Origin of the sequence: Superficieibacter electus, from assembly GCF_002915575.1 — a bacterium.
Taxonomy (GTDB): domain Bacteria; phylum Pseudomonadota; class Gammaproteobacteria; order Enterobacterales; family Enterobacteriaceae; genus Superficieibacter; species Superficieibacter electus.
The window spans coordinates 57128-114636 of sequence record NZ_PQGD01000004.1 but is presented as its reverse complement, the minus strand read 5'-3'; the positions used below and the strand labels follow the sequence as shown (position 1 = coordinate 114636).

Here is a 57509-nt window from a genome sequence, read left to right as displayed (position 1 = left end):
ATATGATGGATGCCGCTAACAGTCTGATCGACTTTCAGCGCCGCCCGTGGCTATGGATGCCGCCGGGGATCGCCATTTTTATTACGGTAATCGCCATCAACGTGCTGGGCGACGGTCTGCGCGATGCGCTCGATCCGAAAATGAAACGGAGCCTGAAATGAGCGAGCCGTTAATTAGCTTTGATCGTCTCTGCGTGTCGTTTGCCGCCGAACAAGGCCGCGTGCGGGCAGTTCAGGACGTTTCATTCGCTATCAACGCCGGGCAAACCGTGGGCGTGGTCGGCGAGTCAGGCTGTGGCAAAAGCGTGACAGCCATGTCACTGATGGGTTTACTGCCGCCACAGGCGGCGCGTCTCGACGGCGGAGAAATTCGTTTTCAGGGTCGCGATCTTTTACGCCTCAAGCCCGCACAGATGGCGGATATTCGCGGTAACGAGCTGGCGATGATCTTTCAGGAGCCGATGAGCGCCCTTAACCCGGTGCTGACCATTGGCGATCAGCTATGTGAGCCTGTAATTCGTCATCGTGGCGAATCGCCGAAAGTCGCCTGGCAACACGCGATCCAGCAACTTACCGAGGTGGGTCTTGCGCGGGCGGAAAGCCTGATGAGCAGTTATCCGCACCAGCTCTCAGGCGGTATGCTCCAGCGGGTGATGATTGCGATGGCGTTAAGCTGCCAGCCGAAACTGCTGATTGCCGACGAACCGACGACCGCGCTGGACGTCACGGTACAGGCGCAGATCCTCAGCCTGCTGCGCGAGCAGGCGCGCGACCATCACATGGCGTTAATGCTGATCACCCACGATCTCGGCGTTATCGCCCAGATGGCGGAGCGCGTGGTGGTGATGTATGCCGGGCGCATTGTCGAACAGGGGGCCACGGCGGAGGTCCTGCGCGAGCCGCTTCACCCTTATACGCAGGGGTTGATCGCCTCGCGTCCAGTGCCCGGTCAGCGTCGTCGCCGTTTGTACTCCATTCCCGGCCAGGTACCGGATCTGGCCGCGTTGCCGCCTTATTGTGCCTTCAGCGATCGCTGCGCGCGTGCCACCGACCGCTGCCGTCAGGGCGTGCCACCGCTGGTCGGCCAGACGCGGCAGGCGGCGTGTTTTTACAGTGGCTTACCGGAGGCGATGCCATGAGCGATTATCTGATTGAAGTGGAGGGGCTGAAAAAGCATTTTCCACTGCGTGACGGCCTGTTTGGTCAGGAAACCGGGCAGCTACGCGCTGTCGATGGCGTCAGCTTTAGCATTCGCCAGGGCACAATTTTTGGTCTGGTCGGTGAATCCGGCAGCGGCAAAACCACCGTCGGACGCACGTTACTTGGGCTGTATGACAAAACGGCGGGCAGCGTAAAATATCGCGGTCAGGATCTGCACGCTCTCTCCGCCCGCGAACTGCGTGCGCTGCGCCCGAAGATCCAACTGGTGTTTCAGGACCCGTACAGTTCGCTAAACCCGCGCATCCGCGTCGGCGATGCCATCGGCGAAGCCATGCTGGAGCACAAACTCTGCACCCGTCGCGAATTGCGCGAGAAAGTCATTGAGGTCATGAAAATATGCGGTTTATCAGCACAACACTATAACCGCTTCCCGCACGAGTTTTCCGGTGGCCAGCGCCAGCGCATCGGCATTGCGAGAGCGTTGATCCTGAACCCGGATTTTATTATTGCCGACGAACCGATCTCGGCGCTGGATGTCTCGATACAGGCGCAAATCATCAACCTGTTCTCCGATTTACGCGACGATCGCGGCGTAACGTTTCTGTTCATCTCTCACGATTTGGGCGTAGTGGAACATCTGTGCGATGACGTGGCGGTGATGTATTTGGGCCAGCTGGTCGAAACCGCCAGCCGCGACGCACTGTTCAGTCAGCCGCTCCATCCTTATACGCAGGCGCTGCTGGCCGCCGTACCCACGCTGGAACCGGGCCGTGCTCCGGTCGCGGCGGTGCGCGGAGAAATTCCCGATCCATCACGTCCCCCTTCCGGCTGCCGTTTTTCTTCCCGCTGCCCATATGCCGTGGCGCGCTGTCGCAGTGAGATCCCGACGCTACGGGAAGTGGCAGATGGCCATCGTGTGGCCTGCCATCTGGTCAATACCTGAGCATTTTATCCGCCAGCGACCACGAAAGGCGTGGTTGCCGGGAGGAATGTTGATCAAAGTACAATCCTGGAGCACGCGTTCTTTTTCCCCACAATGTCTATGTTAAACTGCGGTAATCACGTGGCATCAGGAACATATAATGGCAACAATGCTGGATGTCTCACTACGCGCCGGGGTCTCGAAAGCGACGGTTTCGCGCGTACTGAACGGCACAGGACAGGTTAAAGAAAGCACCCGTCAGCAGGTGTTTAAGGCCATGGAAGAGCTGGGCTATCGCCCTAATTTTCTTGCCCGCTCGCTGGCGAACCGCACCAGCAACAGCATTGGTCTGGTGGTCTCAACCTTTGATGGTTTTTATTTTGGTCGTCTGCTACAACAGGCCGCACGTCAGACGGAATCCTATGGCAAGCAGTTGATTGTGACCGACGGGCACGACATGCCGGAGTGTGAGGAGCAGGCGGTGCAGATGCTGGCGGACCGCCACTGTGACGCCATCGTGCTCTATACCCGCTTTATGAGCGAGAAGACGATGACCTCCCTCATTACGTCACTGCCGATGCCGCTGGTGATCATTAACCGCGATGTCAGCTCCGCGCGCGAACGCTGCGTGTTCTTCGAGCAGCAGGACGCCGCGTTTCAGGCGGTGGAGTATCTGATTTGTCAGGGCCATCGGGACATCGCCTGTATTACCGTTCCGATCCACACCCCGACCGGCAAAGCGCGGTTGATGGGTTATCGCCAGGCGCTGGAAAAGCACGGCATTCCTCTGGACGAGGGAAAAATCAAATACGGTGATGCCAGCATGACGCGCGGCTATGAGCTGTGTCAGGAATTACTGGCGGAAGAGGTAAAATTCAGCGCGCTATTTACCTGTAACGACGATATGGCATTAGGGGCGTCAAAAGCGGTGCATCAGGCGGGGCTGCATATTCCGCAGGATATTTCGCTGTTCGGCTTTGACGATGCCCCCAGCGCTCGCTGGCTGGAACCGGGGCTTTCCACCGTTTACCTGCCTATCGACACGATGATTGCCACTGCTATCGATCAGGCAATGAAGCTGGTGAGCGGCGATCCACTGGAGCCGATCCCGCCTTTCACCGGTAAATTAATCCTGCGCGACTCGGTCAGCACAGGACCGTATTTCAATCAAAGCAACTCCAGCGCCAGCAGTTCATCAATGGTCTGACGGCGGCGGATCAAACGCGCGTGTCCGCCGTCAAACAGCACTTCCGGCAGCAGTGGTCGGCTATTGTAGTTGGACGACATTGACGCGCCATAAGCGCCGGTGTCGTGGAGAACCAGATAATCACCCGGCGCGACCGCAGGCAACGCGCGAGTTTCCACTTTCCCGCCCTCTTGCTGGGTAAACACATCGCCCGACTCACACAGCGGCCCGGCCACTACCGTCTCCAGCAGCGGCGCGTCACGCAGATCCCGTCCGTCAGCGGCCAGTGCGCTGATGTGGTGATAGCTGCCGTACATCGCCGGGCGCATCAGGTCGTTAAACCCGGCGTCGATGAGCACAAAATGTCTGCTGCCCATCGCTTTGACGCTTCGTACCTGCGAAACCAGCACCCCGGATTCAGCAACCAGAAAACGTCCCGGCTCAATTTCCAGGGTGACCGGATGGCCGAGATGGCGGGCAATCTGCTCCCGCGCCGCGTTCCACAGGCCGAAATAGTGATCGGTATCGATTGTCTCATCGCCTTCGCGGTAAGGGATCGACAACCCGCCGCCCGCTGAAATGGCCTCCAGATCCTGATCGGCATCGATCACCTGCTGCACCATCGCACCGCACACCTGTTCCAGATGGGCGTAATCCACGCCGGAGCCAATATGCATATGAATGCCGACCAGATGCAGCCCATACTGGCGGACCGTTGCCAGCGCGGCCGGCAGATCCGCATACCAGATCCCGTGTTTGCTGTTTTCACCACCGGTGTTGGTTTTCTGGCTGTGCCCGTGTCCGAAACCCGGATTCACCCGTAGCCAGACGCGATGGCCGGGAGAGACCTGCCCCAGTTGTTCGATCATATCAATCGACCCGGCATTGACGGGGATCTGCAATTCATGCACCCGTGCCAGCGTCGCGCGATCGATAAGATCGGCGGTAAACACAATATCGTCCGGGTGAGTTTGCGGATCGTAACCTGCCGCCAGCGCGCGCTCGATTTCGCCCAGCGACACTGAATCCACCTTCACCCCCTGCTCACGCATCAGACGCAGAATATGAATATTTGAGCAGGCCTTTTGTGCAAAACGCACTACGTCGAAGCGGCTCAGCAGGGCAATCTGACGGCGAATGATCTGTGCATCGTAGACCCAGACCGGGCAGCCAAATTCAGCGGGAAGACGTAACAGATTTTCAGCGTTTAAATCGCTGTCGGTAGTGTGCAGATCGCGTGGCATAGGTGACTCCCTTCAGAGGTTTTTACCATTACGCCACAGCGCGATACCAATAAAAAATATCGTTTTATCGTGACTCTATGCAAAAATGATATGGTTTCCTTCCACTGGAGTCGCCATGCCCGCCGTCAATTTACGTCATATTGAGATTTTTCATGCGGTAATGACTACCGGCAATCTTACCGAGGCCGCGCAGATGCTGCATACCTCGCAGCCAACGGTCAGCCGGGAACTGGCGCGCTTTGAAAAGGTACTAGGGTTAACCCTGTTTGAACGTACCCGCGGCCGGTTGCATCCGACAGTGCAAGGGCTGCGGCTGTTTGAAGAGGTGCAACGCTCATGGTACGGACTGGATCGGATTGTCAGCGCGGCGGAGGGATTGCGCGAATTTCGTCAGGGAGAGCTGTCTATCGTCTGCCTGCCGGTGTTTTCGCAGTCTTTTTTACCGCGCCTGCTCCAGCCTTTTCTGGCTCGCTACCCGGATTTGAGCCTGAATATTGTGCCGCAGGAGTCGCCGTTGCTGGAAGAGTGGCTCTCGGCACAGCGTCACGATTTAGGGCTTACTGAAACGCTGCATACCCCGGCGGGTACTGAACGTATGCCGCTACTGACCCTTAATGAAGTTTGTGTGCTTCCACTGGATCACCCGTTAACGGCTCGTACGCTGCTAACACCAGCCGATTTTCACGGTGAAAATTATATCAGCTTGTCGCGCAGCGACAGTTATCGTCAGCTCCTTGATAGCCTGTTCAACGAGCAGCAGATAAAACGCCGGATGGTGGTGGAAACCCACAGCGCCGCATCGATTTGCGCGCTGGTGCGTGCTGGGGTGGGGATCTCCATCGTCAACCCGCTGACCGCACTGGATTATGCGGGAACCGGAGTGGCGGTGCGGCCCTTTAGCATCGACGTTCCTTTTACCGTCAGCCTGATCCGCCCGCTGCACCGCCCGGCTTCAGCGCTGGTTGAGGCGTTTACTACTCACCTGAAAGCCAGCCTGCCGCTTATTACCGTCCCCCTGGAGGCTATTCTCAGGAAAGCATAAAATCCACCGCATCCGCCGCGTGAATAGCGGCGGTATCAAATACCGGAATCGGACTGAGTTCAGCAGGCACCAGCAGGCCAATTTCGGTGCAGCCAAAAATCACCCCTTCCGCGCCCTGCTCTGCCAGCTGCTGAATGACCCGAAGATAGTACTCACGTGATGTTTCGCAAAAAGTCCCGAGGCATAATTCATCAAAGATAATCTGATTGATACGCAGACGGTCCTCCGCTTCCGGGATCGGGGTTTCAATGGCAAATTGCTGCTCGAGACGGCCACGGTAAAAGTCCTGCTCCATGGTATAGCGGGTGCCAAGCAACGCCACGCGTCGCAGGTTCTGTTTTTCAATGGCGCGTCCGGTCGCATCGGCAATATGTAAAAAGGGCAGTGAACAGCGCGCTTCTATCTGACTCGCCACTTTATGCATGGTGTTGGTACACAGCACAATACCTTCGGCTCCGGCGCGCGCCAGCCCTTCTGCCGCCTGCGCCAGCATCTCCCCGGCCTTTTCCCACTCGCCGCTGGCCTGGCACGCTTCAATGTCGTGAAAGTCCACACTGTGCAGTAGCAGGCTCGCAGAATGCAACCCGCCAAGCCGCTGTTTAACCCCTTCATTGATTAATCGGTAATAAGGAATCGTTGATTCCCAGCTCATACCGCCCAGTAAGCCTATGGTTTTCATATCACGGTCCGCCTTCGGGAGAAAAGGCTAGTGAAGCAAAGATACTCCGGCCTTTCCACTCTTTTACACGCACGGATGTCTTTTAATGAACTGAAATCGCGTTTCGACCTCGATCACATTTCCACTATTAAAGACATGGCTCAGCTAATAAATAGTTATAAAATTAGCTGAAACAACATTTTAAATATATAAATCAAAGGTTAAAATCATGTTAGCTATGAAAAAATAATATTACAAAACAACGTGTAATGATTATTCCCATTAATTTAATCATTCATCAAAATTATTTATTACTTTCTATTGAAACAACGAGGTTAATTAACCTACTTCATTTTTAGAAAATTATTAGCCAGGACGGTCACTATGAATGAAAACAGACTCCTGGGATTGGCATGGATATCACCTTACATTATCGGGTTACTCATTTTTACTGCCTTTCCCTTTTTTGCCTCGTTCGCACTCAGCTTCACCGAGTACGATTTAATGAGCCCGCCGCAGTTTAACGGCATCGAAAACTATCGTTATATGTTTAACGATGATGCGCTGTTCTGGAAATCGCTGGGCGTTACCTTTGCCTATGTTTTCATCACTATTCCGCTGAAACTGGCCTTTGCGCTCGGGATCGCGTTTGTGCTGAATTTTAAGCTGCGCGGGATCGGTTTTTTTCGTACCGCTTATTACATCCCCTCCATTCTCGGCAGCTCGGTGGCGATTGCCGTATTATGGCGTGCACTGTTCTCTGTTGACGGCCTGCTGAATAGTATTCTGGCTGTTTTCGGCATAGAGGCGATTAACTGGCTGGGCGAGCCGCCGCTGGCGCTGCTTTCCGTGACCCTGCTTCAGGTCTGGCAGTTTGGTTCGGCGATGGTGATTTTTCTCGCCGCACTGCAAAACGTTCCGCAATCGCAATATGAAGCCGCGTTAATCGACGGCGCAACGCGCTGGCAAATGTTTACCAAAGTCACCATTCCCCTGATTACGCCAGTAATTTTCTTTAACTTCATTATGCAAACTACCGGCTCCTTTCAGGAATTTACCGCGCCGTTTGTCATTACCGGCGGCGGTCCGACCTACTACACCTATTTATTCTCACTGTATATCTACGATACCGCCTTCAAATATTTCGATATGGGATATGGGTCGGCGCTGGCGTGGATACTGTTTTTAGTCGTCGCGCTGTTCGCAACCGTTGCTTTCAAAACGTCGAAATATTGGGTGTTTTATTCTGCTGATAAAGGGGGAAAAAATGGCTGAGATTGACGACAGCATAACGGTTATGAGCGAGGCAGATCGGGAAGTGGCCCGTACCCAACGGCGGCAAAAAATCAGCGCGGCGATCCGCTACATGATTTTGCTGATAGTGGGTTTGATGATGCTCTATCCCCTGGCGTGGATGGTTTCGGCGGCATTTAAACCCAACCATGAGATCTTCACCACCCTCAATCTATGGCCGTCGAGTCCCACATGGGATGGCTTTGTTAATGGCTGGAAAACCGGTACGGAATATCATTTCGGGCATTACATGCTCAATACGTTTAAATATGTGATCCCGAAGGTCGTGCTGACGGTGATTTCGTCAACGATCGTAGCCTATGGTTTTGCGCGCTTTGAGATCCCCTTTAAAAAATTTTGGTTTACCACGCTCATTGCCACCATGCTATTGCCGGGTACCGTTCTGCTGATCCCACAATATCTGATGTTTCGTGAGATGGGCATGTTGAACAGCTACCTGCCGCTGTATATTCCCACCGCTTTTGCCACCCAGGGTTTCTTCGTGTTTATGCTTATCCAGTTTTTACGCGGTGTACCGCGTGATATGGAAGAAGCCGCCCAAATTGACGGTTGTAATTCAGTACAGGTCTTGTGGTACGTGGTAGTGCCCATTCTGAAACCGGCGATGATTTCCGTGGCGTTATTTCAGTTTATGTGGTCGATGAACGATTTTATCGGTCCACTGATTTACGTCTATAGCGTGGATAAATATCCCATCGCATTGGCACTTAAAATGTCCATTGACGTTACCGAAGGTGCGCCGTGGAACGAAATTTTGGCAATGGCGAGCATTTCCATTGTGCCATCCATCATTGTCTTCTTCCTGGCACAACGCTACTTCGTGCAGGGCGTTACCAGCAGTGGAATTAAAGGCTAAAAGGGAAATAACATGGCTGAAGTCATTTTTAATAAGCTGGAAAAAGTGTATTCCAACGGCTTTAAAGCCGTACACGGTATCGACCTGTCCATTGCAGACGGTGAGTTTATGGTGATTGTTGGCCCGTCTGGCTGTGCCAAATCCACCACGCTGCGTATGCTGGCGGGTCTGGAAACTATCAGCGGCGGAGAGATACGCATCGGCGATAAAATCGTCAATAACCTTGCGCCTAAAGAGCGTGGAATAGCGATGGTATTTCAAAATTATGCCCTCTATCCACACATGACAGTGCGTGAGAATCTGGCGTTTGGCCTGAAGTTAAGTAAGCTGCCGAAACAACAGATTGCGCAGCAGGTGCAAGAGGCAGCACAAATTCTGGAGCTGGAAGATCTGTTGGATCGCCTGCCCCGCCAGCTCTCGGGGGGTCAGGCACAGCGTGTAGCCGTTGGTCGTGCAATAGTGAAAAAGCCTGACGTATTCTTATTCGACGAGCCCCTTTCCAACCTGGATGCCAAACTGCGTGCCTCAATGCGCATCCGTATTTCCGATCTGCATAAGCAGCTTAAAAAATCCGGCAAACCTGCGACCACGGTGTATGTCACGCACGATCAAACGGAAGCGATGACGATGGGGGATCGGATCTGCGTGATGAAACTGGGTCATATTATGCAGGTCGATACCCCTGACAATCTGTACCACTATCCGCAGAATAAATTTGTCGCAGGCTTTATTGGCGCACCAGAGATGAATATCCGCAGCAGCCGACTCGTTGAGGATGCAGGGCAGTTGTGCATTACCGTCGGTGAAGAAAAAATGCCGCTGGATGAGAGGCTAAAAGAAAAAGTGGCGGCCTGGAAAGAGCAGGAGGTTTTCTTTGGCATTCGCCCGGAATTTGTTCATCTCTCCGATACGCCCTTTGCGCACGGCAGCTGTTCAGGTGAGATTATGCGTGTAGAAAATATGGGGCATGAGTTTTTTATTTATCTTCACGTAGCAGGGTATGAGCTCACCGCCAGACTGCCGTCAGACCAGGCCAAAGCGATGATTGAGAAGGGACTGCACCGCACGGTTTATTTCCGCTTTGATATGGATAAATGCCATATTTTCGATGCGCAAACGGAGCTGAACGTGTCGTTATAGATGAAACAGCCCTGCCGGTTTCCGGCAGGGCTGTTTATTTTTTGCGCCTATAAAACCTGCCCGCGGGTACAATGCAGAATCGCCGCATAATTTTCGGTCTTTTTCTCCCAATGCAACAGTATCCAACAAAAACGATCCATCCATCTGTGTGTTCTCTTCCTCACAACATTACGCCATTGCTGACACTGACGATGAGCAGAACTTGATGAACCTATCCCGGCAATCCTGTTCTTAACGTGCTGTAGTGTGAAGATCGATCAGCCGGGCTTTAACGAGCGATGGGCATTGCAGTTTACCCATGTTATTATTTCTACTTAAGGATAATTTACAGGAGGTTTCACTACGTCAATGAAAAAGAGAATATTTTCATTTTTATGGATGGTAATGCTCATCCCTTCTTTTTATGTAAATGCATTACCTCAGCATGATTTGATCACGCCAGATAATTTATTTTCGAAAACCAAACCGCAATGTGTTGGTCTATATGTAGTCGATGTACCTGAATCTTTTAAAAATGACCGAAATAAAGCGAGATATGATGATTTTGAAATTAAAAGTCAACTTATCTCACCATCAGTATTTAAGCAACGAATAGCATTAAGAGAACAAGAACTTAATGCCGAAGGTCACCGTTCTGGTTATGAAGTTGAAAACTTACCTTTTATCAAGGAAATTATTACACTCCCCAATGATAAAGGTGTTATATTTGATCGAAATAGTCCTTATGACGATGATTCAGGCCGGGTTTTGGAAGCGCATATATACATCCACAATACCGCATTCATTATCGAAACAGATATAGTGGACCTGTCAAACCCGAACCATAAGGAAAGGAAATACATCAACGCTGGTCTTACAGAAGCGCAACTGACTAATAAACCGGCTAAATTAGCTGCGCTGCGATCATTAATTTCACGATTAAGTGGACGATTAGAGCATGAAATTCCGGCCGAAAAAGGTGTATGTATTCCGAATGGATTTATCGCTGACGATAACAAAGAACATGAAATCGTTACTGGGTTTAATTATGAAAATAATGACTTCCTGTTTAGTTTAATTAATGATAACACAGTTATTGTTGATGCTGGTGATACACTCTTCGGCCGCAGTAATGAAATGAATGAAGTGCTTAAGAAGGCCCATATGGAAACCATAAAAAAAGAAGCGTTAACTCTGCATGGAATTCCAGCTGAAAAATGGCTTTTTAGAGATATTGAACTCCACAAACAAAAAGGATCACAGGTTTATTTTATCCTTTATGCCAATGAAGCCGTTGCAACAGCAATTAAACCTGTAGTTAGGTTCAACCTTCACAACCAATACAGACAGACACGCTATAGCGAAACACAGATGATCGAAATTGGGAACCGGTTAATAAACTCTCTTCGCTATAAACCGAATGCATTCTAAAAAAAGGTACCGATGGCGGTAGCATTAAGAGAGTAGTGACTGAAATCAAGCAAGAAATGGCATAAGAAAACGGCTCCCTGTAGTGGAAGCCGTTATTGTACTGTAGTTTAAGGATTGATTACCCAGCCATTAATCGATAGGCATTATGCCCACTGGCAGGTTTTTCGCGCTATCCGGCAAATTAACGAGCCAGCCAGCCGCCGTCAACGGCAATGGTATAGCCGTTGATGTAGTCAGACGCGCTGGAGGCGAGGAAAACCACCGGCCCCATCAGATCGCTCGGCAACCCCCAGCGGCCCGCCGGGATACGGTCAAGAATTTCAGCACTACGCTGTTCATCAGCACGTAACTGTTGCGTATTGTTGGTCGCCATATACCCCGGCGCAATCGCATTGACGTTGATGTTATGCTGCGCCCACTCGTTCGCCATCAGGCGGGTAATCCCCATTACGCCGCTTTTCGACGCGGTATAGGACGGAACGCGAATCCCGCCCTGGAAGGACAGCATGGAGGCGATGTTAACGATCTTCCCGCCGTTGCCCTGGGCGATAAAATGCTTCGCCGCCGCCTGCGACATAAAGAACACGCTCTTGATGTTCAGGTTCATCACGTCGTCCCAGTCTTTTTCGCTGAAGTTAATCGCATCTTCACGACGGATCAGTCCCGCATTGTTGACCAGAATATCAATATGACCAAATTCGGCCACGGCGCGTTCCAGCAGTGCCGGAATACCGTCAATCTGACGCAGGTCGGCGGTCAGGCTAAGAAAACGACGGCCCAGCGCAGTGACACGCTCAATGGTTTCCGTCGGCTCCACGATATTAATACCCACGATGTCACAGCCGGCCTCGGCCAGACCCAACGCCATGCCTTGTCCCAGACCGGTATCACAGCCCGAGACTACCGCAACTTTACCTTGCAGAGAAAATGCTTCCAGAATCATTTTTTGTTCCTTACCTTTAGAGCCTGTCACCACAGGCAAACTATGACTGATGCCAGGTGCGACTAGCGCAAATCTTTCACCGCGACGTGGTCCATATCATCGAAAACCTGATTTTCACCGACCATACCCCAGATGAAGGTATAAGCTTTAGTGCCAACGCCGGAGTGAATGGACCAGCTCGGGGAAATGACCGCCTGCTCGTTTTGCATGATGATGTGCCGCGTTTGCTGCGGTTGCCCCATCATATGGAACACGCAGGTGTCCTCATCCATATTGAAATAAAAGTAGACTTCCATACGGCGCTCATGGGTATGGCACGGCATGGTGTTCCACAGGTTGCCGGGAGCCAGCTCGGTCAGGCCCATGCTAAGCTGACAGGTTTCCAGCACGTCCGGAATGAAATATTTATTGATGGTACGACGGTTGCTGGTGAGATTATCCCCCAGCGTGACCGGTGACACGTCGGCAGGCGTCACTTTCTTCGTCGGATAAGTGGTATGTGCGGGCGCGCAGTTGTAGTAGAACTTCGCCGGTTTTGCTGCATCAATGCTGGCAAATACCACTTCTTTCGCGCCTTTACCCACATACAGCGCATCACGATGGCCGATTTCATGGCAGGTGCCGTCTACCGTAATGGTGCCCGGACCACCAATATTAATCACGCCCAGCTCGCGACGTTCAAGAAAGTAGCTCACCCCAAGCTGCTTACCCACTTCGCCGCCGACGGAGACGCTTTTAGCCACGGGCATAATGCCGCCGACGATAATACGGTCAATGTGGCTGTACACCATGGTGTATTCATCGGCCACAAATACGTTTTCGACTAAAAATTCTTTGCGTAACCCTTGAGTATCCAGTGTTTTCGCATGATCGCTGTGGATGCTTTGTCTGATGTCCACGTTACCTCCAGAAGAGAGCCTGTGAGCCTGAACGGCTCGTGAAGCGAACGCTGGTTTCGCTCAGTTGATGTGCTCATCTTAGCCCTCATGAAACGTCTTTTCAATTATAAATAAAACAACGTTTCAATTTTTCTACTAATAAAGTTCAGAAATGTCGCTACGATCGCAAAACCCGTTGTTCAACGGCACGTGCAGCATTAAAACAGCCTGAATGACAGGGCGTTGAATCACCTTCAAAAAATGACGCCAGAAAATAAAAAGCTGGCAATAACGTCAAGATTCTACCGGGCAGGATCACAAAAGGTATGGATATGGCGAAGGTTTTAAGGAAATTCTCGTAAATGCGTTGAGCGTCACAGATTATGAAACGGCGTTTCTATAAATTAATACTCTATTTTCAAATACGGAAACTCCTGAATTGTCAGCGTCATCGTATGAGTGAAATGAGAACTTCTGTAACTGGCCTTTGCCCTCTTTGTGAGGGCTTTTTTTTGCTGACAGACGCGCAGATTAAAGCAGGGAAAGGTTAATCACGTTCTATTGCCAGGGCTACCCCCTGACCGCCGCCGATACAAAGCGTTGCCACGCCGCGCCGCGCCTGGCGCTTCATCATCTCATGCACCAGTGAGACCAGAATACGGCATCCGGATGCGCCAATAGGATGCCCCAGCGCAATGGCTCCCCCGTTTACATTCACCCGACTGGCATCCCATTCCAGCATTTTACCCACTGAAATAGCCTGCGCAGCAAAAGCTTCGTTAACCTCAAGGAGGTCAACCTCAGCCAGCGACCACCCCGCTCTCTCCAGGCAACGGCGCGTGGCGTAAACCGGTGCAATACCCATCAGGGCAGGATCAACACCGACACTGGCGAAAGCACGAATTCGCGCCAGCACCGGTAAATTCAGTTCCTGCGCTTTTGCTTCGCTCATCATCATAACGGCTGCTGCACCATCATTGATCGACGAGGCGTTACCCGCCGTTACTGAACCACTGCGGTCAAAAGCCGGAACGAGGCGGGCCAGTCCTTCAGCACTGGCATCGGTACGGGGTTGTTCATCGGTATCCACCAGAAGGCTTGCCCCATCGGCGCGTACTGTCGCAACCGGGACAATCTCCTCTTTAAAGCGTCCGGAATCAATTGCCAGGCGCGCTTTGTGCCATGAGCGTAACGCCCAGTCATCCTGTAATTCACGGCTGATACCATATTCACGTGCCAGATTCTCAGCCGTTACGCCCATATGATAATCATTAAAGGCGTCCCACAGCCCGTCATGGACCAGACTATCAATTAACTGGCTGTTGCCCAGTTGCGCGCCGGTACGACTGTCGGTCAAGACATGTGGTGCACGGCTCATATTTTCCTGACCTCCGGCAATGATCACATCGGCTTCACCGCACTGGATTGCCTGGGTCGCCAGATGTAGCGCCTTCAGCCCGGAACCACAGACATCATTGATAGTAATGGCTGAAATCGTATTGGGCAGGCCACCATTCAGCGCCGACTGCCGGGCGGGATTTTGCCCGGCACCTGCCGTCAATACCTGACCGAGGATCACCTCATCTACGGTGTTTGCTGCGATGCCGGTACGCTCAACCAGTGCGTTAATGACCGTACTGCCCAGTTCGACGGCAGTAAGGCGCGACAGCGCTCCCTGGAAGCAACCAATAGGCGTGCGAACAGCCCCTACAATGACGACCTCTTTCATGACCACCTCAGCGAAAATATCCTTCGCCATAGTAGTGCATTGTTGAATTTTATTTTCTTGGTTGTTTTAAATAAGTGAGATTTATCACAATGAGTTGTTAATGAAATTTAAAGATATCCAACCAGCACCTGGCGATAGTGGTGACAATATGCCCTTTATCGGGAGAAATATGGTAAGTTGCGCTTCTTTTTGTTACTTACATGCTATTAAAATCTAAATAATGTTGAAATTTTGGTCAAAAGAAGAAACGTTGTGGAGTTTCGCCCTGTATGGAACAGCAGTCGGTGCAGGGACACTGTTTCTGCCGATTCAACTCGGCTCAGCGGGTGCCATCGTGTTGTTGATTACTGCCCTCGTCGCCTACCCATTAACCTACTGGCCACATAAAGCGCTGTGCCAGTTTATCCTTTGTGCAAAAACCTCAGCAGGTGAAGGCATCACGGGTGCGGTGACGCACTATTATGGCAAGAAGATTGGCAATGCCATTACGGCGCTCTATTTTGTCGCCTTTTTTGTCGTTGTGCTGATCTATGCCGTGGCGATTACCAATTCATTATGTGAGCAGGTAGCGAAATACCGGCAAGTGACGACCGGCGTGCGGACGCTGGTAAGCCTGGGCGTGGTTGTGACGCTGAATGCTATATTCCTGATGGGCCGTCAAACCACGATTCGGGTCATGGGACTGCTGGTATTCCCCCTTATCGCTTACTTTTTATTCCTGTCGCTTTATTTAACCGGTAGCTGGCAACCCACTTTACTCACCCGGCAAATGACATTTAATAGTCACACATTACATCAGGTCTGGCTCTCTATTCCGGTGATGGTTTTTGCCTTTAGTCATACGCCAATTATTTCTACGTTTGCCATAGACAGACAAGAAAAATATGGCGAGTTGGCCATGAATAAATGCAAAAAAATTATGAGAGTGGCTTATCTTATTATTTGTCTGAGCGTATTGTTTTTTGTATTTAGCTGCCTGATGACTATTTCGCCGTCCTATATTAACGAGGCAAAAGATCGCGGCGTTACCATTCTTTCGGCACTCTCAATGATGCCTGATTCTCCGGCATGGCTGGCCATTTCCGGTGTAATTGTGGCGGTTGTGGCGATGTCTAAATCGTTCCTTGGAACCTACTTTGGCGTTATTGAGGGGGCAACAGAAATCGTGCGATCCGCGCTGGGCTATGCCGGGTTTAAGAAAAGCCGGGCATTTCATCGGGCGATGTCGGTTATCATTATTTCACTCACGACATTTATTGTTTGTTGCATTAACCCGAATGCCATTTCAATGATTTATGCCGTCAGCGGCCCGTTGATCGCGATGATTTTGTTTATTATGCCAACGCTTTCAACCTGGCTGATTGCCTCGCTGAAACCCTGGCGCTCTCTGGCTAATCTCATCACGCTTATTGTAGGACTGCTCTGCGTTTCGGTGATGTTTTTAAGCTAGTTTTTACCAGCCAAATACCATGTTCCGACACTGTTCTGTGTCGGATCATGGCAGCGCTGCCGCTTGTCTAAAAAATATGACTACCCGGTAATTTTTATTAAATCACTCTACTTCTCTGCCTGCTGATGCAGAACGTGCAAAAAATCGCGTGAAGTTTTGTAATCAGCATAATCCACTGTATTAATTTTAGACAGAAAGGCTCATAATCAGCCTTCAGCCGTTGGCATCCTCTGACGGCATCCCTTATAAGGGGGCTGAGTATGAAATACCATTCTACGGACTATGTCTGCATCATTACCGATATTCACCCTGCAAACCTGCGTCGTTGGTATCGCTACGGTCTGATTAGCGCAGGCGAATTTTCAGAAGGCTGGAATGAAACGCAGCTTGAGGACATTCGTACGGTAAAAACCCAAACAGCGCGTGGCGCAACACTTCTGGAAATCCGCAAAAGCCACCAATCAGGTTTTCCACTGCATTCTTATGGCTGGTCTGCGTTGAAAGGTGAGTTGCTCTGGCAGCTTGAGTTCGGCACCGATCGCGCACTGTCCCGCTATGTGCGCACTATCATGCGCGATTATTCCAGTAATGATGTGGTTAATTCATTACTGCGCCCAGTCAATCGCTGGTTGCAGGAAGATACCCGTGACGGGGCTATACGCCGCCTGCGCCGCTTCCACCAGTGTGTTGTTCAGCGCGCCGGATCGTTGACCCGTTCTTCCCGCCGTAGCGGAGACATCCCTCTGTTTCTTGAGGCGATAAGCGTGAAAGACGACAATGAAATCTGGCTGGAAGCGATCCGTCTGGCCGGGCAGGGATTCAGCGTTGACGTATCCTCCACGGTTACAAACACGCCTGTCACTATCAGCAGCCGCCATGAACACCATGTCATGTGGTGCGGCGCGGGCATCAGTGCGGGAATGCAAAAGCATTTCAGCGACAGCATCGCTGACGGTAAATCGGTCATGCTTTGCGGTCCGGACTGTAACCTCACTCATTAAGTTACCCACGCCTTGTAACCTCTCGGGTTGAAAGCCAGATAACGGGCAAGTTCGGCGTGCCTTACCCGTTTTTCGTATTACCTCTTCCTCTGCTTTGACTGTACTTTTTTGTCAACCGGCACTGATAACAGCAACATAATCCTGACGGAGCACAAGCAGAGCCAGCGTCTTCTTTCTGGTTCCATGACAGTATGCAACCTCTTTCCAGTGCGGCCCCTCAGGGGCACGCCTCATTTAAGGATAGGGTTGTTAATCGATGGCGAGCTATTTCTTTTCCATTCCTGATGTCCACTTTGGCGAAGACGCCATCAGTACGTTGCGTCGTTTGAATCATAAAAAAGTCGGGATCGTCACGGATAATTTTATGGCATCGTCAGGGAAAACACGCTATCTGATTAACGAAATGCCTCAGGCTTGCGTGTCTATTTTCAGTGAGGTTACGCCCGATCCCAGTATTGATATTTTGCACGCTGGCGCATCCCAGTTTAAGACCTTCAAACCGGATGCGATTATCGCGCTGGGCGGGGGCTCCTCGCTGGATGCAGCGAAAGGAATTAAGGTCACGCTTGAAGAATATTTCCCTGACCATGCAATAGAGCTGATTGCGATTCCAACCACCAGCGGCTCCGGTTCGGAAGTTACCGCCTACGCTATTATTTCCGATCCTGAGAATGGGCGTAAATATCCGCTTATTGACGAAAAACTGGTGCCGAACTGCGCCATTCTCGATCCACATCTGGTGTTATCAGTCCCGCGCCAGGTGGCGGTCGATACCGGTATGGACGTTCTGACCCATGCAATTGAGGCGCTGGTCTCTGATGGTGCTAACGACTTTAGCGATGCGCTGGCGGAGAAAGCCATCGCCCTGGTCTGGCACTTTCTGCCCGTCGTATTTACGGATGAAAAAAACCTCGATGCCCGCGCACATATGCATAACGCCTCCTGTATGGCAGGGATGGCCTTTAATTCCGCCGGACTGGGGCTGGTACACGGTATGGCCCATGCGATTGGCGGCATGCTGCATATTCCTCATGGCAAAATTAATGCCATGCTGCTGCCGTTAGTCATTGAATACAATGCAGAACGTTCATCTGCCGCCTTTGAACGTTATCTGAAGTGCGCGACGATTATGGATCTTCAGGCGGCCACGCCGCAGCAGACATTGCGTGAGCTTATCGGGCGCTTGCATGCCATGAACCGTCATTTTGGTATCCCCGCTACGCTGGCAGAACTGTCGGTGGAGAGGTCTGCCTTTGAAGCATTACGCCAGCCGCTGATTGCCGCAGCACTGGCAGACGGCTGTACCACATCTAATCCCTGTATTCCGCTTCCGGCGGATATCGACCGTTTATTAACCCGTATTGCTGGCTGAATCTGGACAGGTTTGTCCTGGATTTTCCGCACGGTAAAAAAAGTCCTGCGTGAGGGCAAAAAGCAAAACGCAGGACGTCCTATTCTCAGACTTGCTCTATTAGCCACTTTCAGGTCGTTGACGTTATGAATTACAACCAGCAACAAGCCGAATGGATCACCCAACAAATTCTTCAGGAACTGGCCGCACATAAAGATCTCGCCGAGACACACTCCTCGCCGACGCTGAGTATCCCCGTGGGCATCTCCAATCGTCACGTCCATTTAAGCCGTGAAGATATGGATGCGCTGTTCGGTCATGGCTCGACCCTGACGCGGATGAAAGCCGTCAAACAACCCGGTCAGTATGCCGCCGAAGAAACGGTGACGCTGCGCGGTCCTAAAGGTGAACTGCAAAAAGTGCGGGTGTTGGGTCCCTTACGCAGCGCCACGCAAATTGAGATTTCCGTCTCTGACGGTTTCGTTCTGGGCGTTAAGGCCCCGGTGCGGATGTCCGGCGACCTGGAGAACTCGCCGGGTATTGAAATCATCGGTCCCTACGGGCGGGTGTTGAAAACCGACGGGGCAATTGTGGCCTGGCGGCATATCCATATTTCTCCGGCGCAAGCAGAGCGTTTTGCGCTGCGTGACGGCATGGAAATCGATGTGCGTATTGATGGTCACCGGGGCGGTATCCTGAGTCACGTGGTGGTCCGCGTCAGCGCCGATGCGGTACTGGAAATGCATATCGATGTTGAAGAAGCCAACGGCTTCGGCCTGCGTAACGGCGATTGCGTGACGCGAGTGAGCGCATCAGACCGGCAGGACTACTGAGGAAAATCATGGATCAGCATACTCTGTCGCGACTGCTGGATACCATTATTGACGAGCTGTTGGCGCGTCGCCAGGCGCTGTTACAGGCTCCCGGGAAAGTCATGCGCGTGGTCATCAGCGGAGACGATCTCACGACGCTACCGGCCACGCTGAAGTGCCTGACGGCCCTGACTGACAACGGCTATGCCTTGCGACTGACGTTTTCCTGGAGCGCCTCGCAATCCGCGCTGCAGGCAGCCTGTCTGCAAGCGTTAACGCAGCGTGGCATCAACGTGCTGTGTGATGACCGCGAGCCTGACCATCGCGACGAAAACGACTGGGGTCTGTATCTGCCTGCACTCTCCACCAATAGCCTGAGCAAAATTGCCCTCAGCATTAGCGATAATCGGGTATGCCGCTGGGTATTCTTCGCCCTGGCACGTAATAAACAGGTCATCGTCACGCTGAACCATGATGCCAGCGCGCAATTTGCGCCTGCCCTGCGGACCCGGCTTATGAATTATGCCGCGACACTGGCGGAGTATGGCTGTACGGTCCTCGGCCAGGCAACGCCCGTCAGCCATCAAAAGCGTTTGCTGACGCTGAGCGATGTGCGACAGCACGCCGCCCGCGACGTCATTCGTATTGGCCATAACACCCTGATTACTCCCGCCGCCCGCGATGAGATCCGGGCCAGGGGCCTTTCTATCATTCAGCGTCCTGAGGAGTAAGTATGTATCTGGCAAAGGTCACCGGCGCGCTCGTCTCCACCACCAAACACGCCTCGCTTAATGGGGCAAAACTGTTGATTGTTGCCCGGCTGGATGAGCGCTATCAGCCCACGGGGACCGCCCAGGTTGCCGTCGATTTTGTCGGGGCAGGCAACGGTGAAATCGTCATCGTCACCACCGGCAGTTCGGCACGCATGAGCAACAGTAAAGAGCACTCGGTCATTGATGCATCGATCGTGGGTATCGTTGATTCCGTTGACCTGAGTGACCAGTAAACCTGGCTTGAGGGAGAACATCATGCACCACGAGTCCGATGCCGAACTTCATCGACGTATCAGGGACGCCATCTCGCGTCAGCTGTCGCCACGTCAGTTGTCGCTCAGTCTGGCAGATGCTGCATCGCTGGCACACTACGCGCAAGAGGCGGCAGACGCCTGCGATGTGCCCATTGTATTTAGTCTTGTCGATGCCGGTGGGCATCAGCGCTATTTCTTCAGCATGGACAACGCGTTGCTGATTGCTCATACGCTGGCCGGACAAAAGGCCTGGACCGCCGTGGCGCTTAAAATGGCGACTCATCATCTGGCGAAAGAAGTCCAGCCGGGTGCCAGCCTTTACGGGTTACAGCATGAAGCAGGAATTTGCTGTTTTGGCGGAGGATTACCCTGCTGGTCTGCAGGCGTGCTGTTAGGCGGCATCGGCATCAGTGGCGGCAGTGTAGAGCAGGATATCGCTATCGCCAGCGCCGCGTTACAGCGCTTTAGTCAGGAACACTTTTCACTTACCGCTTTTCAATAATTGCGCTTACTACGGGCAGGGGTCGTTATGTCGTTAGCTTCACTGGTTCTGGTTATTAACTGTGGTTCATCTTCACTTAAGTTCTCGGTGATCCCGCGTGATGAAGAAATGCCGCTTCTCTCCGGTCTCGCCGAGAAACTGGGGCTGGCAGAAGCGTGTATCACGTTTAAAGACAGCGCCGGGCATAAAACCACCCTGGCGCTCGCTGAGTCCTCGCATCATCATGCGCTCAGTCAGTTATTTGCAAAGCTCGAAGCGATGGCACTTCTGCCGCGTCTTTGCGCTATTGGGCACCGGGTTGCCCACGGCGGCAGTGATTTCCAGCAATCGGTGCTGATTGATGCGCCGGTTATTGCCCGCATCCGTGAACTCTCCGCCCTGGCTCCGCTGCATAACCCGGCAAACCTGACCGGCATTAATGCGGCCATAACGCTGTTGCCGCATCTGCCGCAGGTGGCGGTCTTTGACACCGCCTTTCATCAGACCCTGCCGCCGGCAGCATACACCTATGCGATCCCGCTGGAATATCAACAACGCCATCAGGTCAGACGCTACGGATTTCACGGCACCTCGCACCGGTTTATAGCGGCGGAAGCGGTTAAACGCCTCGATCTCGATCCGTGCAACCACGGCATTATTGTCGCCCATCTTGGTAATGGTTCCTCCGTTTGCGCGGTAAAAAATGGCGTCAGCGTGGATACCTCGATGGGCATGACGCCGCTTGAAGGGCTGGTGATGGGCACGCGCTGCGGCGATCTGGATTTTGGTGCCGCCGCCTATATTGCCCGCTGCAGCGAGCAGTCTATTGAGGCAGTGTATAAAATGGCGAATAACGAATCCGGCCTGCTGGGGATTTCCGGCCTTTCCAGCGACTGCCGCACGTTGCAGGAGGCGCGCAGCCAGGGCGATGCACGCGCTGCGCTGGCGATTGACGTTATGGTCCACCGTCTGGCCCGGCATATTGGCGCGCATCTTGCTTCGCTACATCGCTTTGATGCGCTGATTTTCACCGGCGGGATCGGGGAGAATTCTGCGCTGGTACGCGAGCTAACGGCGCAAAAGCTGGCGATCTTCGGCGTTAAGCTCGACTGCAAAAAAAATGACTACCTGTATAGCGGTCGCGACGGGGTGATTTCCCTGCCCGGCTCGCCGCTTGTCGCCGTCATCCCGACGAATGAAGAAAAGATGATTGCCGAGGATGCCGCGGCCATTGCTTCCTCCCTGGCCGGGGCGCTGAGTTAATGCGATCACAGACAGGATTTTATTGTCCGTCACGATAGTGGAAAACAAGAAAGTCTCTCTGACGAGCAAAACATTTTGTCCTCCGGGCAATAATATCGTAGTGCATAAATTAATGATGTAGATGGATTAACCCGTGTCTGGTTATTTCATTACTGGCTTTTACTCTTACCTGGAAATATTGAGGTTACTATGCAACAAGAAGCATTAGGTATGGTTGAAACAAAAGGTCTGGTCTCCGCAATTGAAGCCGCAGATACCATGGTTAAATCCGCAAACGTGATGCTGGTCGGCTATGAAAAAATTGGTTCCGGGCTGGTCACCGTTATGGTCCGCGGCGACGTTGGTGCCGTGAAAGCTGCGACTGACGCAGGCTCGGCGGCAGCAACGAAAGTGGGTGAACTGGTTTCCGTACATGTTATTCCACGCCCGCATATCGAAGTGGAAAAAATCCTGCCGAAAGCTGTCAGTTAATAAAGACTGAGGATACTGACCATGAGAGATAATCTTGTTGAACAGATTATATCTGAAGTAATGAATAAACAGACCGGCAGCACTACAAATAATAAAACCGCCGCCAGTTTTACCGGCTGTGGTTTAACAGAATTTGTCGGCACCGCCCTCGGTCATACTATTGGGCTGGTTATTGCCAATGTCGATCATCAATTACATGAAGTGATGAATATCGACAAGAAATATCGCTCAATCGGTATTCTTGGTGCCCGCACAGGTGCTGGCCCGCATATTTTCGCTGCAGACGAAGCCATTAAAGCCACCAATAGCGAGATCCTCGCCATTGAGCTTGCCCGCGACACCGAAGGCGGCGGCGGCCACGGCTGCATGATTGTTTTTGGCGCTGCCGATGTCTCCGACGTGCGCCGGGCAATTGAAGTGGCGCTTGCGGAAATTGAACGAACCATGGGCGACGTCTATGGCTCCCCGGCCGGTCATCTGGAGTTCCAGTACACTGCCCGCGCCAGCTATGCACTCAATAAAGCCTTCGACGCGCCGTTAGGCAAAGCGTTCGGCATGACCTGCGCCTGCCCGGCGGCGATCGGTATCGTGGTTGCCGATGCGGCAGCCAAAGCGGCGGTTGTCGATCCGGTCGGCTATGCCAGCCCCGGTAAAGGCACCAGCTTCAGTAACGAAGTGATCTTTACCTTCGCGGGCGATTCCGGCGCGGTACGCCAGGCCGTCATTGCGGCAAGGGATGTGGGGCTGCAACTGTTGTCCACCTTAGATCCTACGCCGATTAAATCGACGACCACGCCCTACATTTAATGGCCTGCCGCCATGCGCCAGACGCGATGTGAAGTAAGGAATAAATAGCATGAATGATATTGAAATTACTCAGGCCGTCTCGCGCGTGCTGAGTAAATACAGCAAAACCTCGCCTGAGACCGCCGTCCAAAGCGCATCGGCGGCTGTGACAACGCCCGATCGCGACAGTATCGAGGCGATTGTCGCCAGCGTGCTGGCAGGCCGTCAAAGCAGCGCCCCCGGCGCGTCACCTGCCACGGGTGACGGGGCATTTGCCACTATGGATGAGGCCATTGCCGCCGCGAAGCAGGCACAAATCCAGTACCGTCACTGCACCATGCAGGATCGGGCCAGCTTTATTGACGGCATCCGCAAACTTTTCCTTCAGGAAGAGGTTTTGCAGACCATATCGCGCATGGCGGTAGAAGAAACCGGGATGGGGAATTACGCCGATAAGCTGGTGAAAAACCGGGTTGCCGCGCAAAAAACACCGGGCGTGGAGGATTTATTAACCTGTGCGCAAAGCGGCGATAACGGCCTGACGCTAACGGAATATTCGGCGTTTGGCGTGATTGGCTCCATTACCCCTACCACCAATCCGACAGAAACCATCATCAACAATTCCATCGGTATGCTGGCGGCGGGGAATACTGTCATTTTCAGCCCGCACCCGCGCTCACGTAACGTCTCCCTGCACTGTGTGGCTCTGATTAATCAGCGGCTGGCGCAACTTGGGGCCCCGGCGAACCTGGTGGTGACCGTCAGCAAACCGTCCATCGATAATACCAACGCTTTAATTAACGATCCGCGCGTTAATATGCTGGTGGCAACAGGCGGGCCGGCGATTGTTAAAACCGTGATGTCGTCAGGCAAAAAAGCGATAGGCGCAGGGGCAGGTAACCCGCCAGCCGTCGTAGACGAAACGGCCAATATTGAGAAAGCAGCCAGAGACATTATCAACGGCTGTAGTTTTGACAATAACCTGCCCTGCGTGGCTGAGAAAGAGGTCATCGTTGTTAACGACGTGGCGGATTATCTTATCCACTGTATGAAAAAAAGCGGCGCACTGCTGCTGTGCGATAAACAGCATATTCAGCAGTTGCAATCCCTGGTGCTGAATGAAAAAGGTACCGGCCCGAATACCGCCTTTGTTGGTAAAAATGCCCGCTATATCCTGCAAAAAATCGGTATCGACGCGCCGGAAGAGGTGAAAGTCATCCTGATTGAAACGGAACGCGATCATCCTTTCGTGGTGCATGAATTGATGATGCCGATCCTGCCGGTGGTACGAGTCGAAAACGTTGATGAAGCCATCGATCTGGCGGTCAAAGTGGAACATGGCAATCGGCACACCGCGATGATGCATTCAACCAACGTTGAAAAACTCACCCGGATGGCGCGCCTGATCCAGACCACGATTTTTGTCAAAAACGGCCCGTCCTACGCCGGGATTGGCGTCGGCGGCGAAGGCCATGCCACCTTCACTATAGCCGGTCCAACCGGTGAAGGGCTTACGTCGGCACGCACCTTTGCCAGACATCGCCGGTGCGTGATGGTTGAAGCACTGAATATTCGCTGAGTTAAGCGGAACAGGTGATCTTAAGATGAAAACACGCATTATCAACGCCCCGACGCCGGAAACGCTGGCGATGCTGAAGCGGCGCATGCCCTCGGAGTCTCGTAATCGGCTGGACAGGTTCCGCATTGATGCCATCGGATTGATTATGCTGCCCGTTCCGGATCTTTACTTTTTTGCTGACCGGGCCAGCAAAAGCGCCAATGTTGCGGTATCAGAAATCTTTGGTAGTTGCCCGCAACATATTACGACGCTGGCAATATTTGGTGAAGTTGCGGCAGTAAACGAAGCGATACGTATTATTGAGGATGACAGTAATACATTCTAAGAGCGCATTATTAGCAGCACAGAGAGTTAGACACTTTCAAGTATTAATTATATAGCGCCAGACGACCTTATTATTATCGTATCCCGGTACTGCCGTCAGGCAAAAAAAATTCCGGCGTGATAAACGCATCACGCCAATATCATTTCGGGAGTTATTGTATGTTAGAGAAAGGCTTTACTAATCCGACAGACCGTGTCGTAAGACTGAAAAACGTTATCCTGAATGCTAAACCTTACGTGGAATCTGAGCGTGCAGTGCTGGCAACGGCGGCTTACAAAGAGAATGAACATCTGCCCGCGATTATGCGTCGGGCAAAAGTAGTTGAGAAAATATTCAATGAATTACCGGTCACGATTCGCCCTGACGAATTAATTGTCGGGGCGGTAACCATTAATCCGCGCTCTACCGAAATTTGCCCGGAATTCTCTTATGACTGGGTTGAAAAAGAATTTGATACGATGGAACATCGTATCGCCGATCCATTTATTATTCCGAAAAAAACCGCTCAAGACCTGCACGAGGCATTTAAATACTGGCCGGGTAAAACCACCAGTTCACTGGCCGCCTCTTATATGTCTGACGCGACAAAAGAGAGTATGGGTAACGGTGTTTTTACCGTCGGCAACTATTTCTATGGTGGCGTCGGCCACGTCAGCGTCGATTATGGCAAAATCCTGAAAATTGGTTTTCGCGGCGTAATTGAGGAAGTCACTCGCGCCCGTGAAAATCTGGACCGCAGCGCGCCAGACTATATTAAAAAAGAGCAATTTTATCATGCGGTCATTCTGAGCTATCAGGCGGCGATTAACTTTGCCCACCGCTATGCCCAGGAAGCGACCCGCCTGGCGCGTGAAGAGCGCAATCCTGCCCGCCAACGTGAGCTGGAGCAGATTGCGCAAAACTGCACCCGCGTACCGGAACATGGCGCGACCACCTTCTGGGAAGCCTGCCAGACCTTCTGGTTTATCCAGAGCATGCTGCAAATCGAATCAAGCGGCCACTCTATTTCTCCCGGACGCTTCGACCAGTATATGTATCCCTACCTGGCGGCCGATAAAAACATTGATGCGGAATTTGCCCAGGAGCTGGTGGACTGCTGCTGGATTAAACTTAACGACATCAACAAAACCCGTGATGAAGTCTCCGCCCAGGCGTTTGCCGGATATGCGGTATTCCAGAACCTGTGCGTTGGCGGCCAGACCGAAGACGGGCGTGACGCCACCAACCCGCTGACCTATATGTGTATGGAGGCCACTGCGCATGTTCGTCTGCCTCAGCCTTCTTTTTCCATTCGCGTCTGGCAGGGCACGCCGGATGAGTTCCTCTTCCGCGCCTGTGAACTGGTACGCCTCGGCCTCGGCGTACCGGCGATGTATAACGATGAAGTCATTATTCCGGCGCTGCAAAACCGTGGCGTTTCGCTGCGTGATGCGCGCGATTATTGCATCATTGGTTGTGTAGAACCTCAGGCACCGCACCGCACGGAAGGCTGGCACGACGCTGCATTCTTTAACGTGGCGAAAGTGCTGGAAATCACCCTGAATAACGGTCGTTCAGGCAATAAACAGCTCGGCCCGGCAACTGGCGAGTTGACCCAGTACGCCAGCCTTGATGACTTTTATACCGCCTTTAAAAAGCAGATGGCGCATTTTGTTCATCAACTGGTTGAGGCCTGTAATAGCGTGGATATTGCCCACGGCGAACGCTGCCCGCTGCCTTTCCTCTCCGCAATGGTTGATGACTGTATTGGACGGGGGAAATCACTTCAGGAAGGCGGCGCGATTTATAACTTTACCGGCCCGCAGGCGTTCGGTATCGCCGATACCGGCGACTCGGTGTATGCCATTCAAAAACAGGTTTTTGAAGACCGCAGACTGACGTTACAGGAGCTGAAAGGCGCACTGGACGCTAACTTTGGTTATCCGGTAGGCGGCAATGCCCATAGCGCGCCAGCGAAGTCGTCTCTGGGCGAGCAGGAAATTTACGCGATTGTGAAGCAGATCATTGAGCGTGATGGCTCACTCGATCCGGCGACGATTAAAAACGAGGTTTACCGTCAGCTTTCCGCTACCGGCACCGCGCCGTCCGGCAACAGCTCCCGCTTTGAAGAGATTCGTCATATTCTGGAGAACACGCCGTGCTTTGGTAACGATATTGATGAAGTGGATCTGGTTGCCCGTCAGTGTGCCCTGATTTACTGCCAGGAAGTCGAGAAATACACCAACCCGCGCGGAGGACGTTTCCAGGCGGGTATCTATCCGGTTTCTGCTAACGTTCTGTTTGGTAAAGATGTTGCCGCGCTGCCGGATGGTCGCCTGGCGAAAGAGCCGCTGGCCGACGGCGTTTCACCTCGTCAGGGCAAAGATACGCAGGGCCCAACTGCCGCCGCTAACTCGGTGGCCAAACTGGATCACTTCATTGCCTCTAACGGCACGCTGTACAACCAGAAATTCCTGCCGTCTTCGCTGGCGGGAGAAAAGGGGCTGCATCATTTCGGCGGACTGGTACGTAACTACTTTGATAAAAAAGGGATGCACGTTCAGTTCAACGTGATTGACCGTAATACGTTAGTAGAAGCGCAAAAAAATCCGCAGCAGCATCAGGACCTGGTCGTTCGTGTCGCCGGTTACAGCGCGCAATTTGTGGTGCTGGCGAAAGAAGTTCAGGACGATATTATCAGCCGTACCGAACAACAGTTCTGATACCTCCTGTCTGAAGGCCATGGTTTCCATGGCCTTTTTTAAAGCTGATTTTCGGCGGCTAACCTGGTTAGCACGCCGCCTTTATAACGAGTAATGTAATGAATAGAGTCGAATACGATACGGAAGGCGTTTTATTCAATATTCAACGCTATTCCCTGCACGACGGCCCGGGGATCCGTACAATCCCTTTTTTTAAAGGGTGCCCGCTGGCCTGTAAATGGTGCAGTAATCCGGAGTCGCAACGTCCACAGCCCGAATTAATTTATAAAAAAAATGATTGTATCCGCTGTGGGAAATGTATTGAGGTATGTCCGCAAAACGCACTGTCACCAGACAATCCATATTTTGTCGACCGTGAACGCTGCGTGCAGTGCGGTGAGTGTACAAAAGTATGCCCGACGCAGGCGCTGGAAATGAAAGGCAAACGAATGACCGTCAATGAGGTCATTCGCGAACTGCAAAAAGAAGAGAACCTGTTTCGCCGTTCCGGCGGCGGCGTAACATTATCGGGTGGCGAACCGCTGGCGCAGCCGGAATTCGCTCGTGAATTACTTAAAGCCTGTAAAGCAAAAGGCTGGCATACGGCGATTGAGACCACCGGCTTCACGACTAAAGAGGTCGTGGAAGACGTTTTCCCATGGATTGATTTAGCGTTAACCGATATTAAAGCGATTAACCCAACGGTTCACGAGCAGAATACCGGGGTTAATAACAGCCGAATTCTCGAAAATCTGCTGAGAATTTCATTTATTACCAAAGTCATTGTTCGTATCCCGCTGGTGCCGGGTGTAAATGATAATGAAGAGGAAATTCGTAGCATTGCCGAATTCGCCAAATTAATGTCTGGCGTTGATACCATTCACTTACTTCCTTACCATACCTTTGGTGAAAATAAATATACGTTGCTTGGCAGAATTTACCCGATGGGCGATACTCCTTCGCTGGCTGAAAATAAAATCGAAAAGCTGAAGAAAATTATTGAATCGATGGGCTTTCATTGTCACATCGGCGGCTAACCCCCTCCCGGAATACGATTATTCCGGGTTTAACCTGACAAAATATAAAAACTATCCACCTGTTATTAATTTTCTCTGAAACTTACCCGCACCCTATATTACTGAGGTTATTATTGATGAATGGTTTAGATATATTAATCGCCTTTGGCGGTGGCATTTTTGGTGCTGCCATCGGCGCACTGGCGGCATTTGAATTTGTCGGCCTGTTGGTTATTGCCATGACGGTGGCACAAATTACCACCGGCAGCGCCACCGATTTTATCGACTTTCCTTTCGGCATGTTTGGCCCGCATACCGGTGGCTTTGCCGCCGGGGTAGCCGCAACGGCCTGGGCTGCGAAACGCGGGAAACTGGCCTCCGGACGCGATATCACGGCGGGCCTGAGCGGACTGGGCGCGTATGACGTGCTGCTGGTGGGCGGCGTCTTTGGCGCGCTGGGCTACGTCATTGCCTGGGGACTTAATCAATTCGCCCTGCCCTCCGGCAGCCCATGGACCGACACCGTAGCCTTAACGGTGGTCATTTCCGGGTTCATTACCCGTCTGGCGTTTGGTAAAACGGGTCTGCTGGGCAAACCTGATACGGGCATTCGTCGCTGCTACCCACCGCAGGATAAGTGCTGGATGCCCTATCACAGCCGTATCCCTCAGCTGTCGGTACTGGGCCTGGGCATCGGACTGCTGGCGGGCTATCTGGGACTCAAATTTGGCGCTAACGGCGCGCTACTGGCATTTGGCATCTCCGCCAGCTCGCTGATTTTTCTTCATTTTAATACTCAGGTTCCGGTCTCGCACCACATCGCATTACCGGCGGCACTTGCAGCCATTGCCTCACATAGCCTGCTATGGGCGGCGCTGACCGGAATTATTTGCGCGCTGATTGGCGAGCTGGTATCACGCCTGTTTTTGATCCATGGCGATACGCATATCGATCCACCGGCAATGACCATCGCGTTGATGACCAGCCTGATTAATATTCTCGCGATGATCGGTTTCTTCGCCCTGGTGCCATTGTGGTAAGCGCAACACCATTTTGCCGGGTGGCGGCTGCGCCTTACCCGGCCTACAATTCTTTGAAAATCAATGAATTATGAGTAAATCACAGGCCTGTGCAAGCGCAGCGCCGCAGGCATCTTTCCACCGCCTGGCGCGCCGTTTTGCCGGGTGGCGGCTTCGCCTTACCCGGCCTGCAATGTTTTGAAAATCAATGAATTATGAGTAAATCACAGGCCTGTGCAAGCGCAGCGCCGCCAGGCATCTTTCCACCGCCTGGCGCGCCGTTTTGCCGGGTGGCGGCTGCGCCTTATCCGGCCTGCAATATTTTGAAAATCAATGAATTATGAGTAAATCGTAGGCCTGTGCAAGCGCAGCGCCGCCAGGCATCTTTCCACGGGATAACGTTTGTCGTTCATCTCAAGGCTATTAACGCCGGGTATTTTTCACCCGTGGACGTGATGATTTACCTTCGTGTTGTCCAACAGAGTCCTGCTTTTCTTCGCCCATCGCCATGCATGAAGACGCGTCCACCTCAGGCTCCAGATTCTGTACCGGAATAGTCTGCTCAATATCCTCTGAAGCGACGGCGGGCGGCTGTTTTACAAGGCCACGAGTTTCTTCTGATTCCAGCAGACTATCAATACCAGAGGCCGTGCGCGCAATGACCTTCCAGGCGAACACGCTACCAATTTTGCTGGCTGATGCCACGCCAGCCGCCACCGCGGCATTGATTGCGCCTACCTCTCCCGTTAATTTCACGGTGACTAATCCGCCGCCCTTACTCAACTCGTAGCCGATCAAGTCGACATTCGCGGATTTCATGGCCGCATCGGCCGCTTCTACCGCCACCGCCAGGCCGACGGTTTCAATTAAGCCCAAACTCTGCCCGGACATAGCTTTCTCCTGTTATACATTCAAATGTGATTTGTGAGACGACGAACACAATGACCACCCGCTGCGTCCTGTAGCAAAGCTGCCTTGTCCGTGTTTTCCCATGGAAATATTTCGCGGCCAAAATGGCCGTAGCAGGCCGTTTGACGATAGCGGGGTGCAAGCAGATCGAGCTGCCTGATGATGCCGTAAACGCTTAAATCAAAGTGATGCAGCACCAGCTCGACCAACTGCTGTTGGTCGAGCTGCGCGGTGCCGAAGGTATTGATACGCAGTGAGACTGGCTCTGGAACGCCAATCGCCCAGGCAAGCTGCACTTCGCAACGCGTCGCCAGCCCGGCGGCAACGATATTTTTGGCGACATAGCGTGCCGCATAGGCCGCGGAACGATCGACTTTAGTCGGATCTTTGCCTGAAAAAGCGCCGCCGCCGTGACAGGCGGCACCGCCATAGGTATCGACAATAATTTTCCGCCCGGTCAGGCCGCAATCGGCCGCAGGACCGCCATGAATAAACGGTCCTGCCGGATTAACCAAAAAGCGGGTTGTTTCTGTCAGCCAGCGGGCAGGAAGTACAGGTCTGATAATCTCTTCGATAACCGCCTCACGTAACTGCGCCAGCGGGATATCAGGGCGGTGTTGCGTGGATACCACCACGGTATCTGCGTTCAGCACCCGACCTTGCTGATAACGTAAGGTGAGCTGGCTTTTCGCGTCTGGTAACAACCAGTTGAGACGACCCGTTTTGCGTAGCAGCGCCTGGCGCTCCATGAGCCGGTGGGCATATTGTAATGCGGCCGGCATCAGTTGCGGGGTTTCATTGCAGGCGTAGCCAAAGGTGATCCCCTGATCGCCTGCACCGATAAGTTGCGGATCGGCGGCCTGTATGCCGCTGGCGATATCCGGTGACTGTTTGCCAACCATACTTATTACCGCACAGGTGGAAGCATCGAATCCTTTCAGCGAATGATCATAACCAATAGATTTAATGGTCGCCCGCACGACCTGTTCGATATCAATATTAGCGGTAGACGTAATTTCGCCCGCCACGACTACCGCACCGGTTTTCAACAGACATTCACAGGCTACCCTGGCGGCAGGATCGTTTAACAAGCAGGCATCCAGAATCGCGTCAGAAATCTGATCGGCCATTTTATCAGGATGCCCTTCGGCAACGGATTCAGAAGTAAAAAGGTAGTCTTCCACGGCTGGGCCACTTTAGTAAGAGAGTATTTTATCTTAGCGGCCCCGCCCTGGCGGGGGAGTACATTATCTTGCGGGTTTAGCGCACTTTTTTGCGCTGGCAGAGAAGCGAGTGCAAAAAAATTCCAGCCAGCTTAGCAGGCCTCCCCTGAGACAATCCTGCGATAATCAGACGGCGCGATACCCGTCTCTTTCTTGAAGATGCGACAAAAATAGTTTGCATCCTGCCACGAGAGTTCAAGTGCAATCGTATTCACTTTTAAGTCGCTGAACTGGAGTAATGATTTTGCGAGGGTGATTTTTCGGGTGGTAATATAATTAGAAAACCCGGCACCGGTACTCTTTTTAAACGCGCGACTCAAATAGCACGGGCTGACAAATGCCCTGGCCGCAATATCATCAAGGGTAATATTGTTGAGCAGGTTACTCTCGATATGAAATCTGGCTCTGGCAACAAAATCCATATTACCGCTAATACTTTTCATCATTAGCTCAAACAGAGCATGACTCACCTCGAGCAATTGATTCATTATCTGCCAGTAATTGTGTGGAGTGACCTTGTGCTGGTGCATCGTCTGCACAATAGCGGCAATATGATTACGACAGGAAACGAATTTTTCGCCAAGGCTTGCCAGATGCTGCTGCGTTAATTCAAGAACGTCGATCATCGCTTTCGGGTGTTCATCACTGCATGCATGCCCTGAACTGGCCGCATCCAGCGCGCTGAATAAAAAGGTATGCCAACCCGGATAGTCACAGCGGTTAATAAGATCGGCGATGGTTTGCCTTAATTCACGCGTTTCGTTTGCCTTGCTTTCATCGACCTGTAGCGTTTTGAGAATCGTTTCCGTCAGGGTGCTTTGTTTGACCGGCTTTAACAGGTAATCATCAACCTTAAGACTGAGCATATGCCGCACGATGTCAAAATCATCGTTAGCAGTAGTTACGATAACTTTGGTATCGGTATTTTTCTGTTTGAGATATTCAATAACCTGGTTACCGTTGGGTAATGGAATATTAATATCGACAAACATCATATCTATTTTACCCAAGTTATCAATAAGTTGAATAGCCTTATTCCCTGTGGAGGCTTCATGGATCACGGCGTTATCAACACAGCGGGAGACGATTCGCTTCAGCGACTCCAGTTCAATCGACTCATCTTCCACAATAACAATATTGTACATTCTCACGCTCCGGTATCAGGCGGGTAACAGAGGAAATCGCATTCTTATGGTTGTGCCAAGCATTGGCTTATGAGGACTGGAAATTTGTAAACCGTAATTTTCCCCAAAGAGAAGTTGCAGACGGTTTTTAATATTATGGATACCAATCCCACCCTTCTGGCGATTCTGATTTCCGGAGAGGATATGCTGTATACCTTCGGCAGAAATACCATCACCGTTATCGGCAATTTCAATAATGACGTCTTTGCCATCATCAATAGCCCGTAATTGTATATGACTTTTGGTTTCTCGCGGTTCCACGACATAGTTAAAGAAATTTTCTACCAGCGGCTGAAGAATTAAAAATGGACAAACCACCGCATTATATTTCTCCGGAATATGGCAGGCGTAATCAAAGCGGTCATTCATCCTGACTTTTTGGATAGCCATATAACAATTAACGTAATTCAATTCCTGACCAAGGGTGATCAGGCCATTATTATTTTTACGCAGCAGGTAACGCATCATGTCTGAAAAATCATGCACCATGGTTTCAGTACGGCTGGCGTCTTCAAGAAAGGCGAGGCGGCCAATCGTATTCAGCACATTAAACAAAAAATGGGGGCTGATTTGGTAGGACAGCGCCTTGAATTCCGCTTCGTGCAGTGAACGCTCAATCTCAACGCGTTTACGTAATTCATTGGTTAATTCCAGATCTTTTTGCCGTAACTCACGCTGAATATTATTGGCATGAGCCTGTTCAACAAGATAGGAAGCGACATGCAACAGTGTGTTCGCGGTGGATTCAAATCGCTCATAGGGCATACGCTGCGACTGGTGATGCAGTTCTGTCAGCCACGGATTTTCCTGCCACAGGCGGTTATTGTCGAGAATATAGGGAATAGATTGTTCTTTTTCTTCTTCGACTTTCACCTGACCGGAGATAAATGCCCCAAGATAATGATCGTTAATCATAATGGGCACGGCAAACTCAACAAAACCACAATAACAGCGATAGACAACCGGTTTCCCGGCGCGCATAGCAGCCTCGCCACCAGCACTATCGCTGTCATAACAATGGCGGGCCAGGGACGCATTCATTCGGGAACGAGCACAAAAATCGGAGAAACCACTCGGACGGGTAACGGGTACGCCTTCCTGATCGACCACCACCAGTGCAATCATCATTGACTGACTGAAGTTGTCCTGCAATGTTTGCAAACGATCGACATCGAGAAATTCATGTAATTTATAGTTTGTATGCATGTTCTCCACCCGTTTGCCTTATAAAGTCAAAATGATACCTGACCTATAATGTGAAAGTTATGAATCCGCTCACAAAGCCAAATTTAATTGTTGCCAGCTTGTGAAGTAAAATGGCCATATGTTTTATGTTTGTTTTAAAATTAATAAAAACCTTTCACGGCAGTCGTAATAAAAGGGGGCGTTATTACGCTTTAATATGATTAACAGCATCAAACTTTTTTATTTAGCGATGTCATCATTACATTATTATTTAATGGCGAAGTACTATTTAGGCTGATTATTATTTCCTGGGTTAGTGCCAGTAGTACTGATCCGACATTCAAAATGGATTGCCGTACTTCACCAATTATTCACAAACTGTTTGGCAAAAATTGCCATGGTGCTTGTTCAATTAACGCACACTGTACTAAGCTCATTCTCATATGAAAAAGAATAAGCACAGACAATCATTAAGGCCTATAGGCGACCACGGGATCATCGGTGATTTACGCACCTGTGCGTTAGTCACGTCCGACGGCGCTATCGATTTCCTTTGCTGGCCCGACCTGGACAGTCCTTCACTTTTTGTCTCGCTGCTGGATGACGAACGGGCGGGCTTTTTTTCTCTGTCGCCGCAAGGGGACAGATGGCGGGCGCTTCAGTCGTATTTGCCTGACAGCAATCTGCTTCAGACGCGCTGGCTCACGGAAGGTGCGATCGTTGAATTGACCGATTTTATGCCGATTAGAGAGCAGAACGACGCCCTGCCCTGCATCATTCGCCGTCTGAGGGTGGATCAGGGCGAAGCCAGTATTAACCTGAAATGCCGGGTAAATTTCGACTATGCCAGAAACGCCCCCTCTCCCCAGGTGAATAAGACATTTGTGGTCTGGCAGGGTGAAAATGACGACAAAATCACCTTACGAACGTCCATCCCGTTAGATGAAAAAGACGGTTTCCTGGACAGTACGTTTACCCTGAGCGCTGGCGAAGAGGCATTTTTCATACTCGGTGGAGATGAGGTGAAACGCTGGAAAAAACAGGATGTTGTGCAGCACCAGCAGAACACCCTGAACTGGTGGCAACAGTGGGTGGACAAAAACAAATACAAAGGTCGCTGGCATGAAATTCTTATTCGCTCGGCGCTGGTGCTTAAACTGCTCAGTTCAAAATCCTACGGCTCGATTGCCGCGGCTGCGACCTTCGGCCTTCCCGAACTGCTCGGCGGCGAACGCAACTGGGACTATCGCGCCGCCTGGATACGCGATTCCTCTTTTAGTTGCTATGCCCTGATTCGGCTTGGTTATGTCGATGAAGCCGCCGCGTTTGGCCGCTGGGTGGGGCGGTGTATGGAAGCCAGCCGTTTCGATCCTGAAAAATTACAGGTGATGTACCGAATGGACTGTAGCACCGAGCTTACCGAAGAAGAACTGACGCATTTAAAAGGTTATTGTGAGTCGGTGCCGGTGCGTATCGGTAACGATGCATATAAACAGCGGCAGCTGGATATTTATGGCGAACTGCTGGACACCCTGTATCTGGCGACAAAATACGGAGATGGCATCCCTCACCGGGCGTGGGAGCACGTCATCAAACTGGTCGATCACGTCTGTGATATCTGGAATACCCCCGACGCCGGGATCTGGGAGATGCGCGGTGAAGCCGAACATTTTCTCTATTCGCGGTTAATGTGCTGGGTGGCGTTGGATCGCGCGCTGCGCCTCGGAGCAAAGCGCTCACTATCGATGCCGTACCAGCGCTGGGAAAGCGCGCGTCAGGCTATTCGCGAAGATATCTGGAAAAACTTCTGGAATGAGAAACAGGGGCATTTTACCTCTACCCGTCACGGTACCGATCTGGACGCGTCAATGCTGCTGATGCCGTTACTGCGCTTCGTCAGCGCCAAAGATCCTGACTGGCTTGCCACCCTTGATGCGATCAAAACTAAGCTGGTGCGCGATGGTATGGTGCGCCGCTACATTGCCAGCGAAACGCCAGCCGATTCACTTCATGGCGAAGAAGGATATTTCGTTGCCTGTTCCTTCTGGTATATCGAATGTCTTGCCCGTGCGGACCGGCTGGATGAAGCGCGGGAAGAATTCGAGAAAGCGCTGAAATACGCCAACCACCTTGGACTTTACGCCGAGGAGTTTGATGCCTGGGGTCACGCGCTGGGCAATTTCCCTCAGGCATTGTCACACCTGGCGCTGATTAGCGCGGCATATTATCTCAACAAGAAGATGTCCGGGAAGGAGCAAACGTGGCAGCCATGATGGCTTCAGTGCTGCTATGCTGGCCGTTGCATTTCTCAATCAATAAAAGGAAGAGACATAAATATGCAACGCCTCGCCATCATGGTTTTGACACTTTTTACACTGCTCCCGCCGGTTCAGGCCGCCTCGTCAGCCATAACAAATGTCCTTCAACAATATGAAACGCGCCTGAACGCCCGAATCGGCATGGCAGTAGTCAATGAACACGGTGTCCCTGTTTTTAGCTGGCGGCAGGATGAACGTTTTCCGCTGACCAGTACGTTTAAAGTACTGGCCTGCGCCGCCCTGCTCGACAAGTTGCATAAAAGCGGCGGTTCGCTGGAGCAGACGGTTTCTATTCAACCAGAGAAACTACTGGAATATTCCCCGATAACGAAAAATCATCTGTCGCCAGCCACCCTTACCCTGCGCACGCTGTGTTCCGCAGCGGTGAGCTACAGCGATAATACCGCTGCTAATCGTCTGCTTGAGTATCTCGGCGGTCCTCCAGCGGTCACGCAATTCATGCGCAGCATCGATGATCACGTTACCCGTCTGGATCGCACTGAACCAACGCTGAATGAAGCCACGCCCGGCGATGTGCGGGATACTTCAACGCCGAAAAATATGGCGCTGGCATTACATCAACTTTTAGCTTCAGACACACTCTCGCAGGCCGATCGTAAAATGCTGGATACCTGGATGCGGGACGATAAAGTGGCCGACGCGTTGTTACGCGCCACGCTGCCCGCAGGCTGGGCGATAGCCGATAAAACAGGAGCGGGCGGCCATGGCTCACGCGCGATTATTGCCGCCGTTTATCCGCCGGAGAAACCGCCGTTTTATCTGGCGATTTATATCACCCAAACCAACATGCCCATGAAAGCGGCAGATGCGGCAATTGCGGATATTGGCAGGCAGCTTTTTAATGCTAACACTCCTGCAAAATAGAGATAAGGACTATTGACTTTGGCAGTTGCAATGTCAGTTACATCCTGTAATCTGTCGTGTGAATAGCCTGAAGATAAGGTGCTTAACATGTCTGCGCAGAAAAAAACAGTTTGGGGGATTACCGGGCACCGGCGTATACCGCATCCTGAGAAACTGTTGCAAACGCTATTACGTCAGGGGGAGTTATTATACACCAGTGGGACGCTAGTAGACGGTTTGACCCCTCTCGCCGACGGCGCAGACCGTATTTTTGCCCAGGCATTAATACAATTAGGTATTCCTTATAGCGTACCACTTCCTCTTGAGCAAAAAAATTATGAGCAGGATTTTCCAGATACCATCAGGGAATTTCATACTCTACTTGAAAAAGCACACACGGTTTTTACCTTACCGCGTTGCCCATGGCTAACGGACAGCGAAGTGCAGCCCATGACCAGCGGACGGGATTTTCAATACCTCAGCGTTGGGGTCTATATCGCAAATCAGTCCGATGTTCTTTTCTCTGCCTGGAATGGAAAACCTGCACTGGGCATGGGCGGCACCGCACAGATTACCCAATTATTTCAGGATTTTGATTCACTGAAAGCTTCGGTGAATGAAGAGCAATATCATTATTTTCAGAAATTGGGCAACAGAAAAATAACCACTCAACGCAAATTAATATCTTTGGACATAGCGCAGGAAAAATGAACCCTTTACACTTTATGCTTAAACAAGTTTCTATTCGGCATAACGCTTATTTAAAGAAACACAGTCAATCACTGAAAAACCATGCCAGCGAGCTTGAGCCGACGCTTAATGCAGATGCATGGCGTGATCTAAACTGGCATGAAGATCAATCGCATCATTACAGCTGCTTATTCCGTGGCGGTGTTTTATTGAGCTATACCCTTGGCTTCCTCGCCGTAGTATTCGCGGTTATTCCTATTTCAGGTATGCTCCAGGACGAAACACTCCATCACTATGGTTATATTTTTGTGTTACTGGAATTGATGGCTATTGCTTTAATTGTCGCCATTTATATCTCTGGGATGTCGAATAAAGACAATGGTTCTGGCCGTATCTTGTTTCAGAACTGGCGGGGAAAATGGCAGCGGCATCGCACGATCAGTGAAATTTTACGCTATCAGGATGCAATTGCCTGGCTTAAGCCAGATAATGTGATCCGTAAATATAATATTCCCAAAGAAGTACTGGCAGCATCTGTTCCCTCAACAGAAGCCATGTTGCGTTGCTTGCAGACGCTGGTCAGCGGACAACTATCCTATAATACCCAGAAAAAAAACGAATATCATTTTATTCAGCACCGCCTGCACGCCATCGCCAAATGGAGTTTTATACTGACGCTACTCTGCTGCCTGGCGCACTTTTTTATTCACTCTGCGGCGCTTTCCGCGCTTTCCGCCATTCTTCCCGCACTTGGATCCTGCTGCCACGGTATTGCCTCCACTGCTGAATATGAAAAACTAGCGCAGCAGTGTCACCAGACAAAACTCCTGCTGGATAACTTTGCACAAGGACTGGTCACTAATGAGCAACGTTTACTGGATGATGACGCGGAGCTGCGCAAAAAGGTTAAGCAGTTCCTTGATATAGTGCTGGACGACAGAGATAAGTGGTACATATTCACCAGTTCCAGCAAGTTGCCATTATGACTTTATTTTGATTTCAGGAAAGAGATAGACATGCCATCACCTATTTTTATTAGCCACTCCTCACGGGACCGGGACTGGGCGTATCGATTGATTAACGATCTAGAGAAGCGTGGCGTTCCTTGCTGGATAAGCTCCCGTGACATTGAGCCGGGTGCCGATTATCAGAAGTCCATAGTCGACGCGCTTGAGGCAGCTCCAGCGATGGTGTTGTTATTTAGCGATCACGCCAATAATTCAAAAGAAATTCCTCGTGAAATGGCCATCGCCAGCGGCAAAAGCAAACCTGTGATACCGGTGCGTATTGAAGATGTTGTTCCGCGTAATGCGCTGGAATACAGTTTGACTAATTCTCAATTTCTCGATTTATTTGCTAACTATGAGGGAACGATGACCCGTCTGACGGAGGTGCTTCTCCGCCAGATTGCCGCCAGTAAACTGCATGTGTCAGGTGCAAAACCGTCTATCGTAGTGGACAATCCGGCATCAACCAAAACTACCACGCCACCTCAGACAAAAAAAAAATCCTCTGCCTGAGAAAACGCCTCCTGAGTCACCTAAATCTAATACCAAAATCTATATCGGTGTCAGTGCGGTGGCGCTGTTAGCGATTGCTGGTGTTTTCACGCTGACCTCTCAGAACGATGCGCCTCAGCAGACACAAACAATGCAATCAACACCCGCGCCAGAAGCGGCCCCGATCACTGCTAAGACAGCGCTCGCCAAAAAGCCGCCGCGCAGTGAACCGGAAACGCCCGCTACTTCGTCATCAGAGCCAGCGACGACTGCCACCTCTGCCATACCTGAAGTCGACGCCGCACCGGGCGACATCAATGCTCTGGTCGCCAGTACTAAACAACTGCGTGCAAGCGATCGCGTTGAGGTATTACAGAAAAGTCCGCTCATGGAAACACAAAAGCTCAGTGCCGGACAGATGCTGTCGCTATTGAGCGGCACCGGCAATAGCCAGCGCAGCCGATTGATTGAGAATCTACTGCCCTTCACTGAACAGCCCATTGCCGTTGCTGATGCGCTGAAGTTATTGAATTTAACCGGCGATAGCTGGGCTTCTACGGTCAATACGCTAAATCCGGCGTTACCCGACAATCTTAAAGATGAAGAAGTTCTGGCACTGCTGGGAACAACATCGTCTTCAAGTCGTGCAAGAATGCTTGAGAGTCTGGCCCCGAAAGGCGTTGCGCCATTTGACCTGGCCATTGTCGAGAAAATCCTCAGGCCAATGAACGACAGCCGCAGCGGAGCCATTCGCACGCTGGTAAATCTACTGCCACAGCCTCTCCCGGAAGACAGTTTCGGTATGCTGCTGACCTCTATTAATAATAGCCAGCGCAACAATACCATTGAAGCGATGCAGCCCGCGCTCGCGAATACGCTGACGCTTTCCGGTACGCTGAAACTGCTCGAAAATACTAATGATAGCTGGACCTCCACGCTTTATACGCTTTCGCCAAGGCTGCCGGAAAATCTGACGGCGGCTGAAGGCGCGCAGTTGCTGGGCCGTACACAAAACAGCTCCCGTTCACGCGGTCTGGAAGCGGTGGCACCGCATTTAGCTGCTGGCCTGAAAGGAAGCGATACGGAAGCCATGTTAAAAGGCATGAATGATTCTTGGTACAACGGCGTTTATTTGCTGGTTCCGCGCCTCGCCAAAGATCAGGATAGCGCCTCGATTTTGACACTTTTAAGCCCAACCAAGAACAGTACCCGTCGTCGCACGATAGAAGCACTGGGCAGCGTCTTGCCCGCTAAAATCAGCGTCGATGACGCCGTTAATATGCTTGATGGGACGGGCGACAGCCGGTTATCAGCAGCGATCTTTTTGCTGCCCTATTTGCCACAGCAGTTAAGTCAGCAAGACCTGGATAATCTGGCGGGGAATTTAAGCAAATCCGACCGACAGAGGCTGGTTGAGGCGATGAAAAGGTAGAAACGGTTTATTGGCAAAGTAGAGGAAGGTCCAGGGAGGGACGTTCTGAGGCTAAGAGGTGATTTGGAAAACTGGAGCGGGCGAAGGGAATCGAACCCTCGTATAGAGCTTGGGAAGCTCTCGTTCTACCATTGAACTACGCCCGCTTTGAAGTGCGTAAGGCATTATAAACCTTACGCTCTTGTTAGCAAGGGACTGCTGGTTTGACTGGCGATTAATTCACCGTCAGCATTTCGGTTTACTGCCCTGCGGCGGCAGATAACGCAGCGGATCGATGGCCGTCGCTTTGTAGCGGATCTGGAAATGCAGCCGCACGGAGTCCGTATCCGTACTGCCCATCGTCGCAATCTGCTGCCCAATCTTCACGTTCTGCCCGTTATTGACCATCAGCGTGTCGTTGTGCGCGTAGGCAGTGATGTAGTTCTCGCCATGCTTGATCATGATCAGATTGCCATAGCCACGGAGCTGATTGCCGACGTACACCACCTTGCCTGAACCCGCCGCATAAATCGGCTGTCCGCGCCGGGCAGTGATATCAATGCCTTTGTTACCGCCGTCGGCTGACGAGTAAGGCAGGATGACTTTACCGCTGGTCGGCCAGCGCCAGCAGCGATCGCCGACCGGTGGCCAGGAGACTGGTGGCAACGAGGGACGGGAGGCGGTCTTTGTACTTTTAGACGACTTTTTGCCGGCGGTAGTTTTGCTGCCTGTTTTCAGGCGCTGCCCGACTTCAATGGTATAGGGCGGAGAAATATTGTTTAATCGCGCCAGTTCCTGCACGCTGGTCCCGGTCAGCCGCGAGATACGAGAAAGCGTATCGCCACGCTTAACGGTATAGACGTTGCCGTCGGAGTCAGAGCTGCCCGAGCAGCCAGCCAGAAACAGTGCAACCACGAGGCAACACATCAGGCAAAAAGAACGAGTCATCAGGCTTCCTGCGTGCAAAGCAAATCCCCAATACGGTGAAGTCAGGTTGCTTATGATAGCAGCCTGTGAAGAGATGCCAATGATTAGCCGTCATTAAACCGTCTCAGGAGGTTGAAAAGGATAGCCGCAAGTGATGATTTCCATTATCTGCGGCAGCCATGGCATCCCTGGAATTTTGACCAGCGCCGGATAGAAAATCTGCGGCGAGGGAAAGAGATCGACGACGTGACAGCATGATAGCTTAGCCGCCTCAACTTCAGAGGACGGCAGCAGAGTGGCCGCCATCAGCCCGGATTCCAGCCAGTCGAGGATCACCCCCGGCTGGGTGATGTGCATAATGACATCCGGTGTTACGCCCCCTTTACGGAAAAGATCCAGGAGTATCTCGTAGGTGCCTGAATCCTTCGCCCGGTGCAGTAATACTAACGGAAATGCCGCCAGCGCATGATAGTCAAAAGGCTCCTGCGGTTTCTCAGCCAGACACTTTTTACTGATCACCGCCACCAGCCTGACCGGATCGAAAGAGACAAAATCATAACCTTCGCTGCGATAAGGTCGCTGAATAAGTGCAAGGTCTACCGCGCCTTCGTTCAGCATTGTTTCCAGGTGACTGGAATCGGTAACGGAGATATTGATCTCCGCACGCGGGTGCCGCTTATATAACTCAAGAAGCAAAGGCTTAAAATAGCTCTGAAACAAATGTGTTAAGCCTATTCGCAAACGAAACTTATCCTGATGAGCTATTTCCACCGTTTCTCGCGCCGTATCTTCAACCTGACGTAATATTTCACATGCTTTTCGATAAAGGAAATATCCCGCTTCGGTGGGTTCTATACGATTGCCCCGGCGAATAAATAAGGCGACGTGAAGCTCCTCTTCCAGTTCCTGAATGCGTTTACTCAAAGGTGGCTGCGCCATATTAAGTGCTTTCGCCGCCTGGCTTACCGAACCGTGCTCCACCACCCGACAGAAATATCGTAACCTTTTAAGATCCATAATTCCTCTCTTTGCCGTGCAGCAGTATCCCACTTCTATGCCAAAAGTAAATATTCCCTGTAAATCAGCAAAACAGGTATTAATTAATAAAAAATTAACATTTCGATAAAGTTAACTTTTTTGATCTACCTTGCCTCTGGTAAACGGTATTTGTCTTATTCACAGGGAAAAAATAGTGTATCAGCCATCATTTTTCATACGGATGGAACAATAATGGCAAATTCAGATAATAAAGTGGTACATGATTTACGTTCTGCGCTCGCGTTACTCAAAACGTTGCCCGGTGAATATGTCGAAACCAGTACCGAAGTTGACCCCCATGCGGAGCTTTCCGGCGTTTATCGTTACGTCGGCGCAGGCGGCACCTGCCAGCGTCCAACACGCAAAAATGGACCGGTCATGGTATTCAATAAAATCAAAGGCTTTAATGACATTAGCGTTGCTATCGGGCTTAACGGCTCACGCCAGCGTGTCGGTCATTTTTTGAACTGCGCGCCAGAAAAACTGGGGCATTTACTGAAGGATTCAGTACAACACGCTATCGCTCCGGTAACGATAGAGGATAACGCGCTTTGCCAGCAGGTTGTGCATCTGGCAAGCGACCCGGATTTTGATTTGCGTAAATTGCTGCCCGCGCCGACCAATACAGAAGAAGACGCGGGTCCTTACATCACCATGGGGCTGTGTTACGCCTCCGATCCGCAAACGCATGAATCCGATATCACCATTCACCGACTGTGTGTGCAAAGCCGCGATGAACTCTCAATGTGGCTGACGCCGGGACGTCATATTGATGCTTTCCGCATGAAAGCGGAGGCAATGGGTGAACCGCTGCCAATCTCTATCAGCATCGGGGTCGATCCCGCCATTGAGATCGCCGCCTGTTTTGAACCACCGACCACCCCGCTGGGCTTCAACGAATTAAGTATTGCCGGTGCACTTCGCGGCCATGCGGTAGAGATGGTGCAATGCATGACCATCAATGAGAAAGCCATTGCGCATGCCGAGATCGTTATTGAAGGCGAGTTATTGCCAACTGTGCGTGTGCGGGAAGATCAGAACACCCGGACGGGAAGAGCGATGCCGGAGTTTCCCGGCTACACCGGTGAAGCGAAAGAGGCGATCCCGGTCATTAAGGTGAAGGCCGTTACTCACCGTAAAAATCCGATGTGGCGTACCACTGTCGGTCCTGGCGAGGAACACGTCAATATGGCCGGGATCCCGACGGAAGCCAGCATTCTCGATATGGTGGAACGCGCCATGCCGGGCAAGCTGCTTAATGTTTTCGCGCACTCCGCGGGCGGCGGCAAATTACTGGCCGTGTTGCAATTTAAAAAGACCTCACCGGCAGATGAAGGCCGTCAGCGTCAGGCAGCGCTACTGGCATTCTCCGCTTTCCCGGAACTGAAACACGTTATCCTGGTGGATGAAGATGTGGACATTTTCGACAGCGATGATGTGATGTGGGCGATGCAAACACGCTATCAGGGCGATGTGGATACTGTATTTATCCCCGGCGTGCGCTGCCATCCGCTTGACCCGTCGCAGGTACCTGAATATAGCCCGTCCATACTGCAACAAGGAATGTCCTGTAAAACGATATTCGACTGCACCGTACCATTCCATCTGAAGCACAATTTTGAACGTTCAAAATTCAAAGAAGTAGATGTCAAACGCTTCCTGCCGGACTTCAGCTAAGGAGCGCTGACGATGAAACCACGCATCATCCTCGGCATCAGCGGTGCATCAGGTTTTCAATATGGCGTAAAGGCGCTGGAACTTCTTCAGCCCCTGCCGCCAGAGGTTCATCTGGTCATTTCGAAGGGCGCAGAAAAAACCTGCGAGCTGGAAACAGATTACCGTCTGGATGAAGTGATGGCGATGGCCGATGTCGTGCATCCCATCGGCGATTTAGGTGCGTCAATTTCCAGCGGATCGTTTAAAACCGTGGGAATGCTGATAGCCCCCTGCTCCATGCGTACGCTGGGGGCTATTGCGCACGCGCTGACCGATAATTTGCTGACCCGGGCGGCAGACGTGGTGCTAAAAGAACGGCGACGTCTGGTGCTTCTGGCACGAGAAACGCCGCTCAACCTTGGGCATATTCGCAATATGCAGGCGGTCACCGAAATGGGGGGGATCATCTTTCCGCCCGTTCCGGCGCTATATCAACGTCCGCCCACGGTGGACGCCATTATTACCCATAGCGTGAGCCGTGCTCTGGATCTTTTCGATCTTGAGATAAATACAATCCCACGCTGGGGGGAAGGCAAACTCAATCACGATCGTTAATATCCAAAGGAAAATTCAAAATGTTAATTGGTCCATATGTAAATGGCTCGGCAGTAATTATTGGCGGGCTGCTGGGAGCGTTCGCCGGGGGAAAACTTCCTGAACGTGTTAAAACGGCGCTACCAATGACGTTCGGGCTATGTTCGGTCGGTCTTGGTATTACGCTGGTATTAAAAGTAAAATATATGCCCGCCGTGGTACTGGCCATGGTGATCGGCGCGATCATCGGCGAAGTATTGCATCTGGAAAAAGGAATCGGGAAAGCAGCGGGATCCACCCGTGGAATAATCAACAGAGTACTTCCCGCCGTGCCAGGTTTAACGCATGAGGAATTTACCGAAAAATTCGTTGCTATTCTGGTATTATTTTGCGCCAGTGGTACCGGTATTTTTGGCGCAATGACGGAAGGTATGAGTGGAGATCCATCAATCCTTTATATCAAAACCATTCTTGATCTATTTACGGCAGGTATTTTTGCCACCTTGTTAGGCTATTCGGTAATGACGATAGCAATTCCACAAGTAATTATTCAGATTGCTCTCGCCATGCTCGCAGTATTCATCCTGCCTATGATTACTCCACAAATGATGGCCGATTTTTCCTGTGCGGGTGGGTTATTGATGGTCGCAACGGGCCTGCGTATCTGTAATATCAAAATGTTTCCTGTCGCAAATATGCTGCCAGGACTGGTTTTGGTAATGCCTTTCTCGCATTTTTGGGCTACGCTTGTCGGCTGATTTTTATGAAGACCCGAGCAAATCCTCGGGTCCTTTTTGGCTGAGGAGTATCCATGATCAAGGAACATGTCATTTTACTGGATGCACAGGGTAGTCCCTCCGGCACGCTGGAAAAGTATGCGGCTCATACGGCATCAACGCCTCTACATCTGGCTTTTTCATCATGGTTGTTCAATACGCAGGGACAGCTTCTGGTGACGCGCCGCGCGCTGAGCAAAAAAGCCTGGCCCGGCGTGTGGACCAACTCGGTCTGCGGGCATCCGCAGGAGGGAGAGAGTTTTGAACAAGCCATTTTCCGCCGCTGCCGCTTCGAGCTTGGCGTCGACGTTGCCAGTCCGGTGCTGGTCTATCCGGCCTTCCGCTACTGTGAAACCGACCCTTCAGGCATTATGGAAAACGAAGTTTGCCCGGTCTATGCCGCGCAGGTTATCAGCGACATCCAGCCGAATCCCGACGAAGTAATGGATTGCCAGTGGATCGCACTGGAAGAGATGTTTCATGCGCTGGCCGTCACGCCGTGGGCGTTCAGCCCGTGGATGGTCCAGCAGGCATCGTCTGCTGACGCGCGCGACGCACTGCAACGTTATATCTACACGGCATAAAAAAAGCCCCGACGCGCTAAACGCCGGGGCTCATTCAGTACACCAGACTTATTTCACCGGACGCATCGCCGGGAACAGGATCACGTCGCGGATGGTGTGGCTATTGGTGAACAGCATGACCATACGGTCAATACCAATACCCAGACCGGCGGTCGGCGGCAGACCATGTTCCAGCGCGGTCACGTAGTCTTCGTCGAAGAACATCGCTTCGTCATCACCCGCCGCTTTAGCATCAACCTGATCCTGGAAGCGCTGCGCCTGATCTTCGGCATCGTTCAGCTCGCTAAAGCCGTTACCGATTTCACGGCCGCCGATGAAGAATTCAAAGCGGTCGGTGATTTCCGGGTTCACGTCGTTACGGCGCGCCAGTGGAGAAACCTCTGCCGGATATTCGGTGATGAAGGTCGGCTGGATCAGATGCGCTTCTGCCACTTCTTCGAAGATCTCGGTCACGATGCGGCCCAGGCCCCAGCTCTTCTCAGGTTTGATACCGATAGATTCGGCAATCGCTTTAGCAGAGTCGAAATTATCCAGCTCGGCCATTTCCGTTTCCGGACGGTATTTCTTGATGGCTTCGCGCATGGTCAGTTTTTCAAACGGCTTGCCGAAATCAAACGTCACATCGCCGTAAGGCACTTCAGTTTTGCCCAGAACGTCCTGCGCCAGCGTGCGGAACAGGGATTCGGTCAGCTCGATCAGATCTTTGTAATCCGCGTATGCCATATAGAGTTCCATCATGGTGAACTCTGGATTATGGCGAACGGAGATGCCTTCATTACGGAAGTTACGGTTGATTTCGAACACACGCTCAAAACCACCGACCACCAGACGTTTCAGGTACAGTTCCGGCGCGATACGCAGGTACATGTCCAGATCCAGCGCGTTATGATGGGTGATGAACGGACGCGCAGACGCGCCGCCAGGGATCACCTGCATCATCGGGGTTTCCACTTCCATAAAGCCGCGGCCGACCATGAACTGACGAATACCCGCCAGGATCTGCGAACGTGCTTTAAAGGTGTTGCGCGATTCATCGTTAGAGATGAGATCGAGATAGCGCTGACGGTAGCGCGCTTCCTGATCCTGCAAACCGTGGAATTTGTCCGGTAGTGGACGCAGCGCTTTGGTCAGCAGACGCAGTTCGGTGCAGTGGATCGACAGCTCGCCGGTTTTGGTTTTGAACAGTTTGCCTTTCGCGCCGAGGATGTCGCCGAGGTCCCATTTTTTGAACTGCTCGTTGTAAACGCCTTCCGGCAGGTCGTCACGGGCAACATACAGCTGAATGCGGCCACCTACATCTTGCAGGGTAACAAAGGACGCCTTGCCCATAATACGACGGGTCATCATACGGCCAGCCACGGTTACTTCAATGTTCAGCGCTTCCAGCTCTTCGTTTTCTTTGGCATCAAAGTCAGCGTGCAGTTGGTCTGAGGTGTGATCGCGACGAAAATCGTTCGGGAAGGCAATTCCCTGCTCGCGCAGACCAGCCAGCTTCTCGCGACGTGCTTTCAGTTCATTATTAAGATCGGCCGCCGCGTCAGCGCTCTGTACGTGTTGTTCAGACATGTTGGTTCCTCATAACCCTGCTTTTAAACTTGCTTCAATGAATTGGTCCAGGCTGCCATCCAGCACCGCCTGCGTGTTACGGGTTTCAACCCCGGTGCGCAGATCTTTAATGCGAGAGTCATCAAGGACATAAGAACGGATCTGGCTACCCCAGCCGATGTCAGATTTGTTATCTTCCATCGCCTGTTTCTCAGCATTTTTCTTCTGCATTTCCAGCTCATAAAGCTTCGCTTTCATCTGCTTCATGGCCTGGTCTTTGTTTTTATGCTGAGAACGGTCGTTCTGACACTGGGTCACCGTGTTGGTCGGAATGTGCGTAATACGGACGGCCGACTCAGTACGGTTAACGTGCTGACCACCGGCACCGGACGCGCGGTAGACGTCGATGCGCAGGTCGGCCGGGTTGATTTCGATATCAATATCGTCGTCCACTTCCGGGTAAACAAACGCGGAGCTGAACGAGGTATGGCGACGGCCGCCAGAGTCGAACGGACTCTTACGTACCAGACGGTGTACGCCGGTTTCGGTACGCAGCCAGCCGTAGGCGTAATCACCGGAGATCTTGATAGTCACGGATTTGATACCCGCCACTTCACCTTCAGACTCTTCGATAATTTCGGTTTTAAAGCCGCGCGCTTCTGCCCAGCGCAGATACATACGTTCCAGCATGCTGGCCCAGTCCTGCGCTTCAGTACCGCCGGAACCGGCCTGGATATCAAGGTAGCAGTCAGCGTTGTCGTATTCACCCGAGAACATGCGGCGGAATTCCAGCTGCGCCAGTTTTTCTTCCAGCACGTCCAGTTCGGCGACAGCCTCGTTGAAGGTTTCGTCGTCTTCGGCTTCGACCGCCAGATCCAGCAGTCCGGAAACATCCTCCAGCCCCTGAGTCATTTGATCCAGTGTTTCAACGATAGCTTCAAGAGAGGAGCGTTCTTTACCCAGCGCCTGCGCGCGTTCAGGTTCGTTCCAGACGTCCGGCTGCTCCAGCTCGGCGTTTACTTCTTCAAGACGCTCTTTCTTGGCATCATAGTCAAAGATACCCCCTAAGAACGCCGGAGCGATCCGTGAGGTCCTGAATGCGGTTTTTTACCGGATTAATTTCAAACATAGTCAGGTTTCTTTTATTGGACGTGTCAAAATGCAGTTATAAGGGTGAGATTGTACCCAATTCACGGCTTTTTTTATACACAGAAAATTAGTCGGGATGTATCGCGATGTAAGGTCAAAAATACCCGGCAGACTCGCCATAATCATCTGCCGGATTTTGAAACTGACGGTTAATGTCAGAGGCTATATCGGCCAGATGTGGTCGATAATAATTTGCAAACTGCGGTTGCCGCGAAACTCATTAATATCAAGTTTGTAAGCCAGTTCAACCTCGCGCACGCCGTTGTCCGGCCAACAGGTGGTATCCACATTAAACGCGATACCGTCAAGTAAGGGACCGCCGCCGACCGGCTCGACCATCACTTTAAGATGACGTTCGCCGACGATGCGCTGCTGTAGCAGGCGGAAGCGGCCGTCAAACAGCGGTTCCGGGAACATTTGCCCCCAGGGACCGGCGTCGCGCAGCATCTCTGCGATTTCCAGCGTCATCTCGCCGGGCGAGAGCGGTCCGTCGGAAACCACTTCCCCCTGCAATAATGCCGGATCGAGCCATTCAGTAATCAGCTCACCGAAACGCTGCTGGAATTCGTCAAAGCGCGCTTCGTCCAGCGACAGCCCGGCTGCCATTGCATGACCGCCGAATTTGATAATCAGATCCGGGTAGAGGGTATCCAGACGCTCCAGCGCGTCGCGCATATGCAGACCAGCAATGGAACGGCCCGAGCCTTTCAGGGTACCGTCTCCGGCAGGCGCGAAGGCAATCACCGGACGGTGAAAACGCTCTTTAATCCGCGAGGCCAGAATGCCCACTACTCCCTGATGCCATTCGGGATGATACATCGCCAGCCCGCCGGGCAGCGCCTCGCGGCTGCGCTCCAGCTTTTCACACAGCGCCAGCGCTTCGATTTGCATCCCCTGCTCGATCTCTTTGCGCGTCTGGTTGAGCGCATCAAGTTCGCTTGCCAGCACCCGCGCTTCGGCGATGTTCTCACACAGCAGCAGCGCAACGCCGACCGACATATCATCCAGCCGTCCGGCGGCGTTCAGCCGTGGCCCCAGGGCGAACCCCAAGTCGCTGGCGGCGAGCCGGTGCGGTTCACGACGAGAAATTTCCAGCAGGGCTTTAATGCCTGGCCGACATTTCCCTGCGCGAATGCGATTCAGCCCCTGCCAGGTCAGGATACGGTTGTTGGCATCCAGCGGCACCACATCCGCTACCGTACCGAGCGCCACCAGATCCAACAGCTCGGCCAGGTTGGGCATGGCAATACCACGCGCCTCAAACCAACCTTGCTCACGCAGGTGCGCACGCAAGGCCAGCATCAGGTAAAACGCCACGCCCACGCCCGCCAGCGATTTCGACGGGAAGGGGCAGTCGCGCAGGTTAGGATTAACGATCGCTTCAGCGTCTGGCAGCGTGTCGCCGGGCAGGTGATGATCGGTGATCAGGACCGGTATTCCCAGGGCATGCGCCCGCTCGACGCCGGTAATGGATGAAATGCCGTTATCCACGGTCATGATCATCTGCGCACCGCGCGCATGCGCCTGATCGACCACTTCCGGACTTAAGCCGTAGCCATCTTCAAAACGGTTCGGCACCAGGTAGGCCACGCTCTCACAGCCCAGCGCCCGCAGTGCCAGCACGCTGAGCGCGGTACTGGTTGCCCCATCGGCATCAAAGTCGCCGACCACGACGATCCTAAGCCCTTCGCGAAGGGCGTTGTAAAGCATATCGACCGCTTTCTCAATGCCGGTCAACTGCTGCCAGGTCAGCATGCCTTTGACGCCGCGCTCCAGATCCTGCGCATGCTTTACGCCGCGACTGGCATAGAGGCGTCGCAGCAGGACGGGCACATCGGCAGGGAGATCCGCGGTTTCATCCACCTCTCGGCGGCGTAGTTGTATCGGTTGTTTCACGCGAATTATTTACCGCCGGTCTGTTTTTGATGCTCGTCGAGGAACGCTTTCATCTCTTTCGGCCCCTGATAACCCGGCACTACGTTGCCATCGCTCAGAACGATAGCCGGGGTGCCGTTAACGCCAAACTGGATGCCGAGGGCATAATGATCGGCAATGTCGATGTTGCAGGACGCCGGCTTAACGCCTTTGCTGTTCATTGCATCATCAAAAGCCTTGTTGCGGTCTTTGGCGCACCAGATGGCTTTCATATCCTGCTCAGGCTGGCTTTGCAGGCCGGCTCGCGGGAAGGCAAGATAACGCACGGTGATCCCCAGCGCATTGTAATCGCTCATCTCTTCATGCAGCTTGTGACAATAACCGCAGGTGATGTCGGTAAAGACGGTGATAACGTATTTCTCCTGTGGCGCTTTATAGATGATCATCTCTTTTTCCAGCGCGTTCAGGTGTTTCATCAACAACTGGTTGGTGACATTGACCGGCTGAGCGCCGCTGACATCATACAGTGGTCCCTGGATCATATGCTTGCCGTCATCAGACACGTACAGCACGCCGCTGTTGGTCAGCACGGTTTTCATGCCAGCAACGGGTGAAGGTTGAATGTCGGTACTTTGCACGCCAAGTTTGGTCAGCGCCTGCTGGATTGCCGCATCGTCTGCCTGAGCCAGACCGCTAAAGGCCGTCGTCAACAGCGAGAGGAGCAATAAACCTTTTTTCATATCTTATCCTTTTAGATCGGGCAATCACGCACGCGGATGATGCTGCTGGTGTAATTGCCGTAAGCGTTCAGTGGCTACATGGGTGTAGATTTGCGTCGTAGAAAGATCGCTATGGCCCAGTAGCATTTGCACGACGCGCAAATCCGCGCCGTGGTTAAGTAAATGGGTGGCAAACGCGTGACGCAGCACGTGCGGTGACAACTTTTCGCTGTCGATACCGGCCAGAGCCGCATAATGCTTAATGCGATGCCAGAAGGTCTGGCGGGTCATCTGCTGAGCGCGCTGGCTGGGAAACAGCACGTCGATGGAGACGCCGTTCAATAACCACGGGCGACCGTGCTCCAGCCAGGTTTCCAGCCAGTACACCGCTTCTTCGCCCAGCGGCACCAGCCGCTCTTTATTGCCTTTGCCGATCACCCGCACCACGCCCTGCCGCAGGCTGATATCGCTCATAGTCAGCCCGACTAATTCTGAAACCCGCAGGCCGGTGGCGTACAGGACTTCCAGCATCGCTTTATCGCGTAATTCCAGCGGCTGATCGGTGACCGGCGCTTGCAGCAGGCGTTCAACCTGCTGCTCGGATAAATCTTTCGGCAACCGCTGCGGCAGCTTTGGCGAGGCCAGCAGCGCACTCGGATCGTCAGCGCGGACCTTCTCACGGTACAGATGCTGGAAAAACCGCCGCGTGGCGCTTAGCAATCGCGCGGAACTGGTCGCTTTATAACCACCTGCCAGACGTTCTGCCAACAGCGACTGGAGATCATCATGCTGGACAAGCTCCACAGATAGCCCCCGGTGATGCAGCCACTCCACCAGCATAGTCAGATCGCGACGATAGGCGCTGAGCGTATTTTCCGCCAGGTTACGCTCCAGCCAGAGCGCATCAAGAAACTGTTCTATACGTGCAAGATCCTGTTCCATCCGTGCCTCTTTACCCTTTCTGCTGCTGCATTATGCCTGATTAATTCCCGTTTCTGGTACACTGGACGCAAAGTCACAGCAAGAATTGAGACGTTTACGCAATGAACATAGGTCTTTTCTACGGTTCCAGCACCTGCTACACCGAGATGGCGGCAGAGAAAATTCGCGACATCATCGGGCCGGAACTGGTCACGCTGCACAACCTGAAAGATGATTCCCCGACGCTGATGGAACAGTACGATGTCCTTATTCTGGGCATTCCTACCTGGGATTTCGGCGAAATTCAGGAAGACTGGGAAGCCATCTGGGAACACCTCAGTGCGCTAAACCTGAAGGGCAAACTCGTTGCCCTGTATGGCATGGGCGATCAATTAGGCTACGGCGAGTGGTTTCTTGACGCGCTCGGTATGCTTCACGATGAACTGGTCGCCCATGAGGTCAAATTCATTGGCTACTGGCCCACTGAAGGCTATGAATTTACCAGTAAAAAACCGATTATCGCTGACGGTAAACTGTTCGTCGGCCTCGCCCTGGATGAAACCAACCAGTACGATCTCAGTGATGAGCGCATCCAGACGTGGTGTGAGCAAATCCTTATGGAAATGGCTGAGCATTTCTCCTGAGCCTGTTAATGTCGCGCTGGCTGTTGCATTAACAGCCGGCGCAGATCCCGCCATTCACCGCTTTCCATGCTATCCGCTGCCAGCCACAGATGCTGTCGCCGCCGGCTACCTAATTTGCGCAGCCTGAGCATCATGCCGCTTTTCAGCATCCACGGCGCACCCGTGATCTCCCACTCCTGCCCTTGCCAGCGCAGGCGAGAGTTCATCATCAGCTTGATTTCCCCCTGACAGGCGTTAATACGCCGCTGGCTACGCACGCAGTCAAAGACCACCAGCGATAACAGCAGCAGCCATAGTGGCATATAACTTAACGGCCACGGCATCAGCAGAATAATGGCAGCGACCACACCATGAATCAGAAGAGATAGCCACTGTGAGCGCCAGGAGACGCGTAAATCAGATTGCCACAGGACCACGTTCCCGATTCCGTGTTTGAATTAATTGCACCATGCGTTGTAGCTCAGTATCAGCGGGTTTTCCATGGTTCATCAACCAGTTAAACAGATCCGGATCGTCGCATTCCAGGAGGCGAATGAAGAGATGTTTGTCATCGTCACTCAGCGTGTCGTACTCGTATTCAAAAAAAGGCATGATGGAAATATCGAGCTCGCGCATACCGCGGCGGCACGCCCAGTGGATACGGGCTTTATTATTAATATCCATGTTTTCAATCCTGCGTCGCTATATCGGGTTAGTGTAACGCGTTTTAATGACTTACTTTACAGGATTATTGTGCGATGCGAGGCTGATTCCACTTAAAAACCTGTAAAATTAATTATTTCCTCACTATCTCCTTGCTGGTTAATCGTCGAAAACGGCACAAAAGGCCTGTTAAAAGCGCTTGCAATGGCAACTGGCTCTTTTACCATGAGTTATATTCTTACTTCGCGTTATGCAACCAGGACAACATTATGGCTTTTACTCCGTTTCCTCCGCGCCAGCCTTCCGCCTCTGCGCGTCTGCCGCTGACGCTTATGACACTTGATGACTGGGCACTGGCTACCATTAGCGGCGCGGACAGCGAAAAGTATTTGCAGGGTCAGGTGACGGCCGACGTAGCCGCATTAAGCGAACATCAGCATTTGCTGGCGGCGCACTGCGATGCCAAAGGCAAGATGTGGAGCAACATGCGCCTGTTCCACCATGCGGGTGGCTTTGCGTGGATTGAGCGCCGCAGCCTGCGTGATGCACAGCTTACCGAGCTAAAAAAATACGCGGTATTTTCCAAAGTGACTATTGCCGCTGACGATGAGTCCGTATTGCTGGGCGTAGCCGGATTTCAGGCGCGTGCCGCGCTGGCAAATCTGTTCAGCACCCTACCGGACGCCGACAAACCGGTGGTGAAAGACGGGGAAACGTCGCTGCTGTGGTTTGCGCATCCCGACGAGCGCTTTCTGCTGGTGACCGATGCGGCTACCGCGCAGCGCGTTACCGATGCCCTGCGCGGCGAGGCGCAGTTTAATAACAGCCAGCAATGGCTGGCGCTGAATATCGAAGCGGGTCTGCCGGTCATCGACGCGGCAAACAGCGGGCAGTTTATCCCGCAGGCTACCAATTTGCAGGCACTGGGCGGTATCAGCTTCAAAAAAGGCTGCTATACCGGACAGGAGATGGTCGCCCGCGCCAAATTCCGTGGCGCGAACAAACGTGCGCTCTGGTCGCTGGCAGGCCACGCCGGCCGCGTGCCGCAAGCCGGGGAAGATCTGGAGCTGCAAATGGGTGAAAACTGGCGTCGCACCGGCACCGTGCTGGCCGCCGTCCAGCTGGACGACGGTCGCGTGCTGGGTCAGGCGGTGATGAATAACGACATGGAGCCAGACAGCGTCTTTCGCGTGCGTGATGACGTGAATACACTGCATATTGAGCCGCTGCCGTATTCGCTGGAAGAAAATTAAGTTTTACCTGCCCCGGCAAGCGCCGTGCTGCCGGGACGCTTATACCTGCCCAATATACAAATAAATCGCCAGGAAGTGACACACGCTGCCGCCGAGAACGAAGCCGTGCCAGATGGCGTGGTTATACGGAATACGCTTGCAGACGTAGAAAATCACCCCCAGCGAATAGACGATACCGCCCACTGCCAGCAGCGTAACGCTCCCCGCCGCCAGCTTAACCGCCATTTCATAAATCACAACCAGTGACAGCCAGCCCATTGCCAGGTAGGTCACCAGTGACAAGACTTTAAATCGATGCGCAATGGTCAGTTTGAACAAAATCCCCAGCAGCGCCAGACTCCAGATGACGATCATCAGCCCACGCGCCAGCGGTGAATTCAGTCCCACCAGCAGAAATGGCGTATAGGTCCCGGCGATCAACAGGTAAATCGCACAATGGTCAAACTTTTTCAGCCATATTTTGGCCCGCTGGTGGGGGATGGCGTGGTAGAGCGTTGAGGCCAGAAAAAGCAGGATCATACTGCCGCCGTACAGGCTGTAGCTGGTGATGGCCGTCGCGCTGGCGTTGCTGTCTACCGCTTGTACCAGCAGCAAAACCAGTCCCACGATACCGAACACCAGCCCAATACCATGGCTGATACTATTAGCAATTTCCTCTGCCAGTGAATATCCCTGCGTCATTAACGGTTTACGACCCATAGTGAACTCCGGAAGAACTGACGACATGCACGATGCGCCACTAGAGTAACTGAGAATGATTCCAGTGAACACCTGTTCGCTAAAATAAAAGTTAGCGTAAAATAATGAACTTAAAATCAAAAAGATAATCGCAAAAATAAACTTACAGATGTTTCTTTTTTTGCGGTTAAAAATCAAACACATGGCAAGAATCGTATCAGGCTTCCCGAACGCAGCCGTTAAACGGCATAATAGTGACTTCTGTTTTCACCCTGGATTATCGCGACCGTGAGCATTTTTACCCATTCTGCTATCGCCACGCTGAACAACCTTGAGATGAAGGTTTATCACTATGTCATCAAAAACCGCGATGCCGTCATGTATATGACCATCCGCGAGCTGGCGGATGCGGCTGAAGTGTCAACCACCACTGTGTTACGCTTTTGCCGCAAGCTCAATTGCGAGGGGTATTCGGAATTTCGCGTGCGTTTTAAACTCTATCTTGAACAGAACGAACCACAGCAGCCTGACTTTGGTGCCAGCGAAATTATTAGTTTTTTTAAGAGCGTGAATAATGATGAGTTTGATAAATTATTAGATCGCGCGGTCGATATTATTCTCGCGTCTGAGCGTATTATTTTTGTAGGCGCAGGCACCTCTGGTTCGCTGGCAAAATATGGTGCACGATTCTTTTCTAATGTCGGAAAATTCAGTAACCACATCGACGATCCCTATTTTCCGGTGACCAACGATATGGCGAAGAATGCACTGGCAATTGTATTGTCTGTTTCTGGCGAAACGGAAGAGATTTTGCGCTTTGCCAGCCAGTTCAGCCTCCACCATTGTAAGGTGCTTTCCATTACCAGCCATGAGCAGTCACGACTGGCAAAGCTGGCCGACTTTAACCTCTCGTGGCACGTTTCTCAGACACGAGTAGGCGGTGTGTATGATATAACTACCCAGGTACCGGTTATTTATATTCTCGAATCTCTGGGCCGCAAGCTGGCAAAAAAACTCGGCTAAAACACAGTGTTTTTTCGATGTAACAAATCACAACCTGCACTATTTGTTATATCGTGACATTTATTAACGTATTTGCCAGACTCAGACGCAGAAAGTAATAACCTGAGGCTGTGCCAAAATGAAAGAATTAACATTACCAAAGGATTTTCTGTGGGGCGGAGCAGTCGCTGCACATCAGGTGGAAGGCGGCTGGAACAAAGGTGGCAAAGGCCCCAGCGTTTGTGACGTACTGACAGGGGGTGCTCATGGCGTATCGCGTGAGATCACAGAGCAAGTCGTTGCAGGCAAATATTACCCTAATCATGAAGCAGTCGATTTTTATAGCCATTATAAAGAGGATATAAAACTCTTTGCCGAACTGGGCTTCAAATGCTTTCGCACTTCTATCGCCTGGACGCGTATTTTCCCGCAGGGCGATGAGCTTCAGCCGAACGAAGAAGGGCTACAGTTCTATGACG

At 52.0% G+C, this 57509-nt stretch carries 57 protein-coding genes and 1 tRNA gene (2 of these 58 running past the window's edge); 38 read left to right on the top strand and 20 right to left on the bottom strand.

Features of this window, described 5'->3' with window-relative positions; all coding sequences use genetic code 11:
- From opp4C to CHU32_RS05950, 4 genes are all read left to right on the top strand, one after another.
- A protein-coding gene (gene opp4C, locus CHU32_RS05965) for an oligopeptide ABC transporter permease (protein ID WP_103675167.1) crosses the window boundary here: on the top strand, positions 1 to 161 show its 3' end. 787 nt of this gene lie to the left of the window's left edge; the window shows 161 of its 948 coding nt (coding positions 788–948); its start codon lies off the left edge, out of view; its stop codon occupies positions 159 to 161.
- Positions 158 to 1138: an ABC transporter ATP-binding protein gene (locus CHU32_RS05960; protein ID WP_103675166.1), complete on the top strand. Its 981-nt coding sequence runs from the start codon at positions 158 to 160 to the stop codon at positions 1136 to 1138. The genes opp4C and CHU32_RS05960 overlap by 4 nt, the downstream gene beginning before the upstream one ends.
- Positions 1135 to 2103, top strand: coding sequence for an ABC transporter ATP-binding protein (locus CHU32_RS05955; protein WP_103675165.1), 969 nt, complete (start codon positions 1135 to 1137; stop codon positions 2101 to 2103). The genes CHU32_RS05960 and CHU32_RS05955 overlap by 4 nt, the downstream gene beginning before the upstream one ends.
- A 139-nt stretch (positions 2104 to 2242) precedes the next feature.
- A complete protein-coding gene (locus tag CHU32_RS05950) occupies positions 2243 to 3289 on the top strand; it encodes a LacI family DNA-binding transcriptional regulator (protein WP_103675164.1) in 1047 nt (348 codons plus the stop codon).
- Here CHU32_RS05950 and lysA read toward each other — a convergent pair.
- On the bottom strand, positions 3250 to 4512 hold the full coding sequence (lysA, locus tag CHU32_RS05945; protein WP_103675163.1) for a diaminopimelate decarboxylase: 1263 nt from the start codon (positions 4510 to 4512) through the stop codon (positions 3250 to 3252). The two genes, CHU32_RS05950 and lysA, sit on opposite strands and share 40 nt — an antisense overlap.
- A gap of 115 nt (positions 4513 to 4627) precedes the next feature.
- Here lysA and CHU32_RS05940 point away from each other — a divergent pair, with 115 nt between their 5' ends.
- Complete coding sequence (locus CHU32_RS05940; RefSeq protein ID WP_103675162.1) at positions 4628 to 5554, top strand: LysR family transcriptional regulator; 927 nt, start codon at positions 4628 to 4630, stop codon at positions 5552 to 5554.
- Here the strand turns inward: CHU32_RS05940 and CHU32_RS05935 are convergent.
- Positions 5541 to 6233, bottom strand: a complete 693-nt coding sequence (locus CHU32_RS05935) for an aspartate/glutamate racemase (RefSeq protein ID WP_103675161.1) — start codon at positions 6231 to 6233, stop codon at positions 5541 to 5543. The two genes, CHU32_RS05940 and CHU32_RS05935, sit on opposite strands and share 14 nt — an antisense overlap.
- 363 nt (positions 6234 to 6596) lie before the next feature.
- On the opposite strand from CHU32_RS05935, the gene CHU32_RS05930 reads away from it, so the two are divergent.
- From CHU32_RS05930 to CHU32_RS05915, 4 genes are all read left to right on the top strand, one after another.
- Positions 6597 to 7487, top strand: coding sequence for a carbohydrate ABC transporter permease (locus CHU32_RS05930; RefSeq protein ID WP_103675160.1), 891 nt, complete (start codon positions 6597 to 6599; stop codon positions 7485 to 7487).
- On the top strand, positions 7480 to 8382 hold the full coding sequence (locus tag CHU32_RS05925) for a carbohydrate ABC transporter permease (RefSeq protein ID WP_103675159.1): 903 nt from the start codon (positions 7480 to 7482) through the stop codon (positions 8380 to 8382). The genes CHU32_RS05930 and CHU32_RS05925 overlap by 8 nt, the downstream gene beginning before the upstream one ends.
- A 12-nt stretch (positions 8383 to 8394) precedes the next feature.
- Positions 8395 to 9522 (top strand): ABC transporter ATP-binding protein, encoded by a 1128-nt coding sequence (locus CHU32_RS05920; protein ID WP_103675158.1) that lies wholly within the window; start codon positions 8395 to 8397, stop codon positions 9520 to 9522.
- A gap of 348 nt (positions 9523 to 9870) precedes the next feature.
- Positions 9871 to 10932: a T6SS immunity protein Tli4 family protein gene (locus tag CHU32_RS05915; RefSeq protein ID WP_103675157.1), complete on the top strand. Its 1062-nt coding sequence runs from the start codon at positions 9871 to 9873 to the stop codon at positions 10930 to 10932.
- Between the two features lie 181 nt (positions 10933 to 11113).
- Here the strand turns inward: CHU32_RS05915 and kduD are convergent, their stop codons facing one another.
- The 3 genes from kduD to CHU32_RS05900 form a co-directional block, all read right to left on the bottom strand.
- Positions 11114 to 11875, bottom strand: coding sequence for a 2-dehydro-3-deoxy-D-gluconate 5-dehydrogenase KduD (kduD, locus tag CHU32_RS05910; RefSeq protein WP_103675156.1), 762 nt, complete (start codon positions 11873 to 11875; stop codon positions 11114 to 11116).
- 62 nt (positions 11876 to 11937) lie between these two features.
- Positions 11938 to 12774 carry a 5-dehydro-4-deoxy-D-glucuronate isomerase gene (gene kduI, locus CHU32_RS05905; RefSeq protein WP_103675155.1) on the bottom strand — a complete coding sequence of 279 codons (837 nt, stop codon included), beginning with the start codon at positions 12772 to 12774 and terminating at the stop codon, positions 11938 to 11940.
- Positions 12775 to 13300: 526 nt separating this feature from the next.
- On the bottom strand, positions 13301 to 14482 hold the full coding sequence (locus CHU32_RS05900; protein ID WP_103675324.1) for an acetyl-CoA C-acetyltransferase: 1182 nt from the start codon (positions 14480 to 14482) through the stop codon (positions 13301 to 13303).
- Between the two features lie 220 nt (positions 14483 to 14702).
- On the opposite strand from CHU32_RS05900, the gene CHU32_RS05895 reads away from it, so the two are divergent.
- The 15 genes from CHU32_RS05895 to CHU32_RS05825 all read left to right on the top strand — a co-directional run bounded on the left by CHU32_RS05895 (position 14703) and on the right by CHU32_RS05825 (position 29765).
- Entirely contained in the window at positions 14703 to 15932 is a 1230-nt protein-coding gene (locus CHU32_RS05895; RefSeq protein WP_103675154.1) for an amino acid permease, read from the top strand.
- 260 nt (positions 15933 to 16192) lie between these two features.
- Positions 16193 to 16933 carry a transcriptional regulator gene (locus CHU32_RS05890; RefSeq protein ID WP_245880185.1) on the top strand — a complete coding sequence of 247 codons (741 nt, stop codon included), beginning with the start codon at positions 16193 to 16195 and terminating at the stop codon, positions 16931 to 16933.
- Positions 16934 to 17189: 256 nt separating this feature from the next.
- Positions 17190 to 18305 (top strand): 1-propanol dehydrogenase PduQ, encoded by a 1116-nt coding sequence (locus CHU32_RS05885; RefSeq protein ID WP_103675153.1) that lies wholly within the window; start codon positions 17190 to 17192, stop codon positions 18303 to 18305.
- 125 nt (positions 18306 to 18430) lie between these two features.
- A complete protein-coding gene (locus CHU32_RS05880; RefSeq protein ID WP_103675152.1) occupies positions 18431 to 19117 on the top strand; it encodes a phosphate propanoyltransferase in 687 nt (228 codons plus the stop codon).
- An 8-nt stretch (positions 19118 to 19125) separates the two neighbouring features.
- A complete protein-coding gene (locus CHU32_RS05875) occupies positions 19126 to 19827 on the top strand; it encodes an HFCD family protein (RefSeq protein WP_103675151.1) in 702 nt (233 codons plus the stop codon).
- Between the two features lie 2 nt (positions 19828 to 19829).
- Positions 19830 to 20102 (top strand): EutN/CcmL family microcompartment protein, encoded by a 273-nt coding sequence (locus CHU32_RS05870; RefSeq protein ID WP_103675150.1) that lies wholly within the window; start codon positions 19830 to 19832, stop codon positions 20100 to 20102.
- A 22-nt stretch (positions 20103 to 20124) separates the two neighbouring features.
- On the top strand, positions 20125 to 20625 hold the full coding sequence (locus CHU32_RS05865; RefSeq protein WP_103675149.1) for a GlcG/HbpS family heme-binding protein: 501 nt from the start codon (positions 20125 to 20127) through the stop codon (positions 20623 to 20625).
- Positions 20626 to 20652: 27 nt separating this feature from the next.
- Positions 20653 to 21867: a propionate kinase gene (tdcD, locus tag CHU32_RS05860; protein ID WP_103675148.1), complete on the top strand. Its 1215-nt coding sequence runs from the start codon at positions 20653 to 20655 to the stop codon at positions 21865 to 21867.
- Between the two features lie 189 nt (positions 21868 to 22056).
- Positions 22057 to 22338, top strand: coding sequence for a propanediol utilization system shell hexameric protein GrpH (gene grpH / locus CHU32_RS05855; RefSeq protein ID WP_103675147.1), 282 nt, complete (start codon positions 22057 to 22059; stop codon positions 22336 to 22338).
- A gap of 21 nt (positions 22339 to 22359) precedes the next feature.
- Complete coding sequence (gene pduB / locus CHU32_RS05850; protein WP_103675146.1) at positions 22360 to 23145, top strand: propanediol utilization microcompartment protein PduB; 786 nt, start codon at positions 22360 to 22362, stop codon at positions 23143 to 23145.
- A 49-nt stretch (positions 23146 to 23194) separates the two neighbouring features.
- Positions 23195 to 24703: an aldehyde dehydrogenase family protein gene (locus CHU32_RS05845; protein WP_103675145.1), complete on the top strand. Its 1509-nt coding sequence runs from the start codon at positions 23195 to 23197 to the stop codon at positions 24701 to 24703.
- Positions 24704 to 24728: 25 nt separating this feature from the next.
- The gene (locus tag CHU32_RS05840) at positions 24729 to 25028 is read left to right on the top strand and encodes a BMC domain-containing protein (RefSeq protein ID WP_103675144.1); all 300 of its coding nucleotides are present in this window, start codon (positions 24729 to 24731) and stop codon (positions 25026 to 25028) included.
- Positions 25029 to 25186: 158 nt separating this feature from the next.
- Entirely contained in the window at positions 25187 to 27730 is a 2544-nt protein-coding gene (grpM, locus tag CHU32_RS05835) for a glycyl radical diol dehydratase GrpM (RefSeq protein WP_103675143.1), read from the top strand.
- A gap of 98 nt (positions 27731 to 27828) precedes the next feature.
- Entirely contained in the window at positions 27829 to 28746 is a 918-nt protein-coding gene (locus CHU32_RS05830) for a glycyl-radical enzyme activating protein (RefSeq protein ID WP_103675142.1), read from the top strand.
- A 116-nt stretch (positions 28747 to 28862) separates the two neighbouring features.
- Positions 28863 to 29765, top strand: coding sequence for a DUF7973 family transport facilitator (locus CHU32_RS05825; RefSeq protein WP_103675141.1), 903 nt, complete (start codon positions 28863 to 28865; stop codon positions 29763 to 29765).
- Between the two features lie 402 nt (positions 29766 to 30167).
- Here CHU32_RS05825 and CHU32_RS28785 read toward each other — a convergent pair whose 3' ends face one another.
- The 4 genes from CHU32_RS28785 to CHU32_RS05805 form a co-directional block, all read right to left on the bottom strand.
- Positions 30168 to 30635, bottom strand: coding sequence for a BMC domain-containing protein (locus tag CHU32_RS28785; protein ID WP_103675140.1), 468 nt, complete (start codon positions 30633 to 30635; stop codon positions 30168 to 30170).
- Positions 30636 to 30655: 20 nt separating this feature from the next.
- On the bottom strand, positions 30656 to 31837 hold the full coding sequence (gene metK, locus CHU32_RS05815) for a methionine adenosyltransferase (protein WP_103675139.1): 1182 nt from the start codon (positions 31835 to 31837) through the stop codon (positions 30656 to 30658).
- 131 nt (positions 31838 to 31968) lie between these two features.
- Entirely contained in the window at positions 31969 to 33021 is a 1053-nt protein-coding gene (locus CHU32_RS05810) for a response regulator (protein ID WP_103675138.1), read from the bottom strand.
- 15 nt (positions 33022 to 33036) lie between these two features.
- Positions 33037 to 34266: a sensor histidine kinase gene (locus CHU32_RS05805; protein WP_103675137.1), complete on the bottom strand. Its 1230-nt coding sequence runs from the start codon at positions 34264 to 34266 to the stop codon at positions 33037 to 33039.
- Between the two features lie 422 nt (positions 34267 to 34688).
- On the opposite strand from CHU32_RS05805, the gene CHU32_RS05800 reads away from it, so the two are divergent.
- The 6 genes from CHU32_RS05800 to CHU32_RS05775 all read left to right on the top strand — a co-directional run bounded on the left by CHU32_RS05800 (position 34689) and on the right by CHU32_RS05775 (position 41048).
- On the top strand, positions 34689 to 36518 hold the full coding sequence (locus tag CHU32_RS05800) for a glycoside hydrolase family 15 protein (protein ID WP_103675136.1): 1830 nt from the start codon (positions 34689 to 34691) through the stop codon (positions 36516 to 36518).
- A 63-nt stretch (positions 36519 to 36581) separates the two neighbouring features.
- Complete coding sequence (gene bla / locus CHU32_RS05795) at positions 36582 to 37448, top strand: class A beta-lactamase (RefSeq protein ID WP_103675135.1); 867 nt, start codon at positions 36582 to 36584, stop codon at positions 37446 to 37448.
- Positions 37449 to 37535: 87 nt separating this feature from the next.
- Positions 37536 to 38138 carry a hypothetical protein gene (locus CHU32_RS05790; protein ID WP_103750805.1) on the top strand — a complete coding sequence of 201 codons (603 nt, stop codon included), beginning with the start codon at positions 37536 to 37538 and terminating at the stop codon, positions 38136 to 38138.
- Positions 38135 to 39103, top strand: coding sequence for a hypothetical protein (locus tag CHU32_RS05785; protein WP_103675133.1), 969 nt, complete (start codon positions 38135 to 38137; stop codon positions 39101 to 39103). The genes CHU32_RS05790 and CHU32_RS05785 overlap by 4 nt, the downstream gene beginning before the upstream one ends.
- Before the next feature lie 30 nt (positions 39104 to 39133).
- Positions 39134 to 39637 (top strand): toll/interleukin-1 receptor domain-containing protein, encoded by a 504-nt coding sequence (locus CHU32_RS05780; protein WP_103675132.1) that lies wholly within the window; start codon positions 39134 to 39136, stop codon positions 39635 to 39637.
- Between the two features lie 130 nt (positions 39638 to 39767).
- Positions 39768 to 41048 (top strand): hypothetical protein, encoded by a 1281-nt coding sequence (locus CHU32_RS05775; protein ID WP_103675131.1) that lies wholly within the window; start codon positions 39768 to 39770, stop codon positions 41046 to 41048.
- Positions 41049 to 41120: 72 nt separating this feature from the next.
- Here CHU32_RS05775 and CHU32_RS05770 read toward each other — a convergent pair.
- From CHU32_RS05770 to CHU32_RS05760, 3 genes are all read right to left on the bottom strand, one after another.
- Positions 41121 to 41194 (bottom strand) — tRNA-Gly (locus CHU32_RS05770).
- 79 nt (positions 41195 to 41273) lie between these two features.
- On the bottom strand, positions 41274 to 41975 hold the full coding sequence (gene actS, locus CHU32_RS05765; protein WP_103675130.1) for an amidase activator ActS: 702 nt from the start codon (positions 41973 to 41975) through the stop codon (positions 41274 to 41276).
- Positions 41976 to 42068: 93 nt separating this feature from the next.
- Positions 42069 to 42971, bottom strand: coding sequence for a LysR family transcriptional regulator (locus CHU32_RS05760; RefSeq protein ID WP_103675129.1), 903 nt, complete (start codon positions 42969 to 42971; stop codon positions 42069 to 42071).
- Between the two features lie 213 nt (positions 42972 to 43184).
- Between CHU32_RS05760 and CHU32_RS05755 the strand changes: the two genes are divergently transcribed.
- The 4 genes from CHU32_RS05755 to idi are packed head-to-tail and all read left to right on the top strand — an operon-like array spanning position 43185 to position 46602.
- Positions 43185 to 44669, top strand: coding sequence for a UbiD family decarboxylase (locus CHU32_RS05755; protein ID WP_176691635.1), 1485 nt, complete (start codon positions 43185 to 43187; stop codon positions 44667 to 44669).
- 12 nt (positions 44670 to 44681) lie between these two features.
- Positions 44682 to 45263 (top strand): UbiX family flavin prenyltransferase, encoded by a 582-nt coding sequence (locus CHU32_RS05750; RefSeq protein WP_103675128.1) that lies wholly within the window; start codon positions 44682 to 44684, stop codon positions 45261 to 45263.
- A gap of 20 nt (positions 45264 to 45283) precedes the next feature.
- On the top strand, positions 45284 to 46000 hold the full coding sequence (locus CHU32_RS05745) for a DUF554 domain-containing protein (protein WP_103675127.1): 717 nt from the start codon (positions 45284 to 45286) through the stop codon (positions 45998 to 46000).
- Between the two features lie 53 nt (positions 46001 to 46053).
- Positions 46054 to 46602 carry an isopentenyl-diphosphate Delta-isomerase gene (idi, locus tag CHU32_RS05740; RefSeq protein WP_103675126.1) on the top strand — a complete coding sequence of 183 codons (549 nt, stop codon included), beginning with the start codon at positions 46054 to 46056 and terminating at the stop codon, positions 46600 to 46602.
- A gap of 48 nt (positions 46603 to 46650) precedes the next feature.
- Here the strand turns inward: idi and lysS are convergent, their stop codons facing one another.
- The 5 genes from lysS to xerD form a co-directional block, all read right to left on the bottom strand.
- Positions 46651 to 48168: a lysine--tRNA ligase gene (gene lysS, locus CHU32_RS05735; protein WP_103675125.1), complete on the bottom strand. Its 1518-nt coding sequence runs from the start codon at positions 48166 to 48168 to the stop codon at positions 46651 to 46653.
- A gap of 9 nt (positions 48169 to 48177) precedes the next feature.
- Positions 48178 to 49276 (bottom strand): peptide chain release factor 2 gene (gene prfB / locus CHU32_RS05730; protein ID WP_103675124.1). Its coding sequence is split into 2 segments (ribosomal slippage): positions 48178 to 49200 and positions 49202 to 49276, totalling 1098 coding nucleotides; the frame shifts between segments, so codons are not numbered across the junction.
- A gap of 182 nt (positions 49277 to 49458) precedes the next feature.
- Entirely contained in the window at positions 49459 to 51192 is a 1734-nt protein-coding gene (gene recJ, locus CHU32_RS05725) for a single-stranded-DNA-specific exonuclease RecJ (protein ID WP_103675123.1), read from the bottom strand.
- A 5-nt stretch (positions 51193 to 51197) separates the two neighbouring features.
- Positions 51198 to 51911 (bottom strand): bifunctional protein-disulfide isomerase/oxidoreductase DsbC, encoded by a 714-nt coding sequence (gene dsbC / locus CHU32_RS05720; protein WP_103675122.1) that lies wholly within the window; start codon positions 51909 to 51911, stop codon positions 51198 to 51200.
- Between the two features lie 24 nt (positions 51912 to 51935).
- Positions 51936 to 52832 (bottom strand): site-specific tyrosine recombinase XerD, encoded by an 897-nt coding sequence (gene xerD / locus CHU32_RS05715; RefSeq protein ID WP_103675121.1) that lies wholly within the window; start codon positions 52830 to 52832, stop codon positions 51936 to 51938.
- 101 nt (positions 52833 to 52933) lie between these two features.
- Here xerD and fldB point away from each other — a divergent pair, with 101 nt between their 5' ends.
- On the top strand, positions 52934 to 53455 hold the full coding sequence (gene fldB, locus CHU32_RS05710) for a flavodoxin FldB (RefSeq protein ID WP_103675120.1): 522 nt from the start codon (positions 52934 to 52936) through the stop codon (positions 53453 to 53455).
- Positions 53456 to 53460: 5 nt separating this feature from the next.
- On the opposite strand, the gene CHU32_RS05705 is transcribed toward fldB, so the two are convergent.
- Together CHU32_RS05705 and sdhE are read right to left on the bottom strand one after the other, a co-directional pair.
- On the bottom strand, positions 53461 to 53871 hold the full coding sequence (locus CHU32_RS05705; RefSeq protein WP_103675119.1) for a protein YgfX: 411 nt from the start codon (positions 53869 to 53871) through the stop codon (positions 53461 to 53463).
- Positions 53852 to 54118: an FAD assembly factor SdhE gene (gene sdhE / locus CHU32_RS05700; protein ID WP_103675118.1), complete on the bottom strand. Its 267-nt coding sequence runs from the start codon at positions 54116 to 54118 to the stop codon at positions 53852 to 53854. Before sdhE ends, CHU32_RS05705 begins: the two co-directional genes overlap by 20 nt.
- A 248-nt stretch (positions 54119 to 54366) precedes the next feature.
- Here sdhE and ygfZ point away from each other — a divergent pair, with 248 nt between their 5' ends.
- A complete protein-coding gene (gene ygfZ, locus CHU32_RS05695; protein WP_103750803.1) occupies positions 54367 to 55350 on the top strand; it encodes a tRNA-modifying protein YgfZ in 984 nt (327 codons plus the stop codon).
- Between the two features lie 39 nt (positions 55351 to 55389).
- Here ygfZ and trhA read toward each other — a convergent pair whose 3' ends face one another.
- On the bottom strand, positions 55390 to 56049 hold the full coding sequence (gene trhA / locus CHU32_RS05690; protein WP_103675116.1) for a PAQR family membrane homeostasis protein TrhA: 660 nt from the start codon (positions 56047 to 56049) through the stop codon (positions 55390 to 55392).
- 273 nt (positions 56050 to 56322) lie between these two features.
- Here trhA and CHU32_RS05685 point away from each other — a divergent pair, with 273 nt between their 5' ends.
- Complete coding sequence (locus CHU32_RS05685) at positions 56323 to 57051, top strand: MurR/RpiR family transcriptional regulator (RefSeq protein WP_103675321.1); 729 nt, start codon at positions 56323 to 56325, stop codon at positions 57049 to 57051.
- A gap of 118 nt (positions 57052 to 57169) precedes the next feature.
- A protein-coding gene (locus tag CHU32_RS05680) for a 6-phospho-beta-glucosidase (protein WP_103675115.1) crosses the window boundary here: on the top strand, positions 57170 to 57509 show its 5' portion. 1064 nt of this gene lie beyond the right edge of the window; 340 of the gene's 1404 nt are visible here — the first part of the coding sequence; it begins with the start codon at positions 57170 to 57172; its stop codon lies beyond the right edge, outside the window.

What these genes read in the sequence shown, in the direction of transcription:
- CHU32_RS05895 (WP_103675154.1), top strand. Translation starts at nt 14,703, where the DNA reads ATGTTGAAATTTTGGTCAAAAGAAGAAACGTTGTGGAGTTTCGCCCTG.
- CHU32_RS05935 (WP_103675161.1), bottom strand. Translation starts at nt 6,233, where the DNA reads ATGAAAACCATAGGCTTACTGGGCGGTATGAGCTGGGAATCAACGATT.
- CHU32_RS05775 (WP_103675131.1), top strand. Translation starts at nt 39,768, where the DNA reads ATGCAATCAACACCCGCGCCAGAAGCGGCCCCGATCACTGCTAAGACA.
- CHU32_RS05960 (WP_103675166.1), top strand. Translation starts at nt 158, where the DNA reads ATGAGCGAGCCGTTAATTAGCTTTGATCGTCTCTGCGTGTCGTTTGCC.
- xerD (WP_103675121.1), bottom strand. Translation starts at nt 52,832, where the DNA reads ATGGAACAGGATCTTGCACGTATAGAACAGTTTCTTGATGCGCTCTGG.
- bla (WP_103675135.1), top strand. Translation starts at nt 36,582, where the DNA reads ATGCAACGCCTCGCCATCATGGTTTTGACACTTTTTACACTGCTCCCG.
- CHU32_RS05925 (WP_103675159.1), top strand. Translation starts at nt 7,480, where the DNA reads ATGGCTGAGATTGACGACAGCATAACGGTTATGAGCGAGGCAGATCGG.
- CHU32_RS05760 (WP_103675129.1), bottom strand. Translation starts at nt 42,971, where the DNA reads ATGGATCTTAAAAGGTTACGATATTTCTGTCGGGTGGTGGAGCACGGT.
- CHU32_RS05800 (WP_103675136.1), top strand. Translation starts at nt 34,689, where the DNA reads ATGAAAAAGAATAAGCACAGACAATCATTAAGGCCTATAGGCGACCAC.
- CHU32_RS05825 (WP_103675141.1), top strand. Translation starts at nt 28,863, where the DNA reads ATGAATGGTTTAGATATATTAATCGCCTTTGGCGGTGGCATTTTTGGT.
- CHU32_RS05840 (WP_103675144.1), top strand. Translation starts at nt 24,729, where the DNA reads ATGAAAACACGCATTATCAACGCCCCGACGCCGGAAACGCTGGCGATG.
- lysS (WP_103675125.1), bottom strand. Translation starts at nt 48,168, where the DNA reads ATGTCTGAACAACACGTACAGAGCGCTGACGCGGCGGCCGATCTTAAT.
- ygfZ (WP_103750803.1), top strand. Translation starts at nt 54,367, where the DNA reads ATGGCTTTTACTCCGTTTCCTCCGCGCCAGCCTTCCGCCTCTGCGCGT.
- CHU32_RS05780 (WP_103675132.1), top strand. Translation starts at nt 39,134, where the DNA reads ATGCCATCACCTATTTTTATTAGCCACTCCTCACGGGACCGGGACTGG.
- CHU32_RS05875 (WP_103675151.1), top strand. Translation starts at nt 19,126, where the DNA reads ATGGATCAGCATACTCTGTCGCGACTGCTGGATACCATTATTGACGAG.
- sdhE (WP_103675118.1), bottom strand. Translation starts at nt 54,118, where the DNA reads ATGGATATTAATAATAAAGCCCGTATCCACTGGGCGTGCCGCCGCGGT.
- CHU32_RS05950 (WP_103675164.1), top strand. Translation starts at nt 2,243, where the DNA reads ATGGCAACAATGCTGGATGTCTCACTACGCGCCGGGGTCTCGAAAGCG.
- tdcD (WP_103675148.1), top strand. Translation starts at nt 20,653, where the DNA reads ATGTCGTTAGCTTCACTGGTTCTGGTTATTAACTGTGGTTCATCTTCA.
- CHU32_RS05880 (WP_103675152.1), top strand. Translation starts at nt 18,431, where the DNA reads ATGAATTACAACCAGCAACAAGCCGAATGGATCACCCAACAAATTCTT.
- CHU32_RS05955 (WP_103675165.1), top strand. Translation starts at nt 1,135, where the DNA reads ATGAGCGATTATCTGATTGAAGTGGAGGGGCTGAAAAAGCATTTTCCA.
- dsbC (WP_103675122.1), bottom strand. Translation starts at nt 51,911, where the DNA reads ATGAAAAAAGGTTTATTGCTCCTCTCGCTGTTGACGACGGCCTTTAGC.
- CHU32_RS05870 (WP_103675150.1), top strand. Translation starts at nt 19,830, where the DNA reads ATGTATCTGGCAAAGGTCACCGGCGCGCTCGTCTCCACCACCAAACAC.
- CHU32_RS05750 (WP_103675128.1), top strand. Translation starts at nt 44,682, where the DNA reads ATGAAACCACGCATCATCCTCGGCATCAGCGGTGCATCAGGTTTTCAA.
- actS (WP_103675130.1), bottom strand. Translation starts at nt 41,975, where the DNA reads ATGACTCGTTCTTTTTGCCTGATGTGTTGCCTCGTGGTTGCACTGTTT.
- lysA (WP_103675163.1), bottom strand. Translation starts at nt 4,512, where the DNA reads ATGCCACGCGATCTGCACACTACCGACAGCGATTTAAACGCTGAAAAT.
- CHU32_RS05845 (WP_103675145.1), top strand. Translation starts at nt 23,195, where the DNA reads ATGAATGATATTGAAATTACTCAGGCCGTCTCGCGCGTGCTGAGTAAA.
- CHU32_RS05940 (WP_103675162.1), top strand. Translation starts at nt 4,628, where the DNA reads ATGCCCGCCGTCAATTTACGTCATATTGAGATTTTTCATGCGGTAATG.
- trhA (WP_103675116.1), bottom strand. Translation starts at nt 56,049, where the DNA reads ATGGGTCGTAAACCGTTAATGACGCAGGGATATTCACTGGCAGAGGAA.
- CHU32_RS05865 (WP_103675149.1), top strand. Translation starts at nt 20,125, where the DNA reads ATGCACCACGAGTCCGATGCCGAACTTCATCGACGTATCAGGGACGCC.
- grpM (WP_103675143.1), top strand. Translation starts at nt 25,187, where the DNA reads ATGTTAGAGAAAGGCTTTACTAATCCGACAGACCGTGTCGTAAGACTG.
- CHU32_RS05915 (WP_103675157.1), top strand. Translation starts at nt 9,871, where the DNA reads ATGAAAAAGAGAATATTTTCATTTTTATGGATGGTAATGCTCATCCCT.
- CHU32_RS05805 (WP_103675137.1), bottom strand. Translation starts at nt 34,266, where the DNA reads ATGCATACAAACTATAAATTACATGAATTTCTCGATGTCGATCGTTTG.
- CHU32_RS05920 (WP_103675158.1), top strand. Translation starts at nt 8,395, where the DNA reads ATGGCTGAAGTCATTTTTAATAAGCTGGAAAAAGTGTATTCCAACGGC.
- CHU32_RS05810 (WP_103675138.1), bottom strand. Translation starts at nt 33,021, where the DNA reads ATGTACAATATTGTTATTGTGGAAGATGAGTCGATTGAACTGGAGTCG.
- CHU32_RS05930 (WP_103675160.1), top strand. Translation starts at nt 6,597, where the DNA reads ATGAATGAAAACAGACTCCTGGGATTGGCATGGATATCACCTTACATT.
- pduB (WP_103675146.1), top strand. Translation starts at nt 22,360, where the DNA reads ATGAGAGATAATCTTGTTGAACAGATTATATCTGAAGTAATGAATAAA.
- CHU32_RS05785 (WP_103675133.1), top strand. Translation starts at nt 38,135, where the DNA reads ATGAACCCTTTACACTTTATGCTTAAACAAGTTTCTATTCGGCATAAC.
- idi (WP_103675126.1), top strand. Translation starts at nt 46,054, where the DNA reads ATGATCAAGGAACATGTCATTTTACTGGATGCACAGGGTAGTCCCTCC.
- CHU32_RS05885 (WP_103675153.1), top strand. Translation starts at nt 17,190, where the DNA reads ATGGCGAGCTATTTCTTTTCCATTCCTGATGTCCACTTTGGCGAAGAC.
- CHU32_RS05790 (WP_103750805.1), top strand. Translation starts at nt 37,536, where the DNA reads ATGTCTGCGCAGAAAAAAACAGTTTGGGGGATTACCGGGCACCGGCGT.
- grpH (WP_103675147.1), top strand. Translation starts at nt 22,057, where the DNA reads ATGCAACAAGAAGCATTAGGTATGGTTGAAACAAAAGGTCTGGTCTCC.
- CHU32_RS05900 (WP_103675324.1), bottom strand. Translation starts at nt 14,482, where the DNA reads ATGAAAGAGGTCGTCATTGTAGGGGCTGTTCGCACGCCTATTGGTTGC.
- CHU32_RS05745 (WP_103675127.1), top strand. Translation starts at nt 45,284, where the DNA reads ATGTTAATTGGTCCATATGTAAATGGCTCGGCAGTAATTATTGGCGGG.
- CHU32_RS05890 (WP_245880185.1), top strand. Translation starts at nt 16,193, where the DNA reads ATGAAATACCATTCTACGGACTATGTCTGCATCATTACCGATATTCAC.
- CHU32_RS05830 (WP_103675142.1), top strand. Translation starts at nt 27,829, where the DNA reads ATGAATAGAGTCGAATACGATACGGAAGGCGTTTTATTCAATATTCAA.
- kduD (WP_103675156.1), bottom strand. Translation starts at nt 11,875, where the DNA reads ATGATTCTGGAAGCATTTTCTCTGCAAGGTAAAGTTGCGGTAGTCTCG.
- fldB (WP_103675120.1), top strand. Translation starts at nt 52,934, where the DNA reads ATGAACATAGGTCTTTTCTACGGTTCCAGCACCTGCTACACCGAGATG.
- CHU32_RS28785 (WP_103675140.1), bottom strand. Translation starts at nt 30,635, where the DNA reads ATGTCCGGGCAGAGTTTGGGCTTAATTGAAACCGTCGGCCTGGCGGTG.
- CHU32_RS05755 (WP_176691635.1), top strand. Translation starts at nt 43,185, where the DNA reads ATGGCAAATTCAGATAATAAAGTGGTACATGATTTACGTTCTGCGCTC.